The following is a 57671-nucleotide window of genomic DNA, read 5'->3' as shown; positions in this document are numbered from 1 at the left end:
CGCGCGGCCGGACGAAGTGAAATTGCTCCTCATCGATCCCAAGATGCTGGAGTTCCAGAGTTACGATGGAATTCCGCACCTCCTACGCCCCGTCATCACCGATCCCAAGTCGGCGGCGCGAGGGCTGGGATGGGTCGTGCAGGAAATGGAGCGGCGATACAAACTGCTGGCCGAGGCCGGGGTACGCAGTATCGACGCGTACAATCGGCGGATTTCCGAGGTGCAGGGTGCCGTGTCCGATGTCTGGCAATCGGGCAAACCCGAACAGGTCGAATTGACGTTTCTGTCCGAAGAAGAACGGCTCTCGAAGGGTGAAGATGCGGAACCGGCCGGCGACAATGGGCCCAGGGATTCGGTCAAGGCGAGCCCGCCGGAACCGTTGCCGTACATTATGGTGATGATCGACGAGTTGGCCGATCTGATGATGGTGGCGCCCAAAGACGTGGAGGATAAAATCGCTCGTCTTGCTCAGATGGCCCGCGCTTCAGGAATCCATCTGGTGCTGGCGACGCAGCGGCCGTCGGTCGATGTTTTGACCGGATTGATCAAGGCCAACTTTCCTGCCAGGATCGCGTTTCAAGTATCTTCGAAAACCGATTCGAGGACGATTCTCGATGCCAACGGCGCGGAGGCGCTGCTCGGTCGCGGCGACATGCTGTACCTCGCCTCGGGGACTGGCAAGTTGATGCGCATCCACGGGTCTTTTGTGTCGGATGACGACGTGCGCCGCGTGGTGGAATTCGTCAAGAAACAGGCCTTGCCGTCCTACTGCCGGGAGCTGCAGTCCCTCAAGGTAGAGGAGGCTGAGGAGGAACAGGCGAAGGACGAGGTGTACGAACAGGCGAAGGATCTGGTGCTCTCGACGGGCCAGGCCTCCGCTTCGTTGATCCAGCGCCGCTTGCGCGTCGGGTATCCGCGGGCGGCACGCATGATCGAGCAAATGGAGGCGGACGGCGTGGTCGGCGCGGCCGGTCGTGATGGACGCCGTGAAGTGCTGGGACGTCGCGGCCCAGTTGGTGGAGATGAGGAATGATGCGGATATGGTTCATCCTGGCATGTATGCTTGTGACCGGAATGCCGGCTCTTGCGCAACCGGTGAAGCCCGATGAGCCGGCGATCGATCTCCAGGCTCTGCAGGAAGTGCAGGAGGTGGTGAAGAAGATTCAGGCGCGGTATGAAAAAACCAAGGATCTCCAGGCCTCGTTCACCCAGAAGACCCGCATCGAGGGATTTGCGACGCCCGTGATCTCCACCGGTCACTTTTACATCAAGAAGCCCGGCCGGCTGCGGTGGGACTATATCGAACCGGCCACGGAAGAAATCTATGTCAATAAAGACGACGTCAAGATGTACGTGCCTGAGCACAAGCAGGTGCTGGTCGGCAAGCTGACCTACATGGCGGCCTCCCAGGCGCCGCTGCAATTGTTGCAGGGCGTAGCCAAGTTGGATGAGGAGTTTGATATCGAACCGGTGGCGACCAAGGAGCGAGGGGCCGGGGGCATTCCGCTGGTGTCGCTGACACCGAAGCAAGGGCGAGCCGAGCCGGAGCGGGCGATTCAGAAAATCGTGATCGAGGTACAGCCGAAAACGTACTTCCTCAAGACCATCGCACTGCACGAGGTCAGCGGCAATGTCGCCACGTTTGAGTTTTCCGAATTGAAGCCGAACAGCGGTCTAAAAGACGAGCTATTTGATTTCAAGGCTCCCGCCGATGTAGAAATCGTGAGGGCGCCGGTGCTGAGCCGACCCTAGCAGGATGGTGAAAACGGCCGCCAGCATCGTTCTCGCAGCGCCGAGATCCTCAACGTACCGCAAGGGTACGCCTCGGTCCTCTGCTCGCTGCGGCCTCGCTGGACGGCCGTTTTGACCATCCTGCGAGCGCACGAGGAGTTCTTTGGGAGCCCAAGGAACAAACAACGCGCATGGATGGCCGGAAAGCCATGAATCAAGACGTGACGAGGGGAGTATGACGCAAGCCTGTGTAAGCGGAGTGACCGAAGCGGTGGATCGGGCTATCGCTGCCCTGGATCTCGACCGATTGGAGCGGGATTATTGGGAGCAGAACGAGTTTCTGTACATCCCTCAATTCTTACCGCGTGAGTTTGTCGAGGCCGAGTTGACGTCACAGGCGCAGGCCCTCAAATCCGGGCTGAACCGGAACTACATCCCCGGACATAAGAAGGGCGGCAGCGTGAGCTATTATACGGTGAGAGAGCAGGCGCCGCAGTTCATGGACCTGTATCGCTCCGATGCCTTTCGGGCCATGCTCAACCGGTTGACCAGGGTCAACCTCCTGCTGTGTCCCGATAACGATCCGCATTCCTGCGCGTTGTATTACTACACGGAAGCCGGCGATCACATCGGGTATCATTACGACACCTCTTACTACAAAGGTGCGCGCTACACCATTCTGATGGGATTGCTCGATCACTCGCAGCAATGTCGCCTCGTCTGCGACCTGTTCAAGGACGTGTCGGGTAAGGAGCCGGTCCACATGGAACTGGCCACGGCTCCCGGCGACCTGGTGATATTCAACGGCGACAAACTCTGGCATGCCGTGACCCCGCTTGGTGAGCAGGAAGAGCGCATTGTGTTGACCATGGAATATGTCACGAATCCCGACATGGGACCGTTAAAGCGACTCTATTCCAATCTGAAAGATTCCTTCGCCTACTTCGGCCTCCGTTCGGTGTTCAAGCGCGCCTATTCTTCCGCTTCCCGGCCATAAGCCTAACGAGCATCTCTCTCGTCTCCTTCCCTTTCTCCATGCGCCCTGCGTGCCACTGGCTGGCTGGTCTGCGCGTGTGCCATGGAGAGGCAGGGGGGCGCGACGGACTGCGGTGGCGCGGACGCCTCTTACGCGGATAGTGACGGGAATCGCAATCGGAAGGTTGTCCCTTTCCCCTCAAGGCTGTCGACCGCGATGGTCCCCGCGTGCCGTGTCACGATTTTGTGGACGATACTGAGGCCCAGCCCTGTTCCCTTCCCCGGCGGCTTGGTGGTGAAAAACGGATCGAAAATCTTCGCCCGCACGGCGGCGGGGATCCCTGGACCGGTGTCGGCGATGGTCACGTCGATCCACGTCCCATCCTGGGCCGTCCCTAGCGTCAAACGGCCTGTGCCGTTCATGGCCTGGACTGCATTGTTGATCAGATTGATGAATACCTGATCGATTTCCCCTTTGTGGGCGCGCAGGAACGCGGGTGTATCAAATTGAGTGACGATGTCGACGTAACCGAAATAGGGCCCCCGTCGAGCCATCTTGACCGCTTCCAGCAGACGTTCCGCAACGTCGACTTCGGTCGCACTCTCCGTACCCGTTGAGCGGGCGTATCCCGCAAAATCCCGAACGACGTGGGATACGTGGCGGGCGTAGCCGACGATGTCGGCCGCAAATTCCTTGATCGTTCCCGGGTCCTCTGCTTCCTGGATCAACTCGGCCATGCTGAGGATTGCCTGCGCCGGGTTGTTAATTTCATGGGCCATGCCGGACACCATGGTCCCTAGACTGGTCAGCTTCTCGGACTGAATCAGCTGATCTTGTAGATGTTTGTCATCGGTGATATCCCACAACACCATGCCGATCTGGTAGGGAGCGGACACCGAAGGGGCGACCGGGAAGAATCGGTATCGATAGAGTCGCTGGGCGACTTCGCATTCACGTTCGGGAGGTTCGCGAAGCGATTCCGTTGAAAGGGTGGCCCATTCCTGCACCAGATGCTGGGTGGCGGCGTTCGTCAGGGCGAGGCATTCGGCAAGAGAATGGCCGACCAGGGATTCACCCGTACGGGAAAAATAGCGATGTGCCAAGGTATTGGCATACTGAACCTGCAAGTCGCGTCCGCACAGTAGGATGGCACCGGGCAGACTGGCCAGCAGATTCTGAGTCATCTGATGGGTGGCTCGGAGGGCCGATCCGGCCTGTGCCCGGTCGATGAATTGCCCGATCTTCATCCCGGTATCGGTGAGGATCTGGATCAGCTGGTGATCGGAGGTGCGAGGCACACCGGCAAACAATTCTAAGACCCCGTGGATATTCGTGCCGGTTCGAATAGGAATGATGCAGGCGCTGCGGACGCCGAGCCGTGAGGCGGTCGGGGTTCGCGTGAAGCGGGCGTCGATCAGGACATCGGGGATCCAGAGCGGAAGTTTCGCACTCCAGGTGAGTCCGGGAAAGTCCATGCCCGGAGGGAATGCACTGTTTTGGCAGAGGGTCATGAAATCGTCCCACCGAGTGGAGGGGCGCTGCCACGTCCCGTGACAGGTAAGTCTGTCGCCGGACGTGTCCCGCTTCCAGAAGATCGCCAGATCCCAAGGCCCCATCTCGCCGGTCACGCGGAGTAACTGCGGGATGGCTTCTTCAAGAGTCCCGACAGCTGCCAGAATGTGGCTGATGGACAGTTGCGCCTGTTGCAGGCTTTCCAGTTGCTTCCGTGTCGTGATGTCCTGAAAGACGACCACGGCGCCGACAGGGCGGCCCTCTTCACGGATGGGACTGGTGACGTATTGGACCGGGAACCTTGAGCCGTCTTTTCTCCTGAAGGTATCATTCTCCATGCGGTGTACGGCGCCGTCGCGGATGGCGGCCTGAAGGGAAAAATGGTCCTGAGGGCGCGTGCAGACCTCTTCTGCGTCCCTAGAGACCAAGGGAGCCAAGGTTTTCCCGATGAGTTCGGCGGCGCTCCATCCCAGCATCCGTGCAGCGGTGGTATTCACAAAGGTTGCGCATCCTTCCAGATCTAGACCGAAGATGCCTTCTCCGGCGCTATCGAGAATCAGCGCGTTCTGATGGCTGAGTCGGACAACGGCCTCTTCGGCCTGCTTTCGCCTGCGAATGTTGCGGATGATGCCGCTGAAAAAGACGCCCTCATGCGTGCTCCATGATGCCAGGGACAATTCGATCGGGAATTCATCTCCTGCCTTCGTCATTCCCACCATTTCAATGGTCTTCCCGATGAGAGCGGGCGATCCTCCTTGCGCAAGCCTGGTGATACCGCTCTGGTGCCCGGCGCGAAATCGCTCCGGCATCACCAGAGTGAGAGGGGCTCCGAGCGCCTCCTGCTTGCTGTATCCGAACATCCGTTCCGCCGCGCCGTTCCACCACATGATGCGGCCCTCATGGTCGGCCAGCACGATGGCATCCGTCGCCGATTCGACCAACGCGCGAAATCGTTCTTCGCTGGCATGGAGCGCCTGTTCGACATGGGCAGCCCGTACGGCCAGGCCTTTGACCGAGAGCGCGCGTTGAAGGACGGCTTTGAGTTCCAGGGAGTTGTATGGTTTGGTCAGATAGGCAAATGCGCCTTTGGCGAGTGAACCGATGGTATTGTCCGCCGTGGCATCGCCGGTCAGGATAATGACGGGGAGGGAGGCATCCAACTCCGTCAGGACCTTCAGGACGGAGAGTCCGTGGAGATCGGGCAATTGAATATCCAGAATCGCGGCGTCGAACCGCATCTGCTGAGCCCGCTGCAGCGCGTCTTCTCCGGACACGGCGCTCTCAACGAGGTAGCCTTCGTGACGCAGCATGTCCCCCAGAGATTCGCGGATGTCCGGATCATCATCGACAATGAGAATAGCGGTGTCCACGGTGTGGCCCCGCTGGTCGGTGAAAAAATATTCGCCACTTTCACCGTCCGCAATCCTTGTGCCGTGCTGTGACCGGTGAGGGGAACCATACGCAGGGTCAACCTATTGATTCTCCAGGGATGAAATCAGTCACGCCTGCCGGCCACATGCAGCGGGACGGTAGTGTCTGCTCAAAACAATGCGGCTATTATCGAATCGGATACAGAGAGGGAATGCGCGGGACGATGCTCTCTATAAGAATGAGCCTACGGTTTGGATGGTGGCGTAGGGGCAAGCGGGAGCGTGAAGTAGAACTTGGTTCCCGCACCGAGTTGGCTATCCACACACATCTGTCCGCCATGTAAGGCCACCAGACTCTTCGTGATGAAGAGTCCCAGCTGCGCTCCTTGTGATGTCGGCATCGCCGATTCGACCTTGGAGAACTCGGTAAAGACATGCGGCAATTGGTCCGGCGCAATCCCACACCCGGTGTCGGCCACCGTGATTTGGGCGTAGTTCGCGTCGCAGATGCTGCAGCTGACCGTGACATGCCCTGAAGGGGGAGTGAACTTGATGGCATTGCCGACCAAGTTGAAGATAATCTGCTCCAGCTTGTCGCGGTCGGCACGCACGGTGATCGGCTGGTTGCAGGGCAGAACCTCGAGCCTGATGGATTTTTCCGCAGCCAGCGTTTGAATGCTCTCCACCACATCTCGGGTGAACTCATCGATCTGTAGTGATTCCGGTTTGATGTCGACGCGTCCGACGTCCAGCCTGGACCAATCCAGGAGTTGATTGATGATCCTGGTCAATCGATCCACGTTGTGTTTGACACGTTGCAGATAGTGGGTTTGCCGTTCGGAAAGCTGCCCCGTCAGCCCGTCGAGCATGTTCTCGATGAAGCCTTTGATCGAAGTCATAGGCGTGCGCAATTCGTGTGAAGCGACCGACACAAATTTCGAACGCCGCTGGTCGTGATCCTGAAGGCGTTCGTTCACCGTCTGTAGCTCGTGGGTCCGTTCCTGGACGCGCCGTTCGAGGTGTTCCGTGAGTGTGGCGAGTTTGGTATAGGCTCGCGCATTGTCCACCGCCACCGCCACGTGGCTCGCGATCGTCATCAAGAGCTCCAAATCCTCCTCGGTGCACGGGATGGTTCCTCGGTCTGCCCCCAAGTACCCCAAGATCCGCTGTTGACTGCGCAGCGGTACGGCGACAAACGAGGAGATTCCCACCTGACGAAGCCAGGGGAGAACGGCGGGGGAGATGCGATCGGCGACCGGTTCGATATCCGGAACAAACAGGGGTTTGCCGCGGATTAGGAGTTCGGCGGCAAAGCCCGCGTCCTCTCGCACGGGAATCTCTAGTTGTCGAGCGACCTCCTCCGCTTCCGGGGGCATGCCCAGCATTTGTCCCACCGTGGCGACGCCTCGTTCGCTATCCCACAAAAACAGCACCATTCGGGCGAATCCTAAATTCTCACTGAGCAATTGAAGGACGGTGGACAGCAGACGGTCGAGGTCCAGCGTGGAGGTGATCGCCGCACTCGACTGATTGATGGTCGAGAGTTGCATCAGATGGCGACGGATGGTTTCCAGGTTGGTCGAAATGGCTTGGTCCCGCTCCTGGAGCGATTTCGTCATGAGATTGAAGAGTGCGGTGAGTTGACCGACTTCATCCTGCGTGGTCGGCACCACGAAGGTGGAGAGGTCTCCCTCGCTGACTTTTCGCGCGCCGGCGGCAAGATTGCGCAGCGGAGTGATAATGCGGCGGGCGAGCAAATTCGTGCACAGAATGCCGGTCGTAATGATTCCGAGGGTGAGCAGGAGAAAGGCGCGCAAGGCCTGTGCAAGTTCCCGTTGCATCGGCACTTCCGTGAGTCCGACTTGGACCACCCCGAATGCGTGCGGCGTTGCCTGGGCACCCTGTGTGCCGTGTGCCTCTGCTTCCTGAAGGGCTAATGCTTCGAGGCGGGGCTCGGATCGCCGTAACACCGGGAGGGCAAAATCATAAAATGTCTCTTCCTGGAGACCGGAGGTCGAAACGAACAGCGTGGAACCGCTTTCCTGAAGAGGAACGGCCCCGGCGGCGGTGAGCCGCAGGTGTGTTACGGTAGGTTCAGAACCGGGGGTCCGGATGAGTGAGGCCGCGATGTCGAGGCTTGGGTAGAAGGGGCGATCGGAGGAACGCAACGTCCCAAGCGGGCTCGTCAACGTGCCCTTGCTTTTCTCTGTCAGCACTTGGCCGTCGGCACTGGTGATCCGCACATACACCACCTCTTCGACGCCCAGGACTCCCGCAATGAATTGTTCGAGCATCGCCCGTTCCTCGATGATGATGCCGTAGCGGACGTTATGTGCGAGGTTTTTGACCAGGATGACTCCAAGGTCCCGCACCTGTTCCGTCATGGCGAGGCGTTTGCTGTGAATGAAATACCAACTCATGCCGGCACAGGCGAGGACGAGGATCAAACTAAACACCACCACGAACTTGGTCCGGAGGCTGATAAAACGTCCCGGACCGCTCGTGAGGTAGGGCGGCGCGGTGGGGGAGAGTGTGGGATTGTTCACGGCTGGTCCTTTCATCAATACAGCTCGTCGGCCTGTTGCTCGATGTCTCGAGGGATCTCGATGCCGAGGAATTTGGCCGTCTTGAGATTCAAGCTGGTTTCGATGCGTTCAGGGTGCCACGGTTTCATAGGGAGCGACAGCTGCCCGTCGAGGAGTTTGCGGCTGAGCTGACCGGCTTGGCGCCCGATGTCGCCGTAGTTGACGGAGAGGCACAAAAGGGCTCCGCTTCGTGCAAATTCCCGTGAAAATCCAATGACCGGGACCCGCTCTTCCAACGCCGTATTGAGAATAAACCGAAGAGACTCGTCGTTCAGGACCGTGGAATCCGGCACGAGCCAGAGGGCATCGACGGACGGAAGTAAGGCTCGCAGGCCTCCGGGGACGTCCCGCTCATTGTTGACCTGAAGCGGGATCAGGTCCGTTCCGTTGGGCTTCAGCAGGCGCCTGGCTTCGTCGATGAGCGCCGTGGTTTTTGCCGGATCGTAGAGCGTGCCGATGTGTTTGAGTTGAGGTAGCAAATTTCTCATCATGGCCAGCTGGCGCTCGATCGGAACCTCTAGGAGAATGCCGGTCATATTCTGGGTCGTGAGCCCGTACTTGGAGGGATCCAACACCATGGCGTAGACCACCGGAATATCGACGATCTCCAACTGAGCCGCCTTTGCCGCTTTCAGGCCCACGGCGAACACCAGGGCTGGATCAGAGGCACGGATCTTTCGCGCAAGTTTCCGTCCCTTCTCCAGGTCTCCCTGCAGATCGTATTCGGACAGCACAATGCCGCTGGGCAGAGCGGCTTTGAACCCGTTGATGGCTTGGTTATAGGCTGCGATATCCGAGGATTTGAGGATGATGACGTCGGTCGCCGAGGCGACCGGCATGCCGAGCAGCAACCACAGGAGGACGACCAGGATGTGACGGAGCGCGAGATAACGCCCAGCGGCGGAAGGATGTGCCACTCTCACGTGTAGACATGCGAACGTCACAGTCTGCGTCCTCATCGAATCAGCCGGCGACACGTCAGGTTGCCGAATGTTTTCCGTCTATTCGCCGGTGAGCCCCTTCGTGTCGTGAATGATGCCGAGCACGCGCGTAGCCACGCCGTCCGTCCCTCTGTAGATCCGTCCCGTCCATGCCAGCCAATGTATCGTGCCGTCTGGCCAAACCACCCGATGCCGGATGGTGATGGAGGTGTGGTCGCGCAGGCTGAGTTCGATGCGGGTCAGGGTCGAGCCGCGATCCACTAGGTAAATCAGGCCGATATACGCGGGATAGGTGCCGGGAAAGGAGCCGGGAGCCAGCCCGAACAGGGCCTCGACGCCGTCCGACCAGTAAAGCCGGTTCGAAGGCACATCCCAATCCCAAATGCCGAGGTCCGATGCGGCCAGCGCCATGCGCAACCGTTCTTCGCTGAGGATGAGGTTGGCCTCGGTCCGTTTGCGATCGGTGATGTCTTGCAAAGCACCGGCCATGCGGACTGCACGGCCTTGCGCATCCCGCTGAACCACCTCGGCCCGCGCGTGAAACCATTGGTACTCCTGTTGTTTGTTGAGAAGCCGGTATTCGACATCGTAGTGGGAGACGCCCTCTTCCATGCAGGCCTGCAACCGCCGGAAGACGCCCTCGCGATCGTCGGGGTGTAACCGGGAGGCCCAGCTCTCGAGAATGTCGGGAAATTCTTCCTCACTGTATCCCAACATCTCCCGCACACGAGGGGACCACCAGACAGGCGTGAGCGGTGAGTGCCAGGGATGGCCGGGGAGGACGTGGCCATCCCAGAAGCCGTCGTGAGAACCACGAATCACATGCTCCAATCGCTCTTCACTGGCATGGAGAGATTCCTGGGCGTGTTTGTATGCCGTGATGTCGCGGGAGATGGCGAGGAGGCGACGCGAAAATCCTTGGGTATCAAGCATGGGTGTGACCTGTACGTCCCACCACTTCGGTTGTCCGCCGGTGGTGGGGCAGAACCCGACGAATTTCCCGATATCGCCGGATCTGGCGGCTTCGAGGGCCGCCATGGCGGCGTCGCGGTCGTCCCCCTCCCAAAACTCAGCCCAGGACTTGCCGGTGTAGGCCACAAGATCTTTGATGTCGAGCAGCCGTTGCCCCGCATCGTTCATGTATTGTAACTGCCCGTCGAGATCCAGAACCTTGATACAGTCGGCGCTGCTGCGCAGGATTTGATTCTTCATCTCTTCGCTGTCATGAAGGGCGATCTCGGCCTCTTTCATGGCGCTGATGTCTTCACAGACGATCAGCACCACCGGGACCTGCTGATCGTTGCGCACGGCGTGGGCGGTTTCCCGTACCCAGATCACACTCCCGTCCTTCCGGACTTTGCGTAGTTCCCAACTCTTGGGCTGTCCCATGTCTGAGAGACAGGATGCGAGGTTTCGGCGGACGGCGTCCTGATCGGCCGGATGGAACACGGCCATGACAGAGCTGCCGATCAACTCTGGCTGGTCGTACCCGAGCCGTTCCGCGCCAAAGCGATTCACGGACAGCACGAGTCCATCGGCATTGACCATGAAATACATAGAAGGGTTATTGTCGAAGAGCGCACGATACCGTCGCTCGCTGTCGATCAAATCTGCTTCGACGCGTTTGGACTCGGTGATATCTTCCGCGAATCCTACGATGCGATAGACCCTCCCTGAGGCATCTCTGATCGGATAGGCCCGATCCCAGATCCATCGCAGAGACCCATCCGGCCGGAGGATGCGATATTCCTCATCGTAGTCCTCCAGGGTTTGTCGGTTCATGGCGGCCTCCTGGATCCGTGAGCGATCCTCAGGATGGATCGCATCGAGCCAGGACGCGGGATGGGCGTAGAGACTGTCACAGGTGCGCCCCCAGATCTCTTCATAGCCTGGGCTGATGTAGAGCACGCGTGTTTTTTCCGGATTGGTGATCCAGAATACCTCTCGGATGTGTTCCGCCAATTGCCGGAATCGTTCCTGGCTTTCCTCGACGGCGCGTTCCGCCTCCTTCCGTTCGGAAATATCGCGGAACACGACCACCGCACCGGCAATGCGCCCCTTTTCGATGATCGGGGTACTGACATATTCGACCGGGATCTGGCCTCCGCTTTTGCGCCAGAACACATCGGTCGAGACCCGGTGCACCAGGCCGTCACGAAGCGCTGCATAGATCGGACAGTCGTCGAGCGGGTAGGCGCTCCCGTCAGGGTGCGAATGATGCAGCACCGCATGCATCGGTTGCTCGATCAGCTCAGAAGGCTCATAGCCGAGCAATTGGGCGGCCGTCGGGTTGACGAACGTGGTCCGTCCCTTCTCGTCCAGACCGTAGATGCCTTCGCCGGCCTGGGTGAGGATGACTTCGTGCAAATGGCGGAGGCGATCGAGAATATCTTCTGCCAGGCGACGCTGGGTGATGTCGCGGATGATGCCGCTGTAAAAGATGGCCCCGTCAGTTTTCCACATGGCCAGCGAGAGTTCGAGCGGGAACTCGGTGCCGTCCTTCCGCAGTCCTTCCAGTTCGACGAGGCGCCCGATGAGGCGGGATTGGCCCGTCTCCCCGACACGGGCGAGGCCGCGTTCATGGGCGGCGCGGTACCGGGGCGGCATCAGCAGACTGAGGGATTTTCCGCGCACTTCATCATCCGTGTAGCCGAAGAGATGTGACGCGGCAGGATTCCAGGAAATGATCCGGCCCTGGTCATCGGCCAGCACGATGGAGTCGGTTGCGGCTTCGACCAGAGACCGGAATCGCGCCTCGCTCTCGTGCAACGCGTGTTCAGCATGTTCGACCTTGGCAGCCAGGGCTTGGACTCCGACTGCCCGTTGCAGGACCGCGCGCAGCTCATCACGGTTGTAGGGTTTGGTGAGGTAGGCAAAGGCTCCCTGGGTCAACGCGCCGACCGTGCGGTCGGTGCTTGTATAGGCGGTCAGAATGATGACGGGAAGTTGCGGCTGCTGCTGTTGTAACGTGAGCAAGACGGAAGTGCCGTCTCCGTCCGGCAAGCCCAAGTCTAGCAGTACTGCGTTGTAGTGGTGCGTACGGGTTTGTGCGAGGGCTTCCGCGCAGGTCACGGCCACATTCACCTGATATCCGTCGTGGTCGAGCAAGTCCTGCAGTCCGAGTGCAATGTCAGGATCATCATCCACGACGAGGATGGAATGAGTGAGTGTTGTTGGTGCCATCGCATCCTCCCGAGTGTTACCGGGCCAATCCTTAAAACCGAAGGGTCAACCATCCCATGACCCGCCTGCTGATGAGGTCCCCCAGCGGGTGTTCCTTGTGCTCATCATTCAGCGCATTGAAGACGGACACCGCGACTTCGGCGTCGCGCATGTAGCCGGCGGCGGCTTTCTGCTGCCAAAATCGGTAGCCTGCGCGCAGGTTGAGCAGGTTGTAGCTGCGGACACGATCTCCCGGCGTTGTGATTCCGGTTGTCGGGAGATTCGCTAATGTCGTAAAGCTCTGTGCAATCGGATAGGTGACGGCACCGACATAGTAGTAACTAATTTCTCCGCTGAGACCGTTCTCCCATTCTGTTCTGAGTCCGGCGCTGACTTTCGAGCGCGGCGCGCCCCGTCTGACCGTCCCGCTGAACGACTGACCGATTTCCTCATAGGCGTAGTTGGCAAATCCACTCAGCCACCGACTTGCCAGAAACTCAATGCCGGCTTCGCCTCCGTAAATATCAGCGGCCCCCGAGTCGTTTACGAAGGTGGAGGCGCCGCCGGAGACGGGCCGGCTGCCGATCAAGTTTGAGACATGGTTGAAAAAAAGATCCGCGCGGATGCGGAGCCGATGTTTCCAGTACCAGCCTTGATATCCGACCTCATAGGAGGAGATCTGTTCCGGGGCGAGTCCGGTCGCGCCGGTCACCGGAACGGTCGAAGAAATCGACGGAGGAAGCGGGAACGGCAAGCCGGTCGGGATCGATGTGGTTACTCGCTGGTCCTGATGAGATTCAAAAAGTGTCGGCGGTCGATAGGCCACGGAGCCTGATAGATGAAAGGTGTGTCCTTCGAGTGGTTGGTACAGCATGGCCAGGCGAGGACTCCAGGTGCCGTTGATCTGGGTGTGAAGATCATAGCGAAGACCGGCCACGATCGTAATGGCAGAGGTGGCTCGCCATTCATCCTGTAAAAACAGGCCCAAGCGGTTTTCTCGACTGAATTGATCGATAGCCGGACTGGATAGCGAGTTGTGCCGATAGTTTGCCCCATAGAGAAGACGATTCATTGAGCCGAGATTGAACGCGTGTTGCACATCGACATTGTAGGTATTGCCGGAAAAGGGATTCGTCGACACGCCATTGCGGTCGGTCACACTGAGGACGTTGGTCAATTGGGGAAGGGGTTTGATCGTGGCGTGGTCTGTATATCCGGACCACCAGGCACGAATGAAAAACTCTCCCTGTTCATACACGACGTTGGCGTAGCCGAAGGACGGGCGAATAGAATTGCTGGTTACTTCTCCGACTTGCCCATCGTACCGATTCGTTTCGACTACCCCTCCGGATACTTGCAGCTTCGATGTTGAGGACAACGCATAGTCCGTTTGGATATTGAACTTGTGCGCACGAAACGCAAGGGCGTCGCCATCTCGCCATTGTTGCGTCTGATCCCGGCCAACCGAAAGCCGATAGCCAAACTTGCCGACAGTCCCGGCATGGACCGCCGCACTACTTATGGTGCCTTGCTCGCCCCCGCCCATTTGTACTGTGGACCCTTTCATTTCTTCCGGTGACTTGGTGATGATATTGATGACTCCGTCAAAGGCGTTGAAGCCGTACACTGCCGAGGCGGGACCTTTGAGGACTTCAATCCGCTTGATCTCAGGAAGGGTGACCGGGATCGATTTCCAATAGACGGTGCCTTGTACGTCGAGATAAATGGAGCGTCCGTCCACCATGACCAGCATTTTGTTCGCGAACGGCTGGTTGCCTCCCCTGGCACTGACATTAAAGTCGCCGGCCGTCATCTGCATGATTTCCAGACCCGGAATGCGGCGGAGGACGGTGGGAAGGTCGGTGGCTCCGGACTGCCGGATGTCTTCGTCGGTGACCACGTAGACGTTCGATGGCGCCTGAGAAATGGGTTGTTCGTATCGTGAGGCGATGCTCACGGTTTCCTCTTCCTTGAGCAGTTCAAGGTCGTTGCTCACCGGGAAAGACAGCGAGTCCTCGAAGATCAGTGGGGCTGTGTCCGCGGCGGCGACACTCCGAAGGGTGATCGCCAAGACCACTGCGAGGAGCGGGGGCGAGGTGCTCTTTATGGCGTCATGCCTCATTGATCGCTCACAATCTGATGGTGACCCAGCCCATGACGCGGCTGCCCAGCATGTCGCCAAGAGGATGTTCCTTGTGGCGATCATTGAGCGCGTTCATGACTGAAACGGCCACTTCGGCCTTGTCATGCCAGAAGCGATAGCCGCCGCGAAGATTCAGCAGGGTATAACTTTCGACCGTCTGGCTCACTGGCGTGGGGAGCGCCGGCGCGAGCAGGGTAAACAATTCGATCAGCGGGTAGGTGGCACCGGCAACGTAGTGCACCGCGACCTCCCCGTTGAGTCCGCTGTCCCACTCGCCGCGCACACCGACGTTCGCCTTCCAATCCGGGCCGCCACGCCGAGAGACGCCGGTGAAGGTCTGCCCGATTTTCTGATAGGACGCGTTCGCGAACCCGCTCAACCACCTGGTGGCCAGGAATTCGATTCCCGCCTCGCTTCCATAAATGTCGGCTTCTCCGCCGTTGACGAGCGTGCGCGCGGTGCCGACGGTTTGGAAGTTGATCAAGTCGGAGAGGTGATTAAAAAAGAGGTCGAGCCTGGTCCGGAGCCGGTGGTTCATCCACCAGCCCTGGTATCCCGCTTCGTAAGAAATGATTTGCTCAGGATTGAGTGTCTGGGAGCCGAACAGCGGAATCGGTGCAAAGAGCGGCGGACTGGTCGGCAGGATACGAAGATCAAGATTCGATTCGAAGAGCGTCGGGGGGCGGTAGGCGACCGAGCCGCTGATACGAAACGTATGCTCCGGCGTCAGGTTGTAGACGAGGGCGACACGCGGGCTCCAGGTGCCGTTGATTCTGGTGTGCAGATCGTAGCGGACACCGGCCACAAGGGTGAGCGATGGCCGTATCTTCCACTCGTCCTGCAGGTGAATCCCGAGGCGATCTTCTCGACCCAACTCGGAGACGGCCGCGCCATCGACCCGGTTGTACCGGTAGTTGACGCCGTAACTGAGACGGTTGGATGGACTCAGGTCGAGGCTGTGCTGCGCTTCGAGGTTGTAAGTCTGGGTGGTGAAGGAGACATTCGAGCCGCCGGTGGCATTCGTCTGTCGGACAAATCGGGAGAGTAACGGGTGCGTAGCGGAGTCGACGGGAATATCGTTGCCTTGCCACCAGCCGCGAATGGAAACGTTTCGGTATTGATAGTGGACATCCGTATAGCCTTGGTTGAACTGCGATTGCGGAATCTGCACGTTCGAGACAGGCCCGTCGAAGCGATTCGTATCGATGAACCCCCCGGCTACCCGTAACGTAGCATCTCCCGAAAAGTTGTATTGCGTGTTGACGTTGAATTTATTCGAACGAAACGCCAGCGCGTCATTGTTCCGCCATTGCTGATTCTGGTCATGGCCGATGGAGAGACGATAGTCGAGTTTGCCCGCCGATCCGGCCTGGACGGCGGCACTGGAGATGGTGCCGAGTTCCCCGCCGCCGAACTGCAACGTCGTGCCCTTCATGTCCTGAGCGGACTTCGTGATGATGTTGATCACTCCGTCGAAGGCGTTGAAGCCGTAGACGACAGAGGCGGGCCCTTTCAGCACCTCGATGCGTTTAATCTCCGGGAGGGTGACCGGAAGCGATTTCCAGAACACCAGGCCTTGTCCGTCGATGTAGATGGAGCGACCGTCCACCATCACGAGGAGTTTGTTGGCGAACAGCTGGTTGTCGCCTCGTGCGCTGACATTAAAATCGGCGCCTGTGACCTGCATCACATCCAGCCCGGGCACGCGGCGGAGAATGGTCGGGATGTCGGTGGCGCCGGATTGGCGGATATCTTCGTCCGTAATGACGTAGACATTGGAGGGGGCTTGGGAAATTGGCTGTTCGTACCGCGTGGCAATGCTGACGGTCTCCTCTTCTTTGAGAAACTCTAGTTCTTCCCCGGCGGACAGGTGATTCGATTCACCCGTCGCGGAGAATGGCGGATCCTGAGCCTGACCAAAGGTGACACAGCAGAGGCTGATGAGCCCTCCGCAGGATGACAACAGCGTAGGCCGCCACTGAATCGTCGGGTGTGTGCGGGACTTCGGCGATGGATAAAGGGATGCACGTGGGGAAGAGGGGAGAGAGGGGGCGTAGAGCCGATGGATTCGAAGACGCATAGCATACCGTGAAGCTCTGCCCGAACATGTCTTGCTTGGTCAAAGGGAAGAGAAAAACCGGACCTGTCTGGATCACATTGTGCTCACGCAAAAGGCATGCTTGTGAGGGCGGTGCCCTACAGGTCGGCTGTCAGAATACCGGAAGGCGCTACGTGAGAGATGCGGGCTTCGTGAGGCGCAGGCAGCAAATGGAGCTGGCAGGCGGAGCCGCGTATCTAACCGGATACGGATTGTATGTGTTCAGATACAGGCATGTGGACGGCCTTGTTCGCGCGAGGCCGCCCTGGCTTGAGGTCCTGAAGCCGCGGGGAGAAGGGGCGGCCGTTTTGAGTCTCCAAATTGTGGAGCAGGTCTTCGATCGCTGAGGAAATGAGCCCAGCCATGGTCGTCCCGGATGTCCAGTAGGCGGCATCCCGCATGCGTTCGAGTAACTCGGTCGGCAGGCTGACGGTCATACGCTGGCGCTTTTGAGGTCGTAAATAGATGAGTCGATTCATCGTGCAACTCCTTTGCACGAGAGGCACGGAGCCTCTCTTCATTCTCCCTTTGTTCCCGCGTCAGGCCGCACGGTTCCTTGTGCAGATCTGAGCTTAGTCCGATTAGACTCCACGATGTGTAGGATGAGTCTCACGCCGATGTGCAGCGCCGTCTTTCCAAACCGCGACAATCAGCAAAGCCAACATGCCGCTGACTCCTACCAGGAGACCGCCCATGACGAGTTCCATGTCAGGCTCCTTTCTGTTCGGATAAGCCTGGTCCTGCATGCAGGACGTCGTGTCATGTCGTGACGTGCTGTACTGCAGCAACAGGCGTGCCATGTTGTCCTGGCGCGCCAGATGAGTTGTGACGATGCAGAAGCGCCCTGCCCACTCCGGGTTTCGCGATGCATTGTCGTGGATCACGAGACGTTCGCTGCTGAGCACAAGGGGTAGGATTGTATCGAATTAGATTCTGGCCGTATCGTATTTGATACGGGGGCATCACTAGAATCCTTGACTACGTAGGGAGGCAAGGGGGCTGGAAGCGCGAGTTCTGGGATGGCGAGGGGAAAAGTGCCGCGTCTTCGATGGGGATGAAGACGCGGCGGGTGGCGTGGTCAAAGGCGGACAACGTCGCGCTGGATGGGCACGATCCAGAAGCTATGACATGCGGCCGGTTCAACATCAACAACCGGCGGCGGTCGTCCAGCTTGGCCCCACGCCTCAACCTGTTCTCGGCTGAGTGACGGATTTAGGAGTCTCTCTATCAGAGGAGAGAGGCAATCACTGTGCCCTCGCCATGAGGGAAATGGTGCCAATGAGTATCGCCGGTCCAGTGATGCGGGGGGTTAGTAATTAAACCGTAAGGAGAGTGAGCCGGCATGAATGAGCGTGTCATAGCGGCCGTTGACAGTTGGATTCTGGTTGCCGGCCACGGTTCGAACCTCATAGATGGCGGCCTGATAGGCGAGATCGATAGCGAAGAGTTTCGGTTTGAGCGGACCAATACCCAATTCGCCGCACCGTATGAGTCCCAGGAAGGACCCGTTGGCATGGCAGGCCAGCCCAATTCCCACCGAGGGGATGTGGGAGTTAGCGGAAGGCACCCCGGGATTGAAGGTGCGGTCGGGAATCTGGGTCTGCTGGTTCATATACCCGGCCCGCAGCGCGACATCCCAGTCAGGTATGGCGGGCACGTGCAACCAGCGATATTCCGTGCCGACCATGGCTGTGTACCCGCTCTGCCAGTTTTGTGGAAAGGGCAGCAGCGCGCCATTGGACAGATGGATGTCGAGGGTGCGGTTAGCTTTCCAGCCGACGTAGTCCACATCGAATTCGAGTTTCCACTCGCGATCGGCAGTGCGGACCGGCCAGACGGCCATGCCGCCGGAGAAGACTTGTGGGAGCACAAAGGTGGCCGCGGTGTTGGCCACTAATGCCCCATTAGCGAGCAAGGTACCGGTGAGATGGAAGGTGGCCTGGCTGCGATAGACCAGGCCGATATTGACGAGTGGCTTCCCGTCGCTGTTGCGGAATGGCGTGTAGAGCAGGCTGAGGTTGAAACCCGCCGTCGTATCACTGCCGTTGATTTCAACCAGCGAGCCGGAGGCAATGCCCAACCCGCCAGGCCAGACGGATTTCTGCTCCAGGTGCCCTTCGCCAAACAAGCCCGAAAACGTGTAGATGTCGGCGCCCAATCCAAACGACAACTGGTCGTTGAGTTTGTAGGCAATGGTCGGTTTGATGTCCAGCAGCGGCAACGTGGTAAAGGTGAGTGCGCTGCGGAAGGGGCCATCAAGCGGATATCTGGTGAGGGATCCAAAGGGATTGTTGAATCCAATGCCGGCGCTGAAGTTGCCCAGTGCCGACAGACCGAGATCTTTGAGGTTGGCCGTAAGGTAAACATGACCCGGAGGCGGCCAGGCCAGGCTTCCGTTACGATCCCCCGTGACCTGCGTGCCGGTTGGACTGGTGAACTGGGTGACACCACCGATCAGTGAGGTCCCGAACAGGGTCTGGAAGCCATGCAACTGTGTCATCCCGGCCGGATTGTAATGCAACGCGGAGGGGTCATCGGCCTGCGCGACGAATGCGTTTCCCATGGCGGCGGCAGCGGCTGACTGTCCTTGGAGGCGAGGGGTCTGGGCGTGAGCGTTCATCGCCACAAACAGACAGTCCCAGAGCAGCCAGGTCATAAACAGCAAGAGGATATGGCGGGAGCGCGGCGTGAGCAACATAGAGCGATCGTTCTCTTATTCAGTCGGGGTGAACGGAGCCGTTTAGAAACCAACGATCAATGATGTGCCGAAGCCTGGTGGCATCAAAGGGCTTGAGAAGGTACCCCTGGGCTCCGGCCTCCACCGCGGCCATCGCTCGGTCCAGCGCCTCCACGGCTGTCATCATGACCACCGGGAGTGTGGGGCGGTTGGGCCGTAGTTGACGAAGGACATCGAACCCGTCCATTTCCGGAAGGGCGATATCCAGGAGCACCCCATCCACCGGTGTGTCGGCCAATAGGCGTAGCGCGGTCTCTCCATCCGCAGCTGTCTCGACCTGGAAGCCTTCTGATTCCAGGCGATCCCGCAGGAGATCGCAAATGTCCGGATCGTCATCCACCACCAGCAGCCGGCGGCGGACCGACGGCAGTTGGACGGTCGGAGTCGATGTGCGAGCATGGAGGGGGATGGTGAAGGAAAATTCTGTCCCCTGATCCAGCGCGCTGTGAACTGCAATGGTGCCGCCATGCAACTCCACCAGATCTTTGACGATCGCGAGTCCAAGCCCCAGCCCCTTCGTCTGGCTCCGCTCCTGATGGTGCACGCGGAAAAAAGGATCGAAAAGCTTCGGCAGGGCGTCGGGGGGGATGCCTTGACCGTTGTCACGGACCACAATTCGGGCCATCTCATGGTCGGAGATCGACAGATCTACCGAGATGTGCCCCCCCTCCGGCGTGTACTTGATAGCATTATCCAGCAGATTCGTCAAAATCTGGCTGAGTCGATCCGGATCGGCCCAGACCAGCAATGCGGGATCGGGACTTTGGAGTTCGATCTGCAGGTGTTTGGTGATCGCGAGGGGAAGGAGCTGTTCAATGACGTCGGTCGCCACCGTTTGAAGGGAGATATGGTCAAAGGACAACACCAGTTTGCCTGCCTCGACGCGAGAGAGATCGAGCAGGTCGGTGATCATACGCGCAAGCCTGGTTCCGTTCGCCTTGATGCGGGTGAGGTATTGCTCCTGTTTGACGTTCAGGGAGCCGACCAGTCCTTCGAGCATGTTGTCCGCAAACCCGACGATGCTGGTGAGCGGAGTACGTAGCTCGTGAGAGACGTGGGCAAGGAATTTGGATTTCAATCGATCCATCTGTTTGAGTTGCGCGTTCGCGGCTTCCAGCTCCGCGGTACGTTCCCGCACGCGGGCTTCCAGGCCGGCGTTGAGCGACTCGATCTCCCGATAGGCCTGCGCATTGTCCAGGGCACTGGCGACTTGGCTGGCGAGGGTGACCAGGACATCGAGGTCGTCTTGGGTCAGTGCTTGATTGTGCGTGCGGTCGACTGAAAGAGAGCCGATGACGGCATGGTGTGTTTTGAGCGGAACGGTGATGAAGGATTTCACATTGACCATGCCGATCAATTTTTGATCGAAGGGGTGGAGCCGGTCCCAGATTTCGTGGATATTGTTCGTCAGCACGGGTTCGCCACGAAGGAAGACAGTCCCTTCCACACTATCGGGGTCAGTAACGGATACTTCTTGCGTCCGTAGAAAATCCGCGACTTCCTGCGGCATGCCGCGCACACGAAAGTCGTGCGACACGTTTCTGGTGCGATCGAACTGCGTGATCATGGCGCGATCGTAGTGCAGGTCGCGGACGATGGTATCCAAGACGTTCGTCATCAGTTCTTCCCGATCGAAGGTCGAACTGAACAGCAGTCCCGCACGGTGTAAGGTTGTTAACTCGTTGACCTTCCGACGTAAGGTGACGGCGGTGCTCTGTTGCTCCAGATAGGCCTCCCGCAGTTCTTCATGGCGGGCGTCTACGACCTGTTCCTGATCACGAATCAGTCTCTGCAAGGGTTTGGCGGCCTGGCGCATGTGGCTGGTAATCATCCACCACAACAGCGACGCCGGAATCGCGGCGAGGCCCAGGGCCTCGATGGTCGGAACGTTCGGCCAGCGAATGTGTACGTACGCGAAGGTCCCTCCCGCCACGAGCAACCACATGGCTAGTGGGATGGAGCTACGGACTTGTGGCGTCCAGGTGAATTCCCATTCGCAATAGGGATCGCCGTTGGCGGTGCAGGAGAGATCGCGGACTGTGGCGGGCGGTGTGCCGTGCAATTGGGTCTGCACCCGGGCGATGCTGGTCTTGCAAGAGAGGCAAATCACATCGACACAGCGTTTTCGGTACGGACCGAATTGGGCGAGTGCCCGATCGGTAAACGTCATGCGCAGGACGGCCGATCGTCGAGTGACTCGACCGACCTCAAACTCCAGCACGTCGCGGACATATTTCCTGCCCATATGGGGCCACATCTTGTAGAGCTGTGGCGTCGAAAACGGGCGGCAGAGAATTTGGATCAGCGGCGGAACTTTGCGATGCGTGCCGACATTGACGTGGAAGTCTGGGTCGCCGGAGAGCTGCTCGCAGAATTCCCGCAGGTAGCAGACGAACTCATACGAATAACTGTTCCAAATGTTGCGGAGAAAGTCCGGGGTGACGTGATAAGAGCGATCCGGAAGGCGCGCATTCAGGAGTCGACACAGTTCCTCGATCGCATGGGTAGCCGCTTCCGTGCCGGCGGTGCGTGTGAGGTAGTCGCACATGTAGTCCACGTTGGATTGGACGACGACTCCGCTGATATCGCAGATTTTCTCTCCCCGGTCATTCAGGCCGAAGGGGCGAAACTCCATGAATGGCCGTTCAAGGATCGAATGGTCTTTGGAGAGGAGATCGGTCATGCGTGAGCGGTCTCGTCCGATGCGTCTCCGGCGTGCACGGGAGCCATCAGATGGTTCGGGCGTCCGTGGACTAGTCCAGATTCCGGCAGGCCGGCGTATTCGGCAACACCAGTCTGTCGAGATCACAGGTCTTCAAGTATTCGATGATGGCCCAGCGGTCATTCACCGGTAGTTCACATCCCAATACCCCGTTGCCTTTTGCGCTGTCGCAATCCGGCGTATCGGTAAATTCGTGGCCACGGTTGCTGTTACCGGGTAATACGGTTTTGAATTCGAAGCGTGCGGGTTGACTGGGCGAAGGGGGAAGGCCGGTACAGTCTTCGACGACAAACCCCACCTTCTCGGTGTCAAACTCCATGTTCGGACTCAGAGCGAAACAGACGCGTCGTTCTCTCGCGGGGGAGAGCAATTCGTAGAGGTTCGGGATCGATCCATTGTGGAGGTAGGGAGCGGTGGCCCATACCGCCACATGCGGGCGAGCAATGTACTGGGCTTTGTCTCGCCAGATGTTGGGCCGGTTTCGATAGACAGGCGCATTCGTGGCGTTGTTCACGGCCATCAATTCGCTCGTGACGTATTCCGACGCTTCTCGCGCGGAAATTCGCCCACGCCCCAGAAAACTCGTGTCCACGGTCCGTTGGGAAAAATTCTCCAGATAGAGGGGATCGGTGCCGATTTCCTGGAGAGGCACCATCGTGATCTGGAGGCTCGGGCCGCCGTCGGACGAGCCGGATATTCGTGCGGGGACATGGCAATGGGCACAGAGGTTTGGAATACCCTTGGCCCTGTTGCCGTGGTACAGGTCCTTCCCGCGTGCAGCCAGTTCCCGATTGATGGGTGGGAAGGCGGATGGCCATTGCGGTGGAGGCAGGCGGCGTGCCAATTCTTCGAGGGTCGTGAGGGAATCGACATTGACGGACGAGCGGAACAGGCCGTTTTTGTCTGAGGGAATGGCGGCGCCGGGTCGTGCCCAATTGAAGAGGCCGGCGTTGACGCCGATCACCTGGCCGATATTCCTCGCCAGTGGATGTTGAATCGACCCAGCCCACTGAACCCAGTCATATTCCCACACGCCCCACAGCGGAGGAATACTGACCGGGGCATTTGCAGGTCTGAGATTGTCGGGATGGAGCATGGTAAACACCATATTCCCTCCCCGTCCGAGCGCATCAAACCGGCCCGGCCCCCACTGCTCAGGCGAAAGGTCTCTCCCACTACGTGAAATCAGCCCGTGGGTGTGCATTCTCACATCCTGCGCCAACTTGGTGAGCGTGTAGGCGGTTACGGCTTCTCCACGACTGGTCAAGACGCGGGTGGCGAACGTCTTAAACGGCTCGGGTGGGGCCTGCTCCTTCAGGGTCTGGAGGAATGCGGACAGATCAGGGGGGATCAGCGCGCCCAGCCGTTGGATGAGGGCGCTGAGGAATCGTGCGTTGTATTGGAGCGAAGGGCCGCCCTCGATCTTGATCCGCTGACCTTTGTAGCTGAACTGCGTGGTGTGACAAAACGAACAGGTGAATCCGGCCTGAGGCACTGAGATGTTCGGTCCTTCGGTCTTCGCAAAACCGACCGGAAGTTTATCGATATGATCCGGGTCGGCGACGAGGCCGGTCGCCGCGAACATCTTGGTGAGCGATTCATCTTCTAACGCGATGAGCCAATCATAGGGAATCAGCTGAGTGCCGGCCGACAGGTGGTACCACTGCTGTAGCTCCTGGTCCGACAATCCCTGGTTCAGAGCGCGGGTAGTATTCGGGGGCGAGACTGGATCGATTGCCCGGCAATGCAGGGGAGAGAGGGTGAGCAGCAGGGTGGTCAAGACCAGGGTCCGGCTCAGACGGATGGGCATGGTTCATCTCCTCATAAAGGACGACCTCAAGGAATCAGGACATGCACGGTTGGTCCGGTTCTCGGACCACCGAGTCGGCCGCACTCTGGTGACATCAACAAGGGTGGCGATTGTGGAGCGATGAGTCACGCACACCTCACGTTGCAGAAAGCAACACACATGCCATGATCGCGGTCGAAGGGTACCTGGATCGGCCCACGAATGCCAATAGATTTTGAGCAGGTGGTCGACGGAGGGGCCGGAGCAGCGTGGGCATGCTGCTCCGCCTGGGGCAAAGCCCATGTTTGGTGGTCGAGAGTCGCTGTCGGTAAGTATGCGGGGGGGGCGTGCGTCTACTGATGCAGGTGTTTCATGGCCGCGGCGCAGAGGATGATGAAGAAGCCCATCCAGAGCGCAGCGCGTTGGAAGGGAATCGACTCATACGTCTCGCCTTCCTCTTCTTCGTCCTCATCGGACTTGAAGATGACGGTATACAGGAACAGTGTCAGCAGACAGAGGACCAGGATGAGCTTGATGCAGAAAATCCAGAGATACTTCGGATGGTTCTGTAAACCCTGACCGGTTTGCGAGACGAAGATCTGATTGACGTAGTGGAGGTTGATGCCGCCGGTGAATAGCAGGACCACTAACAGAATACCAGCCACACGCTTGTAGTGTCGATAGAATGCGTCGATGATCGGGCGGATGTATTCTTTCGGGAGCCCGCCCTCACGAAGCCCGGGAGTCACAGCCATCACGAGAAATGCCAGGCCGCCGATCCAGATGACGGCAGACAGCAGATGAAACCAATGGTTGACGATGGGAATGAGCTGATTGAGATCGAGAAACAGGCTTTGTACGGAATCCATGGTCGATTGGTGAGGAGCGGGAGGCGATGGCAGCCAGGTTCATAGAGTCACTGCGGTGCCGGTCCCTTACTCTTTCCCTCTCATGTCAAAATTGAAGACCGGTGCGTCGTTTCCAAATCGCTTTTTTCTCAGTTCTTCCATCAACTCGATGGTGATGAGGCTGATCCCATTTTCCCGAGCATGCCGTTCCACGCCCTTCTTGACCATAGCACGGAGAAAGTAGGGGATCCGACTCAGCCGAAGCTCTGACGCTTCGTCCCACGCAACGGCTGTCTCTTCCGGAGTATTGAAGGCGACTTTGATTTTTTCGCCACCTTTAGGCGTGTAGAGGCACCACTGGTCCTCATCTAGCCAGTCGCCATGGTCGACATAGGGCCGGGCCCGACAACCGCCGCAGATATCCGTGTATTCGCAATCTCCGCATTTCCCCTTCAACTGCGGATAGCGGAAGGAGTTGAACACATCCGACCGTTCCCAGAGATCAACGAAGCTCGCCTCGCGCACATTTCCGGCCGACAGCGGCATGTAGGGACAAGGGGTGAGTTCTCCGTTCGGCGTGACACGCGCATAATTGGTGCCGGCCAAACAGCCGCCGCCCATGTATCCCGTCGCCTTGGTGAGGGGAGAATTGGGATCTTTCTCGTACGCCAGCCGCTTGAAATGGGGCGCGCAGCGCGCCCGCACCAACATATCCTTGTATTGGTCCTGACAGTCGACCAGGTAGCCCAGCACTTCTTCGTACTGCTGCGGTGTGATGTCGGTCAGTTCCTCGCCGCGTCCGGTGCAGACCATGAAGAACACATTCAATACCCGTGCGCCGAGCTGGTGAGCCCATTCCACCACCTGAGGCAACTCTTGATAATTCATGGGTTGGGCGCTGAAGTGTACTTGGAACTGGAGGCCGTTGCGCTTGCAGGCTTCGATGCCGGCCAGTGCACTGGCAAAGGCGCCAGGGACACCTCGAAACTGGTCGTGCTTTTGAGGATCAAGGGAGTCGATGCTGATTCCAACTCCCATCACGCCGATCTCGACCAATGTTTTGGCCATGCGATCGTTGATCAACATGCCGTTGGTGCCGAAGACGACGATAAAACCGAGTCCGACGGCATGGCGGGCTATGTCTAGAATGTCCGGTCGCACGAGCGGCTCGCCGCCGGTGATCACCAGCAGGCATCCTTTGTTCACCTCGGCGATTTGGTCGATCAGGCGAAAGCATTCTTCCGTGCTGAGCTCGTCGGAGCCGCCACCGGCTTTGGTGGTGGCATCGAGGTAGCAGTGATCACATTTGAGGTTGCAGCGCTTGGTGAGGTTCAGCGCCACGAGATACGGCTTGAAGTCATCGACGGTCCGGCCGTCGCCAGGCCCTGTTGAGGGGGCCTCCGGAGAGATGAACTTGGAGATCTGTTGCTGAAGTGACCCCAGCTTGTCGCCCAAGAAGGGGAAATTGAGAACCGGCAGTGACTTTCCCATCACCGGTTCGCCCCGGTTTTGGAGGAGCCGGTTAAGTTGGCAATCATGTCCTTCAGATTGCCGGTTTTCATGGCGTCGGCCATGTAGCCCTTGGCCTGTTCAATGCCTTCCGTCGCCACTTCCAACGTAATGACCGTGGTCCCGATCTTATCGGCGTGCTTTTCGATCAAGGCCTTGGTGCATTCCCGCATGAACCCTTCCGGTGCGCGGTCCAGGCGGCCCTGGGCATCAGGCGTCCATGTATATGGGGAGAGGGGTGCTTCAGCCTGCGCGACTCCGTTGCCGTTTGGCGCATGGGCAGTGGTTCCGTTGGCTTCGGCTGATGCCGGCTCTGGTGCGGTGCCGGTGCCTTTATTGGCGAAAATCGGCGTGTAATCTTCGTCAGCCGCTTCCTGAATCATGGGCGCTGCGTATTCGAGCGTGATCGTCGTCATGCCGAGCTTGCGAGCGCTCTTTTCGATTTTGGCTTTGGCCCGTCGACGTTGGAACCCGGCCGGAACGGCGCGAATGGCCTCCTTGGCATCCTTCGTCCACTGCATCGGAATGTCGTCGTAGGCGACGTCGGTCTCGAGTCCGCCCTCCGCTTTGGCCGCTGCCTCGAAGATCGACTTATCGACCTGTTTGAATCGATCGCCGTCAGCGCTACACACCGGACACTTCACCGGGGTATCGCCCTTGCCGATATATCCGCAGCCGTCACAGACGAAATAGTTCTGGCTCATGCGATCCAGGTAAGCCTGTGTTCCAGGGCTATGGGTCGGCTTTTCTTCCACGACCTGAGTCATCATCCCGCTGAGGGTCGAGCCCATCAGATCCTGTGCGACGGAATCGTCAGCTTGCATCTTGTCACGATCAATACCGGCGGCGTCGAGGTTTCCGCCGAGTGCTCGCATCGCGTCCATCGCCCCTTTCGGAAGAATATGGCCGACCGCGGCGTCGACGACCGTGTTGCTGATGATCGTATGTCCCTTTTCGATGGCATAACGATGAATGGCGGTCTTGGCGACCCCGCGGGCAAACACGGGAATTCGTTCCATACGTCGCAACGCTTCTTCCGTCCAGGCGATCGTATATTCCGCCTGCGTGTCGATGGGTGGGACATACTTGCGATTCGACACCAGAATGTTACAGGAGGCGGAGCGGAGTAGGTTCTCCGTGTTGCTGCCGATGTCCATATCTTCATCGCTGTGGACGCCGATACGACCAACGATGAGAAGCCACGGGTTCTCTTTCCGCACGTATTGAATGATTTTTTCGAAGGCCTTGCCGTCCAGCAACGTCGTTTTGACGTCGGTTTGTTCGGCTTGGGCGATTTCACGGGAAATATCGAGATGCGATTGGTAGATCTTGGCCAGCCCGCTGTCGATGACCTCTTCGTGCAGCTTTTCCTGCTCCTTGAAGCGGAAGACCTTACCGGCCTCTTCGTTCAGAACGCCGGAGATGCTGTGAAAGGCGGCATAGTGGAAGTAGGGATCAAAAGCGGAAATCACTTCGACTGGTACATTGAACGCCTTGCCGAGCGCCAGGCCGGTCATGAGCCCGCCGAAGGAGTAAGGGCTGCCGTCCACGGCAACTACGATCTTTCCGCTGCCCATCGGTTGGGGCTGCTTGATGATCAGCATGTCGGAGTTCCGGACGCGTCGCAGAACCCGTTCGGTGTTGCTGCCGATCACGCTATCCTTGACGGCGCCGACCCCCAAGGCCCCCATGATCACGAGATCGTAGGCGTTGGTGTTGATATCTTCAGCCAGGACTTTCCAGTTGCGGCCTTCCAGCGAGCGACGCTCCACCGGCAGGTTGGCTTCGTTACATTTCTTGTCGACGTAGTCGAGGTAGGAGTCCGTGATGATCTGGAGTCCACGAGTGATCAGGGAATCGTGAATCTGGCGCTGCCGGTCCAGCTCCTTCTCGTCGTGATATTCCTCAGGAAGCCCCGCTTCCATCTGCTTGAATCGTTTATCGTGCATCTTGGCGGCATAGACGTGGCTTCCCACAATCTTGGAGCCATAGGTTTTCGCCAGTTCAACTCCGACATCAACCGCTGTATTGGAATGGTCGGAATTGTCGACCGGGATATAAATGGTCTTGTACATCGAAACGCCTCCTAGGCAAACACTCTATAGGGGGAAGAGATCAGAGAACCGCCAGGAATTCAAACGGTTGAATGGAACTTTACCCCAAAAGAAGCGGCATGATAGCACCGTGTTCTCGGGGAATGCAAGCAAACCCATGGCTGGCAGATGGTCTGTGGATAACGGCTAACCCGTTGGACTCACAGCGGTCTTTTCCGTGCTGGTAGCGGTCGGTTGGGAAGGGCGGCGCGACCGGAGGATTTCCTCGAGGGTCAGCAGCGCGTCTCGTCCGGAGTTGTTTTGAATGCCACGAATGAGATTGGCATCGGCATAGTGGGCCTGGTTGGGTTTCGACTCGGGCGTCGCGGTTTGAGAGAGCGAGCCGGTCCAGGCTCGAGGGTCGCGGCTGCCTGCTTTCTGCTGCCAGGCCGTGAGACAGGCCTTGGCGATGAGCTTATTGAGCGGCGCCGGGTTATAGAGTAGTTTGCGGATGCTTGTTGGCGTGAGCATGAGCGGATTGTATCCGGCGGACAGGTACCCTTCCTCCAGCAGCCGATGCTCCAAGTCTGTATTCGGTTGGATTCCGAGGAAGAACATCAAGGGAAAGACGCGTTCCTCTCCCAAGATCGCCGCGACCTTCTTGTAGGACTCAACGCTTTGGAGCAGACTTTCTTCGGTCTCCTTCGGGGAGTTCAGTGAATAGTTGAGAATCACCTTTCCTTTGAAGCCGGCTTCGGCCAGGTATCGGCATCCATCGTAGAGCCGTTCGAGCTTGAAGCCCATGTGCAGGTTATTCAACACCTCCTGCGATCCGGAGGTAATAGCCACTTCCAAATCCCCGACACCAGAGCGCACCATCAGCTTCGCCAACTCCGGGGTGATCAGCGAGGTGCGGATGTAGCCGGACCACTCGATCTCCAGCTTTTCGCTCAGGATTCGTTCAAGGATCTCCGTGCACTGGGGATAGGCCTCTTTCCCGGTAATAAACTGGGCGTCGGTGAACCAGAATCGTCGCGCCCCCCACTGGTGGTAATGCTGGGAAATGTCCTTCACCACCATCTCCGGCGGGCGGTACCGAACGCGTTTTCCTTCAATATAAGGATAGAGGCAAAACGCGCAGTCGTACGGACAGCCTCGTTTCGTTTGCACACCGATCGATTCATCCATGTAGGCGGCGTGCTGCGGGAAAATCGACGTGAGATAGGGGAGGTCGATTGTTGGTGCGTCAAGCAACGCCGGTGAGCCCTGCTCGCCTTTGCGCGTCTGCTTTCCCTCGCGAATGATATAGCGCTCGTGTTCGAGGGATTCGCCGTTGACCACCTTCAGAATCGCATCTTCCCCCTCGCCCAGGATGCCGATAGTCCCCTCAGGGAGTTTTTCAATCAGCTGGTCGGCAAAGGCGGTAAACGCTCCCCCCCCGATCATGATCTGCGTCCTGGGGAACTCTTTCCGGATCAGCCAGGGATAGGACAGGTTGGCTCGAATGTGGCTGTAATAGCGGTAGAGTTGCTTCAGTCCGGCAAACGAGGCGGCAACCCGCTTGATCGGGTTGCTGGCAAAGTAAAAATTGAAGGCATGCTCCAGGGACGCATCACCCTCGTGGGGGGAGAAAATCTGAATGTCCCGCCACGAGAAGCACACGAGATCCGGCTTGAAGTCGAGCGCGGCATCACGAATGGCCTGTGTCCGCTGAGACTCGGGGAACAGGGACAGGTCGAGAATGCGTTGCCGCACGTCCGGCTTCCGGCGATGGATAAAGTCCGCCAGGTAGGTTGCGCCGATCGGGTAGACCTTTTTGCAAGGCAGGAAAATGTAGAGGATGGATTCCATAAAACAGTTTTGAGTGTTGAATGGTGAGATGTGAATCGTCGGTAACGGTCGCTAACTCAACAGGAAACACTCATCATCGAGAACTTCCTCCCCGTTACTTCGTGGCGATGTGTATCGCGACGATGCCTCCGGTCAGGTTGCGGTATTCGACCTGGCGGAATCCCGCGTCGCGCAGCAGCGTGGACAGTCGTTCCTGATCGGGAAACGTGCGGATCGACGCCGGGAGGTATTCGTACACCCCGGTTCGATCCCGTGCGACCTTCGTGCCGATCCACGGGAGCAGACGGAAGGAATACCAATCATAGAGGGCGCGTAGCCAGCCATAGGCGGGTTGGGAAAACTCCAGACATACAAAGCGGCCGCCGGGTCGGAGGACCCGCCGGATTTCGGTAAAGGCCTGAGACAGGTTGCCCACGTTCCGCATGCAAAACCCCGTCGTGACCGCGTGGAACGTCTCGTCAGGAAAGCCCAATTGTTCAGCGTTGGCTTGCAGGCAGGTAATCCGATTGCGAAGTCCTCGCCCCACCACCTTGCGGAGCCCTTCGGCCAACATGGCATGGTTCAAATCCGAGGCCACCACATGCCCCTGTTCCCCCATTTTCGGTTCGACGAGGAGCGCGAGGTCAGCCGTCCCGGCGCCGATATCCAGCGCGCGCCCGTTCGTGACCGTAGGCACGTAGGAGGCTGTGAGTCGTTTCCAATGGTGGTGAAGTCCGAAACTGAGCAGGGTGTTGTTGAGGTCGTAGACGCCGGCGATAGCGGTGAACATGCGTTGGACCGCCTGTTCACGAGCCTGCCCAGACCAGGTCGAGACAGCTTTCGCCGCCCCTTCGGGAGTATCGGGTATGGAAGAATGTTCTGCCCGCACCATGGGAGGGTGGTAGCACCCGCTTTTACCTGTTGTCAAGCGAGGCACGCAGGACGCGTATCGAGCAGTGGGACGTTCCGCTAGGGAGGATGTAAGACGTGGGTGTCAACGGTTGAAATGACTTGTCAAGCACCGGCCCCCGAATGTGTGCATGGCGTGTTCGGTGATGATGGGGTCAGTGGCGAGAGAAACGTCGCCAATTTTTCCGCCGGTGTCAGGCCTTGGAGGGCCATGGAAAACCGGTCGTAGTTGTAGCGATGCTCCCAGGCGCGTAGGGCCTGAGCGGCTGACGTGAACTCCTCAAAGGTTGCGCGACTCCAAAATTCCTCCTCGTCGATGCGATGACTGCGTTCGACTTTGCCGTTCTGTTCGGGCCGACGCGGTTTGATGTGCCGCAAGCGGATACCGGCTTCTTGCACGGCCAGCGCAAAGGCCAGGGGGAATTCCGTTCCATTGTCGACCTGAACCTTGCGAATGGGAAACGGGAGGATGTGTCGCACGGTGGCCAGGAAGTCGAGACTGGTGCCGTGATACTTACGCGGATAGAGGCGTAAGACGCGATACCGCGTGCAATCATCGAGGGCCGTGTATTGAAAACACTTCTGGCCGGCGACTTTCACCTCCTTCACATCAATCTGCACGCACTCGCCGGGGTGCTCTTTGCTGAAGAGGATCGGCTGCCGAGGACGTCGCGGGCCCGTGCGCCGGATCGGAGGATAGCCGAGGTCTCGACAGACCCGGCGGATCGTCGCAGCCGCGACACGGATGTGATGCACCCGGTCCAACCAGAACCGGGTCCGCATGGCGCCGAACTGCAGCTCGCGGCGGGCGTGCTCGATCAACTGCACGGCCTCGTCGGAGATACGGCGGCGGCGTGTGCGCGGATGACGCGGGACTAACCCCGCCGGCCCGCTGGCCACCCAACGGCGGTGCCAGGTCCGGACCGTCTTGCGATCCAAGCCGAACCGCCGGGCGGCGCCTTTGAATCCATACTCGTCGGCATAGCGCAAAATCGCTAGCCGGCTGTTGATGAGGTGATGATGTCGAGTGGCGATGCTCAACGTTCTCAGTTCCTTCGTCGTGATCAATCGCATTGGCTCCTCCCTTGTCATGGCGTGTGACTGTAGCCCATGCAGGGGGCCCACTCTCAACAAGATATTTCACGATAACTGATTCGATTACAAGGCAGGTCTATCAGCGACCATCTCGTATCGTTGCAGCGGAAAAGCCGCCATCCAGCCGAGGGGAAGCTCTCGAACGGTGGAGAGCCGCACGCACACGATTTCTGAAAGCGTTGGACGAAAGTCGTCGGCGACAAACATGGCTGGAAAGCCTCTACGATGAGTTGCAACGATTGCCGAGGTTCGATCAGGAAGAAAAGAGCACTAGTATACAGCGGGATGCTGCAATAGAAAACTTTCGACAATCGAAGGGCATCTCCGCTGCGGCGTGGAAAGCCGCAAACCCACCTCCAAGCGCAGAGCTAGAGCTGCGCATACACGACTTATCAAAGCCAGGGTTTTGGGCACGATTGCTTAGAACGCGTTCGGCACGTAAATGGGGTGAAGTCAGGCAGGCTTTGCTGGAATGGCAGAATGCTCAGGCTACCTGGCAAGTGGCGTATAGCCAGTACCAACAGGTGAAACAGCGACTCAGCGATGCTCAGCAAAAGCACGGCATTATCATGACAGATGATGCGTTTTTCTCGCTAGATCATGACAAGCGGCATCAAGCTACACCGTGGTGCTCCTGCGCTACTCAATATCTTCGTGATGAAGTGTTTATCTCTGCGATGGCGCTGCATCGTGCTTTTATTGATGCGGCTGCCAAGCCCTTGCGTCACAACCTCGGTGCTTTGATGAATGTGTTCACGACGCAGACGCTGCCAGGTCAAGCGAAGCAGGCGTTGCTACTGGACTTGTGGGCTTCACTTTTCCTAGTGGTGCCATTGATCTCAACGACATTTGCTTCTGTCAACCGAATGTTGGGCAAGTTGCCACCTGAAAGTCTCGGCTGGTTGTTTGTAGACGAGGCTGGTCAAGCATTGCCGCAAGGTGCAGTGGGCGCACTCTTGCGAACTCGCCGAGCCATTGTCGTTGGTGACCCTGTGCAAATTGAGCCAGTGGTGGTGCTTCCTGATACCATGACACATGCTATCTGCCTCCGGCTTGGCGCTGATCCCAACCACTATGCGGCTCCATCAGCTTCGGTGCAGACGCTTGTCGACTCCGCGTCCTCCTATGCCAGCGAGTTCCAAACCGATGTTGGAAGTCGGAGCGTTGGTGTGCCGCTCCTGGTGCATCGACGATGTTCTGAGCCGATGTTCAGTGTCTCCAACAGGATTGCGTATTCCGGACTGATGGTGTGTGCAAAATTTCCACAGCCTTCGGCGATCCGAGAGGTGCTTGGTCCTTCTGCATGGATTCATGTAGAAGGCAGCGGTGAGGATAAGTGGTGTCGAGAGGAAGGCGATGAAGTGATGCGGTTACTTCATCGATTAAGAGCAGCTGGTGCCAAGCCAGACCTTTATGCCATCACCCCGTTTGTCATTGTTGCAGACCGATTGCGTCGAACGATACGTGAGAGCGGAGTGCTTAGAGGATGGGCTACCGAGGATGAGTGGCGCTGGGTCAATGAGCGAGTTGGTACTGTGCATACTGCTCAAGGGCGTGAAGCCGAGGCGGTCATTCTTGTGTTGGGAGCTCCGCACCCGACACAAACTGGCGCTCGTGGTTGGGCTGGAGGCCGACCGAATTTGCTCAATGTAGCAGTCACTCGCGCGAAAGAAGCCGTGTACGTCATTGGCAACCGACAGCTTTGGCGTGAGGCCGGTGTATTCAGAGAACTCGATGGGCGACTGCAGTGAAACAAATTAACGTAAGCACAGATGCTTGGTATGAATCTGGCCCGGATATGCCTGAGTTATGGGAGCCGATGCTAATCAATCCCCGTGAGGCTTGATACGCTTTCCCTATAGGCGGTTCGTGGCTACAATGTGGCTGAGGCAGTTGATGTTGAGGATGCGGGGGTAGGCGTGACCATCACACGGGATGCAGTACTGAAGGAGCTGGAAGCCAATCGCCACACACTCCAAGCGTATGGCGTTCGCAGTCTGGGATTGTTCGGATCGGTCGCTCGTGGGGACGCCACGTCAGCAAGCGATCTTGATTTCGTCGTTCAATTCGACAAGAAGTCCTTCGATGGGTATATGGATGTAAAGGCCTTTTTGGAGAACCTCTTCGACTGTCGTGTAGACTTGGTGATTGAAAGCACAATCAAGCCTCGGTTGCGAGGCGCAATTCTGCAAGAGGCAGTGCATGCCGCGGGATTATAGGGTTTACGCTGATGACATCATCGGAGCGATCGAGAAGATTCAGCGGTTTACAGTGGGCCTTGATCGAGAGACATTTTCCCAGGATGAAAAGACGTTCGATGCGGTGATTCGCAATCTCGAAGTGATCGGTGAGGCGATCAAGAAGATTCCCGAAGACGTCCGAACGCGCTATCCTTTGGTGGAATGAAAGAAGATTGCGGGTGTCAGAGATATTCTAGTGCATGAATACTTCGGAATCGATGTCGAGATTGTCTGGGATATTCTCCAATACAAGCTGGCTCCGCTGGAAATTCAGATGAGACAGATTTTAGCGGACCACTAAAATCCTGTTCGATCTGTTCCTAATCCCCTCGATGCGCTAGGTGCTCACCGTTGACTAGGCCGCTGCGCGGGTGTCGGACTTGGGGGTGGCCCCTTTCCACTGACCGACTTCAAGACTCTCCAGCCAATCGAGCAATCGGCCGACGTGCTCCCCCTGGAAGATTGATCCGTGTTGCGGGCAGATCATTCGGGGCTTGATCGCACGCACCCGCTGGACCCATCCGCGAAGCGCGGTGGTCGACGGCATCCAACGAAGGTGGAAGCCGCGCATATATTGGATATGCTGATCAAAGTCGGTGACCACGAGGCTGGCCTCGTGATTGGGCACCAGGGCCGACCCAATGTCGCCGGAAAACAGGATTCCCGCGATCGGGTCGTAGAGGGAAAAATTTCCTGACGAATGGCAGTAGTGGGCCGGCACGGCTTCCACCTCCGGGCCCTCCTCGCCGATCTTGATGCGCATGCCGTCATCGGGAATCGGATTGAGCGTAATCACGGCCCCGGTGCTGAAATGGCTGACGAAGCCTGTCCACAGCCAGGAGCAATAGGTCTTGATCGCGGGGTTTAGATCGAGCCACATGGCCAGCGACGAGCAGATGTCCGGATCCTGGTGGCTGGCGAAGATCACCTTAATATCCTGCATGCGGACGTACTTCGCGAGTTCGGCCAGCACTTGGGGGAAGATCTGGATGCCACCTGGGTCCAGCAGCATGGCCTGGCCGCGATGGATGATCACGTATTCGTTGGTGTCGATGACATGATCGTCCTTCTCCGGATCACGACCGATGACGACCCATTGATGGTCGTCTTTCTGGAACAAGACTTTACTTTGCATAGGTATACCCCTTCAGCAGTAGATCGAGCAGTTCCTGGCCGTGTTCGATGGCCTTTTTCATGGCGAGCGTCTTGCCATCCAGGTCATCCACGACACGGGTGATTTCGGTCGACAGGTTCTTAAAGTTGGCCTCCGCCTCCGCCAGCCCGGCCGCCTCCGAGGCGATGCAAAATGCCATGTATCGGGCGGTCAGCCCGATCATTTTTAATCCGCCCAGGGCCTGTTGTGTCTCGCCCAGACAGCGCAGGGCATCTTTGAGCCGTTCGTGCAATTCCGCGAGATTGGCCTGGCAGAGGTTCACCATGAACTGACGATTCTCGCGTTCAAGGGCTCCGGCTACGGCAAATGAGGGGTGCTGGGTCAAGTGGGTGATATCGGCCGCCGTGGTAAAACGCAGGTGCGACAGGGTGTCTAAATTGCTGGATGCCGAGGAGCGGTCCCCATGCGCCATGGCGGAGAGGAGACTGGCAATCAATTGGTGATAGCGCCAGACGATATTCGAACTGCTCGCGGTGACCTTGGCCAACCCGGCACAGAGGTGCTCGAGCGCGGCCACCTCCGGGCGGATTTCTTTAGGGGTATTGTTGAGGATTTCGACGAGCGCCAGCATGGGTCGGCCCTTCCCTCCCTGAATCTTGGCTGCCTGGACCACGCCGTTATTGGCCAGGATTTGCATGGAGAGGGACAGTTGCTGGAGTGAGCGGCCGACGTTGAGGATATCGACCGTAATGCCAAAGAGTTGATTGATATTGCGCTTAAAGAGGCTCAGCACGTCATGCATAGTGGCCGGACAATCGTGGGTGGTTGTGGTTCGAGCGTGGAAGTGCTCGCACTTCCCTATCGGCAGATCGGAAGAAAAACTAAACTGCTCGTCTTGTGACTAGTTCGCTGGCGGTCGGATCTTCCAAGGCCCAGCCGTATTGTCAGGGAAGGCGGGGACAAGACAGCAGGAGCGGCATGCTATAATCCCGCCCCTATGAGCCAGGCCATCGTCGTCAAAGGCGCGCGCGAACATAATCTGAAGAACCTCGATGTCGAGATTCCCCGAGACAAACTCGTCGTCATCACCGGTTTGAGCGGGTCGGGCAAATCCTCCCTGGCCTTTGATACCATCTATGCCGAGGGCCAGCGGCGCTATGTCGAGTCGCTCTCGGCCTATGCCCGGCAGTTTCTCGAACAGATGGGCAAGCCCGATGTGGATTCCATCGAAGGCCTGTCGCCCGCCATTTCCATCGAGCAGAAAAGTACCAGTCACAATCCCCGCTCCACGGTTGGGACCGTCACGGAAATCTACGACTATCTCCGCTTGCTCTATGCGCGAGTCGGCCATCCGTTCTGTTTTCAGTGCGGGCAGGAAATCACGGCACAGACCGTCCAGCAGATGGTGGATGCGATCTGCGAACTGCCGGAAGGTTCCAAGTTCCAGATTCTGTCTCCCATTGTTCGTGGGCGGAAGGGCGAGTATCGAAAAGAGTTGCTGGAGATGCGGAAGGCCGGGTACGTGCGGGCGCGCATCAACGGGGAGATCGTCGATCTTGGCGACGACGTCGTCCTCGACAAGCAGAAAAAACACACCATTGAAATCGTGGTAGATCGGTTGGTGATGAAGTCCGGCGAGGCGTTGATGCGTCGCGTCGCGGACTCTGTCGAAACCTCCTTGAAACTGGCGGGCGGACTGGTCGGAGTGCTCACGGAGCCGGGCAAGGTACAGGTCTATAGCGACAAACTGGCCTGTATCAAGTGCGGGGTGAGTTATCCCGAGATTACACCCCGGGTGTTTTCCTTCAACAGTCCGCACGGGGCCTGTCCGGCTTGCGATGGCATTGGGTATGCGATGGCGCCTGGCGCATCCGAGGGCGAAGACTTCACGTTGCTGGAACGGTGCGAGAGTTGCCACGGCGCCCGGCTCAAACCGGAAAGCCTGGCCGTCAAAATCGCCAAGCAATCCATCGCCGAGGTGACGGGATTGTCGGTGCGGGCGGCGGCGGACTTTTTCGCCGGACTCAAGTTCACGGAACGGGAACTGGTGATTGCACACCGGATTCTCAAAGAAATTCGGGAACGGCTTGGTTTTCTCGTCAATGTCGGTTTGGACTACCTGACCTTGGATCGCCCGGCTGCCACCTTGTCCGGCGGCGAAGGCCAGCGGATTCGTCTCGCGACCCAGATCGGCTCGGGCCTGGTCGGTGTGTTGTATATCCTGGACGAACCGTCGATCGGCCTGCATCAGCGGGACAATCGTCGCCTGCTCCAGACCCTGCTCCGTCTGCGCGATCTCGGGAACACGGTCATCGTCGTCGAACACGATGCGGAGACCATGCAGGCCGCCGACTACATTCTGGATCTGGGGCCAGGCGCCGGCACCCATGGCGGCAGGATCATTGCGCAGGGTACGCCCAAGCAGGTGATGGCCAACCCCGATTCCCTGACGGGCCTGTACCTGCGCGGCGCGCAGATGGTCTCGCTGCCGAAGCGCACACGAAAGCCAAAAGGATTTCTGACGGTCGTCGGCGCCAAAAAACACAATCTGAAAAACGTCACTCTCAATGTGCCGTTGGGATTGTTCACTTGCGTCACAGGGGTCTCGGGATCGGGAAAGAGCACGCTGGTGCTCGAGGTGTTGTTTCACTCGCTCTCGCAGCTGCTCTATCAGAAGAAGCCGAAGATCGATGGCTGCAAGGACCTGAAGGGCGTTGAGGCGCTGGACAAGATCATTGATATCGACCAGTCGCCCATTGGGCGCACGCCCCGGTCCAATCCGGCGACCTACACCGGCTTGTTCACGTTCATTCGCGATCTCTTTTCAAACTTGCCGGAATCGCGGGTGCGTGGGTACAAGCCTGGGCGTTACAGCTTCAATGTGAAAGGCGGGAGATGTGAAGCCTGCCAGGGCGACGGGCTGATTAAAATCGAAATGCATTTCCTGCCCGACGTCTATGTGACCTGTGAGGTCTGCAAAGGGCAGCGCTACAACCGGGAGACCTTGGATATTCAATACAAGGGGCGCAGCATTGCCGATGTGTTGAACATGAGGGTCGATGACGCGTTGGAGTTTTTCGAGAACATCCCCTACATCAAGGCGAAACTGCAGACCCTGCACGATGTCGGCCTACACTATGTGAAGCTCGGACAATCGGCGACCACGCTCTCCGGCGGCGAAGCCCAGCGGGTGAAGCTCTCGCGCGAACTCTCCAAGCGACCCACCGGGCGCACCATGTACATTCTCGATGAGCCGACGACCGGCCTGCACTTCGCCGACACGCAACGGCTGCTGGACGTGCTCGACCGGCTGGTTGAAACCGGCAACACCGTCCTGGTGATCGAGCACAATCTCGACATGATCCGCAACGCGGACTGGGTCATCGACCTAGGACCTGAAGGCGGCGACCGAGGCGGCGAGATCGTCGCCGAAGGCCCGCCGAAGGAGATCGCCAAGGTGAAGCGGTCGTATACGGGACAGGTGTTGAGGGACGCGGGGGTGTGAGTGGCGAAGGTGGCCCTCCTTGCTCGCAGAACGCGCACGATGAAACGGTGCTCGTCCGATGCGCGCAGTGGAGGGCCGCCCTCGCCACTCACGGAATAAGCGACAGAGGTGCTGCACAGCGGCCGGTGTAGCTGCTACATCTCGCCACTCCCGCCATGCCGTCTTCACCAGCCCCGTCTCTTACATCCCAGAAAGAGGGAAAAGGTGATTTCAGAGGAGATGACGGCGACATAGCGCTGTCATCCTTCTTAGCAGGAGCAAATAGAAGCATATGGCCATTACGGAATGGCAGGTAATTCAGCAGGCAATTCAGACTTGTAGGCATTGCGAAACTGAGCAGGTGCCTTACCTAAAAGTGCCGCGAGGACAAAAGCGCAAGCCATCATCAAGACCTGTTCGACCGGTTCGTCTCTACTTCGTATCGGTTGCACCACCTTGGGGTGGTGCCTACTTCTGGGATGAAACCAAAAGGGATGCTGTCCGGGAGGGGCTCTTCACCGCTCTTATATCAGCCGTCGGCATGAAAATTAGAAACTGCGACGAATTTATTGCGAACTCTTTTTTCCTAAGCCCAGCGGTCAAGTGCCCATCTATGTGCAAAGAAAAAGATCACGCACCTTCTCGTCAAGCTATCAGATATTGTCAGAACTTTCTGCTCGATGAGCTGCTCGCTGCTCAGCCGGAACGCATTCTAGCCTTAGGCAAAGTTCCATTCGAAAGCTTATGTGATCGGTTCAATCTAAGAGCGTCTAAAAAGGTGAGTGAATTTCGCAAAGAGATTTGGCGGGTTCGGCTAAGGGGGGAAGGAGGTTCTGTTGAGTGGAACCTATTTCCCTGGAAACAATCGAAATAATCAGCGTCCGCTTATTGAGCAGGATATCAACCGAATCCTGAAGGAGTTTCCAAGAAACGATAGCGCATAAATTCGAGCCAGGAGGAATCGTAGCCCATGCACACCATCCTGCTACTCACCATCTCCAACATCTTCATGACCTTCGCCTGGTATGGGCATCTCAAGTACAAGGAGTCGCCGCTGTGGATCGCGATTCTGGCGAGTTGGGGCATCGCGTTCGTGGAGTACTGTTTTCAGGTGCCGGCCAATCGCATCGGCCACTATGAATTCAGCGCGGCACAGTTGAAGACGATTCAGGAAGTCATCACCCTCATCGTGTTTTGCGTCTTCTCGGTGCTTTATTTGAAGGAAGAGCTGAAATGGAACTATCTGGTCGGTTTCGGCATGATGATCGGCGCCGTGTTTGTGGTCTTCAAAGAATGGTGAAGGTTCCCTCGTAGGTATCTCCCCGTCTACGCCTCTCCTCGGTGCCTCCAGCATACCTCGCTTCTCGCGGTTCTACCGTTCATCCCCCAGCTGAGTGATCTCGCTAGGGCCATTCGTTTCCCCTCCCCAGGGGAATTGCTAGGCTCACCGTTTGGCTTGATCGACTACAAGTGAAGATGAGGCTGTGTTCAGCATGTGATTCGCTGAATAGGGGGCGAGACGCAAGGAGGTCAACATGAAGCCAACCGGATCAATTCACAACCTGGGATTAAGCCTCTGTATTGGGGCGGCCGGTTTGACGGTCGCAGCGTGTAATACGACTAAGGCCACGGTCGATACGACCGTCAATTTCTTTTCCAGCACGAGCCCGAATCAGCTCTTTACGGCCGACGGCATGGTGCGGACGGAGCAGAAGATTAATTTATTCGCCGGGGTGGCCTATGAAAATCTCCGGCAAGAGGCTGCCGCTGGTGGAGGACAATACGTTCAGGCCTTGGCCTCCCTCTATGACATTCCTGCCGACAAGCATGGCGAGTTCGGGTTGGTGCTGCAGCGGAATTACGCCGATCTCTTTGCCGTCGGCCTTGAAGACGACAGCCGTGCGCATCTGAAGATGGTGAATGTCTTGAACCGCGAACTGGTTGCGGCGTCGCTCCTGCGGTGAGCGAGCGCGTGCAAGGGAGGTGTCAGATGGGACCGATGGGAAAAGGGTTCATCCTCTGGCTATTGGGCGTGCCGGCCAGCATTCTGGTGCTGCTCTGGTTTGTGGGGATCTTGCGGTAATTCTTGGCCTGAGACGGCTTGGGGGAAGCGGTGGGTGTGTACAGGTCCGACCTTCAACGGAACCAGCGGTCGTACATATAGAACAGGTCCAGCGTGAGGCGGGCGCCGAAGGTCGGCCCGTAGTCTTTCTGGTTGATGAGATCGTTCCACGTTTCAAACGTGAAGGCGGAATACCGCAGCGCCAGTGAGACGAACCGTTCTTCCAGCGCATCGCCTTGGTGATCCACAAACAGTCCGGAGTCGACGGTGACCGCCAGTTCGATTTCCCATGGAGTCGAATCATCCCAGTGACGGTAGTTGCCCAACCCGACGGACGCCTGCGCAAGATAGGATTGCGGGGCGACCTGGCGAAAGGCGGCGCCGCTGAACGGGCGGCCATATCGCGCGAGAGCCGAGACGCGAAGATAGTCGCCGAGCAGCGGGATCGGGTCGAGAATGGCCAGCCGTCGAAACCCGGCCTGCACGTAGGGTTCGTAATACAACGAGCCGCCGGCCCCGCCCACCCCGGCAAAAAAGACGTCGCTGGTGCCGAAGATGCCGAACCAGCGGGTCATGGTCCCGCTCAGCATGAAATCGTTTGCCTCGCGTTTGTTCCCGACCGGGACCTCCGTCAACCCGCGAAACTTGTGCACCACATCGTTTTGCAGAAACCGGCTGGGCCCGTCACGCGTGGGTCCGCCTCCCGCCGTGAGATTCAGATTCCAACCCGGTAATTGAGACAGGGGTTTGGTCCAGCTCAGGGTGAAGAAATTCAGCCCCATGGTTTCCTGGATATCGTTGTAGCGTTTCCCTTCCCCGTCGAACTCGGTAAACCGATCCAGGAGCGCGGCGCTGAAGGTCAAGGTCGGGTCATGGTCTGGAAAGGCGATGGCCCCCCAATGGACGCTATGCGGGGGAGCTTCGGCCATGGCGAGTCCGGGAACAAGCCAGAGGGCGAGCGCAAGGGTGACGATCCATCGGCGGCGCATACGCGCCGCATCCTGCCAGTGAAGCAGCCGATTCCGCAACTGAATTGATGCGTGAGGGACAGCGATGCCGGCAACGCGGCAGCCAGCCATCGACCGGCTTGCAGTCTTGGTGTGTGCTTACTAGAATGCCGATCGAATTTCCGCGCCCTTCCTCGATGCTTACTCGCGCCACTGGGGGAGTTATGCCGCCGAAAAAGAAAGCCACCAAAACGAACGCCGGGGCGACTTCCGACATCGCCATGGGCTCACCCGCAACCGGTCCGTCGAGCGACGGGGCCGCGGATTTTGAAAAACTCGGGGTGTTCTATCTCGGTCGGCCCTATGATCTGGTCGCAAAAAAACCGAAGCCGGGATGGCTCTTATATGACTCGAAGGATCTGGTCACTCACGCGGTCTGCGTCGGCATGACGGGCAGCGGAAAAACAGGGCTCTGCGTCGGCCTGTTGGAAGAAGCGGCGATCGACGGCATTCCCGCCATTGTCATCGATCCCAAGGGGGACCTGGCCAACCTTCTGCTGACATTCCCGCACCTGCGGGGTGAGGACTTTGCTCCTTGGATCAATGAGGAGGACGCCAGGAAGAAGGGGTTGTCACCGACCGACTATGCCGCCCAGCAGGCGGCCCTATGGAAACAGGGGTTGGGAGAGTGGGGCCAGAGCGGCGAGCGTATTCAAAAAATGCGGGATGCCGCCGACTTTGCCGTCTACACGCCGGGCAGCACGGCGGGTCTGCCGGTCTCGATTCTGAAATCGTTCGCCGCTCCGCCGCCGGAGATGCTGGATGATGCCGAGCTCTTGCGCGAACGGATCGGGACCACCGTGACCAGCCTTCTCGGGTTGATCGGTCTTCACGCGGACCCGATCACCAGCCGCGAACATATTCTGCTCTCGTCGATTCTCGACAGCGCCTGGCGAGCGGGACAGGATTTGGATCTGGCCACTCTCATTCATCAGATTCAGGCTCCGCCGATGGTGAAGGTGGGCGTGCTGGATCTGGAGTCCTTCTTCCCGTCGAAGGAGCGGTTTGTGTTGGCCATGCAGCTGAACAATTTGCTGGCGGCGCCGGGATTCGCGGCCTGGATGGAAGGGGAACCGCTGGATGTCGGGCAGATGTTGTACGGTGCGTCCGGGAAGCCGCGTATCGCGATTTTTTCGATCGCACATTTGAATGATGCCGAGCGCATGTTTTTTGTCTCGCTGCTGCTGAATCAAACGCTGGGCTGGGTCCGTTCGCAATCGGGGACGACCAGTCTTCGGGCTATCCTCTACATGGACGAAATCTTCGGCTACTTCCCGCCGGTGGCCAATCCTCCCTCCAAGGCACCCCTGCTGACGTTACTCAAGCAGGCGCGGGCATTCGGGTTGGGGGTGGTGCTGGCCACGCAAAATCCCGTCGATCTGGATTACAAAGGATTGGCCAATACCGGCACCTGGTTCATCGGTCGGCTCCAAACGGAGCGCGACAAGGCACGGGTGATCGAAGGTCTGGAAGGCGCGGCGGCCAGCAGCGGAAAGAAGTTTGATCGTCAACAGATGGAGCAGACACTGGCTGGGCTCGGGAACCGGGTGTTTCTGCTGAACAATGTCCACGAGGATGCGCCGGAAGTCTTTCAGACCCGCTGGACCCTGTCGTACCTGCGCGGGCCGCTGACTCGGACACAAATCAAACACGTGATGGGGCCGCTGCGAAGCGCGCACTCGGCTGCCACTCTGCCAGGTCCGGCTGCGGAGTCCACGGGGACGCCGCGATCGTTGCAGGCTGCGGCGGGCGTGACCGCGTCCCGTCCGATCGTTCCGCCCGCTGTGCCGCAATATTTTCTTCCCTTGCGGAGTGCACAGCCGGACAAGGCCGAACTGGTTTATCGGCCCATGGTGTTTGGAGCGGTCCAGGTGCGGTTTACGGACAACAAAGCGACGGTCGATGCGTCGGATGAACTCATGCGTCTGGCGGTGATCGGCACCGGCGCGGTGCCCGTGGAGTGGGAGCAGGCGCACATTGCGGAGGTGGCCCTGGCCGATCTCGAACGCGAACCTGTCGGCGGTGCCCGATTTGAGCCGCTCCCCGGTATCGCAAGTCAGGCCAAACAGTATGAGACGTGGAAGAGCGATCTGTCGGCCTGGGTGTTTCGCACGCAAAAGCTCGAACTCTTTCGTAGCCCGAGTACCGCTGCCCTGTCCCGTCCCGGCGAATCGGAGCGCGAGTTTCGTGTGCGACTCCAGCAGACCGGGCGGGAGCAACGTGATCAACACAGCGACAGTCTGCGCAAAAAATACGCGCCGAAAATCGCGCTCCTCCAAGATCGCATCAGGCGCGCAGCGCAGATGGTCGAGCGGCAACAAGCCGAATCTCGAAGCAGCCAGTTGCACGCCGCGATTTCCGTCGGGGCGACCATCCTGGGGGCGTTTCTCGGACGGAAGACGATCAGTGCGACCACCATCGGCAAGGCGACGACGGCGATTCGTGGGGCGGGTCGGGCGATGAAAGAATCGAAGGACGTCAGTCACGCCGAAGACAATGTGGCTGCGCTGCAACAGCAGTTGTCGGCACTGGAGGCACAGTTCACTGCCGAAACGGCCGCGCTAGCCGCGGCAACCGATCCGCTGACGGAGACGCTCGACCGTCTCATCATCAAGCCCAGCAAATCGAATATCGCCGTCAAACTGGTGGCGTTGGCCTGGGCCCCCCATTGGCGCACGGCTGATGGACGTGCGCTCCCTGCCTGGGTGTAATGTCTTCACGCCTTCGCTGCAGGCCTGTGACGAGGGCCGGACCGCGTCGATTCAGTCCCATATGGCCCTACTCCATGCCGGGTATTCTATGGTATGACTCAGAGCCGATTTGGTCAGTGTGATCCTGTGATTTCCCCGCGCATGGAAGCGCATGTATGCGGACGCACGCCCTGCCTTCCCATGAAACCGCTCGAATACGCGCATTGATGCGCGCGCGTATTCTCGATTCTCCACCTGAGACAGCCTTCGACGATCTTGCGCAACTGGCCGCGTCACTCTGCGACGCTCCGCTGGCCGTCATCGCCTTTGTTGATCGGGACCGCCAGTGGTTCAAGGCGAGGGTTGGGTTGGAGGTCACCCAGACCTCCCGCTCGTCCGGGCTCTGTTCCCATACCATCGAAAGCGGAGAGCCGTGTGTCGTGGAGGATGCACAGGGCGATCCGCGTTTCTCGTCTCACACATTGGTCGCCGCTGATCCGCAGGTCAGATTCTATTGCGGGGTCCCGGTCGTCACGACGGATGGGTATGCGGTCGGGACGATCGCCGTGATGGATCGTGTGCCGCGAGCACGAAAGGAGACGGAGTGTCTGGCCCTGCAACGATTGGCCCGGCAGGCTGCGGCGCTGTTGGAACTCCGGATGCTGCGGGGTGAGCACCCGACCTTCGGTGAGAAGCCTGTACAAGACGAGGAGATGTTTCACCTCATGGTAGGGAGTAGCCGGTCTACCGGGCTGGACTTTCTCCAGGAGCTCGTCAAAACGCTGGCGCACTCGATCGGCGCGGCATACGCCTTCTGTATTCGTCCCCTTCCGGGACGGCGCGCCAAAACCGTCGCCGGCTACGGGCCGGATGGGCCGCTGGAAACCTTGGAATATAATCTCGCCGGGACCCCCTGCGAGCATGTACTGAGAGAGGGCTTCTGCCACTATCCGGGCGCCGTACAAGCTTCGTTTCCGCAGGATGACCTGCTTCGACAGCTCTCCATCGAGTCATACATGGCCCTGACGCTTCCTTCGCCGACCGGTGAGCCCATCGGCTGGATTGCCATGCTTGCCAGGACGCCGTTGATGGATCCGAGGAGGGCAGAGTCGCTGCTGCGTATGGCTGCCGGTCGCGCCGGCAGTGAGTTGGGGCGGCATCTCGCCGAGCGGCAGCTCAGGAAGAGCGAAGAGCGGTTCCGTGCCGCGTATCGGAACGCGACGGTCGGGATGTCGATCGCCGATCTGAGTGGCCGTATTGAGGAAGTCAATCAGCGGCTCTGTACGATCCTGGGCTATTCGGAAGAGGAGCTGTTGAGCCGCACGTTTCAATCGCTCACGCATCCCGATGACCTGGGGCAGAATCTTGAACGAATCAAGAACCTGGTGGAAGGGACCGCCGAGGGCGATGTCTTTGAGAAGCGATACATCAGAAAGGATGGAGAGATCGTCTGGGCGCAAGTGGGGCTCTCGGTCATTCGGGATGCCGCAGGTCGCGTGCGGCATACGCTGGCGATGGTGCAAGACATCACCGAACGCAAACGGACCAAAGAGGCGTTGTACCTCGCCAAGTACACGATCGATCATGCCACAGAGGCGATTTACTGGGTGGGGGCCGGTGCGGAGCTGCTGGACGTGAACGACGCCGCCTGCGACATGCTGGGCTATACGAAAGACGAGTTTCGCCGGATGACGGTCCACGACATCAATCCGGAATTTCAGGCCGACCGATGGTCGTCCTTTTGGACGGACATGCGGCGACGGGGCAGAGACTCTTTCGAGAGTTTGCACCGGGCCAAGGACGGCCGGCTCATTCCGATCGAAGTGAGCGTGATGCTCATTCAGTACAACCAGGTGGAATGTCATTGCGTATTTGTGCGGGATATCACCGAGCGGAAACAGGCGGAGCAGGCCCTGGCGCATACCCAGGAGAAACTCCGGCAGGCGCTTCGGGCGTCCGGCACGGGACTCTGGGATTGGAATACGGAAACCAATGAAGTGTTTTTTTCGGACGAATGGGCGCAGCAGCTCGGCTATACAAGCCAGGAAATCGCCGGTCGTTTCGAGGAATGGGAGTCGCGGCTGCACCCTGACGACCACGACCGGGCTCTGGCCTATGTGCAGACCTACCGCAACAATCCAATCGGCCCCTATGAGCAAGAGTTTCGCATGCGCCGGAAGGACGGTTCCTACTGTTGGATCTCCGCACGGGCCTCGTTTGTCGAGGAACCAGACGGGAGGAGGGTCCGGCTCCTCGGGTCGCATACTGATCTCACCGAACGCAAGCTGGCCGAGACGGCCTTGCGGGCGAGTGAGGAACGGTTTCACATCACCATCGAAGCGATCAACGAAGGGATGTGGGACTGGAACATGCTGACGGATGTCGTCTATTTCAGTCCGCAGTGGATCAGGCTTCTGGGTTATGTGCCGGAGGAAGTCACCGGATCGGCAGCGTTCTTCTATTCGATTCTACACCCGGATGATCTCCCGCGCATAAGGGAGGTCTTGCAGGCGCATCTGGACGGCCGCACACCCCTGAAGGAACTCGAAGTGCGGCTACACCACAAGTCCGGCGAATACCGATGGTATCTTGATCGCGGCAAGGTCGTGGCCAGGGATGAGCAGGGACACCCGTTGCGCATGGTCGGAACCATCACCGACATCACTGAGCGCAAGCGGGTGGAGCGAGAGCGGGCGGAGGCGCTGGGGAATCTGCAGACCATCATGGAAACGGTCCCCGATGTGATCTTCGTGTTGGATTTGGATGGGCGTCTCAGCAAATGGAATCTTCGATTGGAAACGGTCACCGGGTACACGCGTGACGAGTTGTTGGGAAAGCCGGCCCTCGAGATGGTGCCCTCCGCAGAGGCTGAACAGACCAGCGCGGCTATCCAGCGGGCTTTTGAGGCCGGATATGCGGAGTTGGAAGGCCACCTCCTGACAAAGGACGGACGTGCCCTGCTCTACCATTGGAATGGAGCGCCCTTCGCGGATTTGCAGGGTCGGGTCATCGGGATTACCGGGGTGGGCCGCGATATCACCGAACGAAAGGAGACAGAAGCCTTGCTCCGGTCCAGTGAAGAGCGGTTCCGTCTCGTGGCGCAGGCCACCAATGACATCTTGTGGGATTGGGATCTGTTGACGGGCGATCATTGGTGGAGTCCCAACGCCTGCGAAAAGTTCGGGTACGATCCGCAAAGGGAACCAAGCATCGATGCATGGAGCGGCCGCTTGCACCCTGAGGACAGGGGGCGCGTGCTCGACATGGTCAGCCAGGCCATTCAAACGGAGATCAGCACCCTCTCTGCCGAATACCGTTTTCAACTGGCCGACGGCACGTATGGATACTTTCTCGACCGAGCCCATATCGTACGGAACGAGGCTGGGGTGGCCATACGAATGATCGGGGCGATGATCGACGTGACGGGCCCTCGGCGGGCCTATGCGTCTCTGGAAGAGGCCTATCGACGGTTTCAGGCCATGTCGCAGGAACTGCATATGGTGGAGTCCAACGAACGTCGCCGGCTGTCCCGAGAATTACACGATGAAGTTGGTCAATTGCTGACGTCGCTCAAGTTCGATCTCACGTCGGTGAAGCGAAGCGTCGCGGCACGATCCACCGGTGCGGGAGGCCGCGGGCAGGAACGTCTGGCTCGTGCGCTGGACACGACCGATCAGTTGTTTACGCGTCTGCGTCAGATCGTTCGGGCCCTCCGTCCTCCGGTCTTGGAAGAACTGGGATTAAAGGCCGGCCTGGAGGCGCTGATCGCAGACGTGCAGGTCCGGACCCGCTTGCGCTGCGCACTGGTGTTCGAGGAGCCACCACGCCGTGGGGCGCGTCTGCCCACGTTGGAGACGGCGTTCTATCGGATTGTCCAGGAACTGCTGACAAATGTGATCCGCCATGCGCACGCCACGACTGTGTCCATTCTGGTTCAACAGAGTCGGCGGGAATGGCGATTGACGGTCACAGACGATGGCGTCGGATTCGATGTCGCGGGTCTCTCCCCTGTGGGTGGCTTCGGATTGCGGGGAATACGGGAACGGGTGGAGATCCTCGCCGGACATGTGGAGATCAGCTCCCGGGCCGACGTTGGCACGACGGTTCAGGTGCGTATTCCGGTCGGTTCCACGCCCGACGGGGCTGCTGGAGCAAGTGTGTCATCAGCCTCGGCATCACGACGGAGGAAACCGGTTCATGAATAAGTGTCGCTGTTTGATCGCAGATGATCATCCGATCGTACGGAGGGGCGTACGTGAACTGTTGGAGGAGGAACAACTCTCCTCCGAGATCTGCGAAGTCCGCACCGGTGAGGAGGCATTGGAGGCCGTGCGGCGTCAGGCCTGGGACGTGATGATTTTGGACATTGCCCTTCCCGATAAGCATGGGTTGGAGGTTCTGAAGGAAACCAAACTCCTGCAGCCGCGGCTCCCGGTGCTCATGTTGAGTCTCTATCCGGAAAAAGAGTTTGCGATGCGAGCGATTAAAGCGGGCGCGTCGGGGTATTTGACCAAACAAAGCGCACCCTCCGAGTTGCTGGCGGCGGTCATGCGGGTCTTGCAGGGGGGGCGGTACATCACGGCGGTGTTGGCCGAACAGATGGCGAGTGCGCTCGAAACCGGCGCCGCCGACTCCTTGCATGCCAGACTGTCGGATCGTGAACTGCAAGTGCTTCGATTGCTGGGACAGGGCAAATCGGTATCCATGATCGCCGAGGAACTTCGCCTCAGCGTGAAAACCATCAGTACGTACCGGGCCAGGATTCTGGAAAAGCTGTCCTGTGAGAGCACCGGTGAGCTCATCCGCTACGCCATTGAAGCGCGCCTCATCGACTGACCTCACGCCTTCCCCAGCTGAGTACGCGACCTGTCTCCTGCTTGTCAGTCGAATGCCGACAGGTAAATCCACCTTCTGCCGATATTCCTACATGCCTCCTACGCCGACACTACATGGCCGTCAGTCGACTCGTGATTGGCGACCAGGGGAGGGCAATGGACGCGCAGCACGTGTATCGTATTGTTTTGATTGACGACAGTCGGATGGCACGCCTTGGGTTGCGGGAACAGCTGAATCGGACGGCGGAGTTCCGCATTGTCGGCGAGGCGACATCAATGGTGGAGGGGCTTGAACTGGTCGGGAGACTGACGCCCGACCTCGTGCTGTTGGACATTAGTTTGCCGGACGGCTCTGGTGTGCAAGCATGCCGCCGGCTGGTGGCGGGCAGGCCGGATATGCGGGTGCTCATTCTCAGCGTGTACGACGACCCTGCCGTGATTCGCGAGGCGATCGCTGCCGGCGCTCAGGGGTACATGCTGAAGGACACGCCGGTGGCTATGTGGCGGAATGCGATGCGGAGGGTGGCCGCTGGCGGTGCCGTCCTGGGGCCACAGTTGATCGGCCAGGTCCTGATGGAAGTCCGGGAGATGGCCAATGGGCTGTCCACGGCCTGCCTGGCTGACCTGTCTCCGCAGGAGCGGCGCCTCTTACCCCTGGTGGCGGAGGGCAGGACGAATAAGGAGATCGCCGTGGCCTTGTCGCTCTCGGAGAAAACGGTGAAGAACTATATCTCCAACATGTACTCCAAGTTGGGGATTACGCGTCGTTCGCAGGTGGCGACCCTCTATGCCAGGACCTTGCCGAGCGGGGGATTTTCTGCCGAGGATTGTGCCTGACGCCGAAGCGAGGTCCCGGTGGCGCTGATTTTGGTTGCAGACGATGATGCGAAGGTCTGTCGCTGGCTGCGGACGGTGCTCGAAATGGAGGGGTATCGGGTTGTCGAGGCGGCGGATGGGCGGCAGGCCATGCGGACCATTCAGCCTGGGGCTCCCGATCTCGTGATGCTCGATATCCATCTGCCGGTTCACGACGGGGTGCAGACGATTCTGAGACTACAGAGCCAGCAGGTGCCGGTCAAAGTCTTGGCCGTCTCCGGCCAGGCGGTGCGGGACTACGATATTCGCAAAATTGCCGCAATCTTCGGCGCCCATGGCACGCTGGAGCAACCTTTCAGTGTGGATCGATTGCTGCTCGGGGTTCAAGCGCTCATCGGGCCGGTGCACCCTCACGTGGCGTAACGTCTTCCGCCATCCCCCACATCCCTGACAGGCCGATCAAACCACGACGTCGATGAACGCGAGGATGACGTCGTGGCTCCTCAGCCTGTTGGGCATTCCTACCCTACCTCAAGATACGGGTCATCTGGAACCGGGTCGGATCGGAACGATCCCGCGTAAACCCCAGTTGCTCGTAGAACCGGAGCCATCCGACATTGCGAATCGACGTGCCGGCCCATGCTGGATTGTCCGGGCCCAGATCGACACTCAGGTTGTGGCCCTGGTAGGCCGCAGTCAGTTCGGCGATGGCTCTCCCGAACAGGCGGTGCCCGAGCCCCAGTCCACGATAGGCCGGGCGAACCCATCCGTAGAGGCCGAGTCGGTGTCCTGTGACGGATAGACGGGTCGCCGTTACAATCGCCAGAATTTCACCGGGTCCGACCGGGCCGGCCTGCGAGTCGAGGCCAGGCAGACGCATTTGCCAAACGGCGAGTCGCGGCGGCCTGTCCGTCACGTCCTCAAGGGGAAGGGGGCGTTCCAGGACATGCACGAACGTCTGCGCATAGTCCGGGACGGAGGCCCATTCGATGGAAAGATCCCGGAACAGTGACGACAGGTCACTGGTCGTGCCCAGCGGTTCCAGGAGCGTGACCTGATCGATCGAGAGATTGAGGTGCTGCTCCGCGAACCGTACGAATTGCTGACTGTACATGCCGCACAGGGTGGGCCAGAACAGGCGGAAGGTGGCCGAGGCGGTCCAGCGCCGGAACAGGTTCATCCAGCCGCGGTTGAGCGCATGCCCGTGAAACTCCTCCAGCTTCACCGCGAGATAGACCTGTTCCATCAGCTGGATTTGCAGGTTGCAGGTATGTAACGCCGCACGCGGGTTCGGCGCGAGGCTCCCCTGGTCCATCCCGAATACGGAACAGAGCTCCGGATAGATCTCCAGATCGTAGCGCAGCAACTCCGGGTCGTCCCGCAAGAGTCGTTCGAGGTCCTTGAGGTCATCCGTTTCGCCGAGGAAGGACTCCTGCATGCCAGGCGGGGTGGTCATCCAGTGGGAGCGCAACGCATGACAGAGGCGCGAGAACTCCTGTTCACTCCGTTGAAGCGCAGGGCGCAACACCTGTTGGGCGACATGCTCCCCGAGGCGGCGATAGGATTCGAACTGGGCTTCGTCAAAGAACTGATCGGAAGTCGATTCATGGGGAAAGGCCGGATGGCGCGCCGCATAATCCTGCACATCCGTGGGCTCGCTGCCGGTCAGCGACGGCTTGAGGTAGACCAGCGTGCCGGCGGTGGCATTGTCATCGACCTTGTCGTACCGGATCGTGCCGATGGCATGGTGGCGGGCGCTGGTTCCGGCGTCCGGCGATCGTTTGATCTGGTCGAGGTTGATCTCGATATCGATCCCCAGGTCGATGCGAATCTTGCGGATGGCGTTCCCGAAGTCTTCAAAGGCGAGGCTGGGATCGCAACCGGCATCCACGACGAGGATGCAGTGACAGCGGCGTCGCACCATTTCGTAGAGCCCAAGATTTTCGAAGTGTCCGCCGTCCGACAGATAGACGTACGGATGGCAGGAATCCGTGAGCCCGAACGCTTCTGCCAGCAAAGGCCGGATCGAGAGAGTCGGTGACGCCTGGCGGTAGGTGTCTGCGCCGGCCGGTCCGGGATTGCCCAGCCACCACCCGAGGCGAATATTGAAGAGGGCCAGGAGAAATGTCACCGCCGAGGATGAATGGTAACCCATGTTGGGGCTGGCGGCGGCCCCAGAAATGGCCAGGGCGGTGCCTAGCGACAATGGTTGGCCGATGTACCGGTTGGCTCCGTACTCGTCGGAACGCCGGTAGCCGAGATTCCAACTGCCGCTGTGCAGGGGACTGATCGTAAATGATTGGGCCTTTCGCTGTTGCCACGCCAGGTTGTCACCCTTGACCAGGTTGAGGGCGATGTTGACCAGATGCAACGGTCTGGGGCGTTGCGTATGGCGTTGGTGTATGAAGAGATCGGCAAACCAGGTAGTGGCCGCTCGTCCCGCGGCGGTGCCCGGTAACTGCAAGGCGGTGAGCCGGGCGAGGCCGGCAGGGCCGAGACGGAGTTGCCGCGCCGCCTCACTCAGGCGTGTGCGAACCGGCGCCAGCCGCAAGTCTTGCGGGAGTTGTGCGCGCAGATGGTCCTGTTGATCCGGCGTCGGGTTCGATAGGTGGAGGTAGTCGACCAAGGCCGGGATAGTGGGTTGTCGCCGCTCCTGCGTATGGAACCACCGGGCAACGCGCACCTCGTCGAACCGCATGTCGCTCATGGCCGGATTGTCGAGATTGTCGAAACCGGTAAAGGGATTGAAGGTCAGGTCGCGTTCGGCCTGCACGCGGGACGCGCCGAGGTACGCGCGAATGAGGCGGTTGCGATACATCGCGTGGAGGGAGAACCGATTGATGTTGATGAAGCTGGACATCAGCAGCCCGAGGAGCAGGACGGTGACCGTGAAGCGGAACAGCAGCCACACGGGTGTCTGGTGGAGAACTTGATCGTGGCCCCACGGATCCGCCCGGATTCCGAGGCCGGTCTGCAGAGGAGCGGCGAGATCATTCACGCGCCGGTCGTACTGGTGCGCGAGCAGGTCCAATTGCCAGCTCGTGCCGAGGGCCAGGGCGATGAGCACGCCGATCATGAACAATGGAGCGGCTGCGCGAACCGCCAGGTCGGTCAGTGCGGTGGTTGTGGATCGTTCTTCCTGTTGCTGCGCGGTGGTTCGGGAGCTGAATCCCAGGAGCAAGGTGAGGAGGCCGGACAGTCCGCCGACCGACGCGGCGACCTGTGGAGTCATCCAATGGATCAAACCGGGGCCGAAGACGACAATGCCGCACAGCCCGATCCACATGATCATCGCGATCAGCATCCAGGATCCCGTGCGGCCCCACCACTCACGATCTTGCTCTTCCGTGAACCGGCTGGCGAGGCCGATAAAGATAGTGGCGGTGAGCAGAAACAGGGCCAGGACTCCCGGCACCGCGAAGCAGGCAAACCATTCGGCAAACCGTGCGACGACGACGCCATCCGGCAGCTTGGCCAAGGCTCCGCGCAGAAACAAGCCGCCGAGTGCGCCGGTGGCGGCCACGGCGAAGGTTTCCGAGAGCAACCATCGCGTCATGGCCTTGAATCGTTTGAGTGCCACGGCGGAAAAAAGCCAGCTGCCGGTGTGGAGCAAGGCGCCGCCGATCACGGCCTGGTGCACGGTGATCTGGTCGAGGGTGCCGCCGCCGTTGCGAAACCAGGCCCAGGCGGTGGTGAGGCAGCCGAGCGAGAGGATCAAGGGGGCCAGGCACGCACGTAGAAACCACGCCTGAGTCTCCAACCTGTGCCACCAGCGGTCACGACGGTACTCACTCAGGGTGGGGCGGCAGAGGTGGAGATAGATCAGGGCCATGACCGCGAGACCGAGTCCGACGATCAATAGTGCGGGAGTGGCCCAGTCGGGGAGCGGTGACTTTGCGGTATGAAGTTGGGTGAGGGCGATGATCCACCGTGGTCCGAGGAGCGGGATCGCCAGGAGGGGGAGCAGGACCATCCAGTTTAAGCCCAGGTTGCGCAGGTAAATGCCCAGCAGAGTCCAAGAGTCGGCAGAGAAGAACCCAAGACGGGGGCTGAGGTAGTTGCTGTAGTTGCGAAGCCAGCGGACCGGCGGCGAGGCGTCGGCTGCGCCGGTATTCGGCGCCTTGCTCAGATCGTCCACGACCCCGTCCAAGCCGCGAGGGTGGCGATGGATCCAGGCCGTCAACCAACTGCCGATGTAACCGCCGCCAGAGACGGTGGACAAATAGTCAAACTTGTCCAAGATCTGCAGCTTGGCCAACGATTGCAGGATGCCCAGCCCAAAGGTCGCGCTCCGTATTCCTCCGCCGGAAAGGCACAGGCCTGCCTGCTTTGGGTGACGCCCGTGGATGTACCGGCGGAGCTCCTCAATCAGCTCCTTGTCCAGCGTGCCATCGGAATTTTTCACGGCTAACACCTTCACGGGATGGTCGTCCGGGAAGGGGCCATCGAGGAGTTCGGTTTCCTCAAGCAGAATCTTCGCGAGCGAGAGGGGGCAATCATGTGATGGATGCGGTGTGCTCATCGGGACTCCAGGATAATCGATGGACCGGTCTGGTGGTGGCCTGCGCAAGAACCGATTCGAGTACACGATCGTACGGGAAGAAAAGGCAAGGCACATGCCCTGGGGCTGAAAAGGGGTCGGTGCCGCCAAGGCCGCGAAGGAGGCACGGTTTCCGAGAGAAGCAGTGAGGGGTTGCGAGTGAATGCGTAGCGCGGCATGGACGCGATTATCGGAATTGATACAGCCCGTATCCCAATCGATACGCGACGGTGCCACGATTCCGGTCCGACTGATGTTCGGCTGCCTCGCTGGCGCCAAAAGGCTGGATGAGAGGCCTGGCGCCAACGCCGTCCTGCCGCTGGGACCAGCCAAGGTCGTGAAGTGTATCTCACCGACTGAGGGAAGCCGTCAGTGTTTCCGGTCCCGCTGCATCAGTTTGTCAGTGTAGGCCAGGAAAATCGCCGAGCCCAGGAACGTGAGGTGGATGAAAATCTTCCACTTGATGTGTTCGGGATTTTCGTTGGTCACGTCCACAAAGGCCTTTAACAGATGAATGCTGGAGATGCCGACGAGCGAAGCGGCCAGCTTGATCTTGATAGTGCCGGGATCCACGTGCGTGAGCCATTCGGGGCGGTCTGGGTGGGTTTCCAGATCGAGTTTGCTGACGAAGGTTGCATAACCGCCGATGATGACCATGGTCAGTAGATTGGCGACCATCGTGACGTCGATCAGTGACAGCACACCCAGCATGAACAGGGTTTCGGTCTCTTCCCGGAAATGGACGATCATGTGCCAGAGTTCCGCCAGGAACTTGGCGGCATAGAGCAGCTCGGCCACGATGAGTCCGCCATAGAGCGGAGCCTGAATCCAGCGGCTGCCGAAGATCAGGATTTCGAAGAGCTGCTCGACGCGATGGGCTGCTGTAGGCGGTGCGGACGGGGTATGGGATGCAGACGGATGACTCACGCTGGTACGGACCCTCCTTGTTGAGGGCGTATCCTAGTGGGCGCGTGGGGTTCTGTCAATCGTGAGATCGATCACCAGATAGCCGGCAAACACGCTGGCGGGAGACGCGGCGCAGGCGGAAGAAGGGGCCTGATTGCGCGGGGTCGTAAGGTGTGGCGACATCGACCGACCAGCAGTGGGAAGACAAACCCTACGCCGCCCCCCCCAGAAAGGATTGGTGCGTATGGTGACTGATCGGATCTGGATGCCCTGCAGGCTGTTCAGAAAGGTCGTTCAGCAAGGCCGCAGCGAGGTCCGCGATGCGACGAAGAAGGAGCGTCACGCCTGCGGACGGGCGCGAGTCGGTGAGCGCCCAGTGTCCCAGAGGCGAATCGTACTCGTGCCGTACGGTGAGCCTCGGAGCGACGCGAGAACGCTGCTGGCGGACTTTGTCAACAGCCTGCTAGGCATCGGCAGGCGCATCATCGGCGGTGGAGAGCTTCAGGTCTTCAGGTCTGGCATCGGGTAGCCAGTGGGCAACCGTCGCTTTGAGGTCGGCGGCAATGATCGGTTTGCTGATGAAGTCGTCCATGCCGGCCTTGAGACAGGCTTCGCGGTCGCCGGCCATGGCGTTGGCGGTCATCGCAATGATGGGAAGGCGGGTGCCTGGCTGTTCCTGTGAGCGAATCAACCGGGTGGTTTCGAATCCGTCGAGTTCCGGCATCTGGCAATCCATGAACACCAGTGGGTAGGGATGCCGGCAGATGGCGGCCAAGGCCTCCATGCCGGTTCCCGCCAGGTCCACGCGACACCCCAGCTTCTCCAACATTTTCACGGCCACGCGCTGATTGATCGGATTATCGTCCACCACCAGCACACGCTGGACCGTGCGGGCCTTCGCTTCGGTCAGGGTGTGTCGCGTAATCAATTGTCCCTTGTCTTCCTCGCGGCCTTCTCGCCCAAGCGTGAGGCGAATACAATCGGCCAGATGACGCTCGCGAATCGGTTTGGTCAGGTACGCGGCGGCGCCTACTTCTTTCGCGAGGATACTATCTCCGCGCTGGCCGGAGGACGTCAGCAGGATCACGTGGGTCTTCGCGATGGTCGGATCTTCCTTGATCAAACGACAGAGTTCCAGCCCGCTCATCTCCGGCATGTGCACATCGACGATGGCGATGTCGAAGGGGGCGCCGTCCTGAGCCGCCCGCCGTAACAGGTTCAAGGCTGAGGGGCCATCCACGGCGCTCTCGTGGGTCATGTTCCAGGCTGAGACATGGTACTGGAGCAGACTCCGATTAGTAGCATTATCATCCACCAGGCAGACCCGAAGGCCGTTGAGATGTTTGACGGGCAAGGGAGGTGTGACGGGAGCGGTGCCTTCTTCCGGGGTACCGAACTTCACCGTGAACGAAATGCGGGTTCCCAGGCCCGGCATCGACTGGAGTCCGATCTCCCCGTTCATTAACTCCACCAGGCGTTTGCAGATCGAGAGGCCGAGCCCCGTGCCGCCGTATTTACGAGCCGTCGAGCTGTCGGCTTGCGAAAATGCCTGGAACATCTTGGCTTGGGCTTCCTGCGTCAGGCCGATCCCGGTATCGATGACCTCGAAGCGCAGGGTGACGGAGCCAGGGCTTTCCTCCGTTTGCAAAACTTGGATCAGCACTTCGCCCTTCTCGGTAAACTTGATGGCATTGCCAATCAGGTTGGTCAGAATTTGCCTGATCCGCCCGGGATCGCCGATCACGGTGCGTGGGGTCTGCGCATCGATGAGGCCGACCAGTTCCAGCTCTCGCCCCTGCGCGGTCGGGGCCAGGATGTCCAGTGTGTCTTCGATGGTCATGCGCAGATCAAAGGGGATTTGTTCAATGGTGAACTTGCCCGCCTCGATCTTGGAGTAGTCCAAAATATCATTGATGATGCGGAGCAGCGATTCACCGGAATGTTTCAGCGTGTCAAGATATCCCTTCTGCTCAGGGGTCAATTCGGT

Annotated in this window: 37 protein-coding genes and 1 pseudogene (2 of these 38 only partly in view); 15 read left to right on the top strand and 23 right to left on the bottom strand. The window is 59.0% G+C overall.

The features are described 5' to 3' along the window. From KJA79_RS03425 to KJA79_RS03415, 3 genes are all read left to right on the top strand, one after another. Positions 1 to 1033, top strand: partial view of a DNA translocase FtsK gene (locus KJA79_RS03425; protein WP_213040598.1) — the final stretch only. Its footprint begins 1409 nt before the window's first position; only the last 1033 of its 2442 coding nucleotides appear in the window; its start codon lies beyond the left edge, outside the window; it ends in the stop codon at positions 1031 to 1033. A 26-nt stretch (positions 1034 to 1059) separates the two neighbouring features. Then, on the top strand, positions 1060 to 1752 hold the full coding sequence (locus tag KJA79_RS03420; protein ID WP_213040597.1) for a LolA family protein: 693 nt from the start codon (positions 1060 to 1062) through the stop codon (positions 1750 to 1752). A 214-nt stretch (positions 1753 to 1966) separates the two neighbouring features. After that, the gene (locus KJA79_RS03415) at positions 1967 to 2728 is read left to right on the top strand and encodes a 2OG-Fe(II) oxygenase (protein WP_213040596.1); all 762 of its coding nucleotides are present in this window, start codon (positions 1967 to 1969) and stop codon (positions 2726 to 2728) included. A 128-nt stretch (positions 2729 to 2856) separates the two neighbouring features. Here KJA79_RS03415 and KJA79_RS03410 read toward each other — a convergent pair whose 3' ends face one another. The 17 genes from KJA79_RS03410 to KJA79_RS03330 all read right to left on the bottom strand — a co-directional run bounded on the left by KJA79_RS03410 (position 2857) and on the right by KJA79_RS03330 (position 31969). After that, positions 2857 to 5589: a PAS domain S-box protein gene (locus KJA79_RS03410; protein ID WP_213040595.1), complete on the bottom strand. Its 2733-nt coding sequence runs from the start codon at positions 5587 to 5589 to the stop codon at positions 2857 to 2859. Between the two features lie 245 nt (positions 5590 to 5834). Beyond that, positions 5835 to 8150 (bottom strand): HAMP domain-containing sensor histidine kinase, encoded by a 2316-nt coding sequence (locus KJA79_RS03405; RefSeq protein WP_213040594.1) that lies wholly within the window; start codon positions 8148 to 8150, stop codon positions 5835 to 5837. Then, entirely contained in the window at positions 8150 to 9097 is a 948-nt protein-coding gene (locus KJA79_RS03400) for an ABC transporter substrate-binding protein (RefSeq protein ID WP_213040593.1), read from the bottom strand. The genes KJA79_RS03405 and KJA79_RS03400 overlap by 1 nt, the downstream gene beginning before the upstream one ends. A 78-nt stretch (positions 9098 to 9175) precedes the next feature. Next, positions 9176 to 12298 (bottom strand): PAS domain-containing response regulator, encoded by a 3123-nt coding sequence (locus KJA79_RS03395; protein ID WP_213040592.1) that lies wholly within the window; start codon positions 12296 to 12298, stop codon positions 9176 to 9178. A 31-nt stretch (positions 12299 to 12329) separates the two neighbouring features. Next, positions 12330 to 14399: a TonB-dependent receptor plug domain-containing protein gene (locus KJA79_RS03390; RefSeq protein WP_213040591.1), complete on the bottom strand. Its 2070-nt coding sequence runs from the start codon at positions 14397 to 14399 to the stop codon at positions 12330 to 12332. 7 nt (positions 14400 to 14406) lie between these two features. Then, entirely contained in the window at positions 14407 to 16383 is a 1977-nt protein-coding gene (locus tag KJA79_RS03385) for a TonB-dependent receptor plug domain-containing protein (RefSeq protein WP_246507388.1), read from the bottom strand. Between the two features lie 332 nt (positions 16384 to 16715). Beyond that, positions 16716 to 16997 carry a hypothetical protein gene (locus tag KJA79_RS03380; protein ID WP_213040590.1) on the bottom strand — a complete coding sequence of 94 codons (282 nt, stop codon included), beginning with the start codon at positions 16995 to 16997 and terminating at the stop codon, positions 16716 to 16718. Between the two features lie 102 nt (positions 16998 to 17099). Continuing rightward, on the bottom strand, positions 17100 to 17423 hold the full coding sequence (locus tag KJA79_RS03375; protein ID WP_213040589.1) for a hypothetical protein: 324 nt from the start codon (positions 17421 to 17423) through the stop codon (positions 17100 to 17102). A gap of 404 nt (positions 17424 to 17827) precedes the next feature. Beyond that, on the bottom strand, positions 17828 to 19216 hold the full coding sequence (locus tag KJA79_RS03370) for an OmpP1/FadL family transporter (RefSeq protein ID WP_213040588.1): 1389 nt from the start codon (positions 19214 to 19216) through the stop codon (positions 17828 to 17830). A 19-nt stretch (positions 19217 to 19235) separates the two neighbouring features. Then, the gene (locus KJA79_RS03365) at positions 19236 to 21938 is read right to left on the bottom strand and encodes an ATP-binding protein (RefSeq protein WP_213040587.1); all 2703 of its coding nucleotides are present in this window, start codon (positions 21936 to 21938) and stop codon (positions 19236 to 19238) included. A 70-nt stretch (positions 21939 to 22008) separates the two neighbouring features. Beyond that, entirely contained in the window at positions 22009 to 23787 is a 1779-nt protein-coding gene (locus KJA79_RS03360; RefSeq protein WP_213040586.1) for a di-heme-cytochrome C peroxidase, read from the bottom strand. 332 nt (positions 23788 to 24119) lie between these two features. Then, positions 24120 to 24635 (bottom strand): hypothetical protein, encoded by a 516-nt coding sequence (locus KJA79_RS03355; protein WP_213040585.1) that lies wholly within the window; start codon positions 24633 to 24635, stop codon positions 24120 to 24122. Positions 24636 to 24701: 66 nt separating this feature from the next. After that, positions 24702 to 26105, bottom strand: coding sequence for a radical SAM/SPASM domain-containing protein (locus tag KJA79_RS03350; protein ID WP_213040584.1), 1404 nt, complete (start codon positions 26103 to 26105; stop codon positions 24702 to 24704). Next, the gene (locus KJA79_RS03345; RefSeq protein ID WP_213040583.1) at positions 26105 to 28198 is read right to left on the bottom strand and encodes a universal stress protein; all 2094 of its coding nucleotides are present in this window, start codon (positions 28196 to 28198) and stop codon (positions 26105 to 26107) included. Before KJA79_RS03345 ends, KJA79_RS03350 begins: the two co-directional genes overlap by 1 nt. A 165-nt stretch (positions 28199 to 28363) precedes the next feature. Next, complete coding sequence (locus KJA79_RS03340) at positions 28364 to 30007, bottom strand: B12-binding domain-containing radical SAM protein (protein ID WP_213040582.1); 1644 nt, start codon at positions 30005 to 30007, stop codon at positions 28364 to 28366. A 94-nt stretch (positions 30008 to 30101) separates the two neighbouring features. Continuing rightward, on the bottom strand, positions 30102 to 30878 hold the full coding sequence (gene mpqE / locus KJA79_RS03335) for a methyl-plastoquinone biosynthesis methyltransferase MpqE (protein WP_213040581.1): 777 nt from the start codon (positions 30876 to 30878) through the stop codon (positions 30102 to 30104). 122 nt (positions 30879 to 31000) lie between these two features. Beyond that, positions 31001 to 31969: an integrase core domain-containing protein gene (locus KJA79_RS03330; RefSeq protein WP_213040580.1), complete on the bottom strand. Its 969-nt coding sequence runs from the start codon at positions 31967 to 31969 to the stop codon at positions 31001 to 31003. Positions 31970 to 32169: 200 nt separating this feature from the next. Here KJA79_RS03330 and KJA79_RS03325 point away from each other — a divergent pair, with 200 nt between their 5' ends. The 3 genes and pseudogenes from KJA79_RS03325 to KJA79_RS22745 all read left to right on the top strand — a co-directional run bounded on the left by KJA79_RS03325 (position 32170) and on the right by KJA79_RS22745 (position 34531). Continuing rightward, the gene (locus KJA79_RS03325) at positions 32170 to 33741 is read left to right on the top strand and encodes a DEAD/DEAH box helicase (protein WP_213040579.1); all 1572 of its coding nucleotides are present in this window, start codon (positions 32170 to 32172) and stop codon (positions 33739 to 33741) included. 129 nt (positions 33742 to 33870) lie between these two features. Further along, positions 33871 to 34209: a nucleotidyltransferase family protein gene (locus KJA79_RS03320; protein ID WP_213040578.1), complete on the top strand. Its 339-nt coding sequence runs from the start codon at positions 33871 to 33873 to the stop codon at positions 34207 to 34209. Next, positions 34193 to 34531: pseudogene (locus KJA79_RS22745) on the top strand (HepT-like ribonuclease domain-containing protein). The gene KJA79_RS03320 and the pseudogene KJA79_RS22745 overlap by 17 nt, the downstream one beginning before the upstream one ends. 54 nt (positions 34532 to 34585) lie before the next feature. Here the strand turns inward: KJA79_RS22745 and KJA79_RS03305 are convergent. Further along, the gene (locus KJA79_RS03305; protein WP_213040575.1) at positions 34586 to 35365 is read right to left on the bottom strand and encodes an oxygen-binding di-iron domain-containing protein; all 780 of its coding nucleotides are present in this window, start codon (positions 35363 to 35365) and stop codon (positions 34586 to 34588) included. After that, a complete protein-coding gene (locus KJA79_RS03300) occupies positions 35355 to 36146 on the bottom strand; it encodes a hypothetical protein (RefSeq protein WP_213040574.1) in 792 nt (263 codons plus the stop codon). Before KJA79_RS03300 ends, KJA79_RS03305 begins: the two co-directional genes overlap by 11 nt. Positions 36147 to 36341: 195 nt before the next feature. Between KJA79_RS03300 and uvrA the strand changes: the two genes are divergently transcribed. The 4 genes from uvrA (at position 36342) to KJA79_RS03280 (ending at position 40792) form a co-directional block, all read left to right on the top strand. Next, positions 36342 to 38849, top strand: a complete 2508-nt coding sequence (gene uvrA, locus KJA79_RS03295) for an excinuclease ABC subunit UvrA (protein ID WP_213040573.1) — start codon at positions 36342 to 36344, stop codon at positions 38847 to 38849. A gap of 271 nt (positions 38850 to 39120) precedes the next feature. Further along, entirely contained in the window at positions 39121 to 39702 is a 582-nt protein-coding gene (locus KJA79_RS03290) for a uracil-DNA glycosylase family protein (RefSeq protein ID WP_213040572.1), read from the top strand. A gap of 96 nt (positions 39703 to 39798) precedes the next feature. Next, the gene (locus KJA79_RS03285) at positions 39799 to 40128 is read left to right on the top strand and encodes a DMT family protein (RefSeq protein WP_213040571.1); all 330 of its coding nucleotides are present in this window, start codon (positions 39799 to 39801) and stop codon (positions 40126 to 40128) included. A gap of 235 nt (positions 40129 to 40363) precedes the next feature. Then, positions 40364 to 40792, top strand: coding sequence for a DUF3015 family protein (locus KJA79_RS03280; RefSeq protein ID WP_213040570.1), 429 nt, complete (start codon positions 40364 to 40366; stop codon positions 40790 to 40792). Positions 40793 to 40964: 172 nt separating this feature from the next. Here the strand turns inward: KJA79_RS03280 and KJA79_RS03275 are convergent, their stop codons facing one another. After that, positions 40965 to 41879 (bottom strand): hypothetical protein, encoded by a 915-nt coding sequence (locus tag KJA79_RS03275; protein WP_213040569.1) that lies wholly within the window; start codon positions 41877 to 41879, stop codon positions 40965 to 40967. A gap of 182 nt (positions 41880 to 42061) precedes the next feature. Here KJA79_RS03275 and KJA79_RS03270 point away from each other — a divergent pair, with 182 nt between their 5' ends. From KJA79_RS03270 to KJA79_RS03250, 5 genes are all read left to right on the top strand, one after another. Next, on the top strand, positions 42062 to 44608 hold the full coding sequence (locus tag KJA79_RS03270) for an ATP-binding protein (protein ID WP_246507386.1): 2547 nt from the start codon (positions 42062 to 42064) through the stop codon (positions 44606 to 44608). Positions 44609 to 44763: 155 nt separating this feature from the next. Beyond that, entirely contained in the window at positions 44764 to 48792 is a 4029-nt protein-coding gene (locus KJA79_RS03265; RefSeq protein WP_213040568.1) for a PAS domain S-box protein, read from the top strand. Next, positions 48785 to 49423, top strand: coding sequence for a response regulator (locus tag KJA79_RS03260; RefSeq protein ID WP_213040567.1), 639 nt, complete (start codon positions 48785 to 48787; stop codon positions 49421 to 49423). Before KJA79_RS03265 ends, KJA79_RS03260 begins: the two co-directional genes overlap by 8 nt. A gap of 113 nt (positions 49424 to 49536) precedes the next feature. Next, complete coding sequence (locus tag KJA79_RS03255) at positions 49537 to 50259, top strand: response regulator (RefSeq protein ID WP_213040566.1); 723 nt, start codon at positions 49537 to 49539, stop codon at positions 50257 to 50259. Positions 50260 to 50277: 18 nt separating this feature from the next. Continuing rightward, a complete protein-coding gene (locus tag KJA79_RS03250; protein WP_213040565.1) occupies positions 50278 to 50661 on the top strand; it encodes a response regulator in 384 nt (127 codons plus the stop codon). Between the two features lie 103 nt (positions 50662 to 50764). Here KJA79_RS03250 and KJA79_RS03245 read toward each other — a convergent pair whose 3' ends face one another. The 3 genes from KJA79_RS03245 to KJA79_RS03235 form a co-directional block, all read right to left on the bottom strand. After that, the gene (locus KJA79_RS03245; RefSeq protein ID WP_213040564.1) at positions 50765 to 54760 is read right to left on the bottom strand and encodes a GNAT family N-acetyltransferase; all 3996 of its coding nucleotides are present in this window, start codon (positions 54758 to 54760) and stop codon (positions 50765 to 50767) included. 387 nt (positions 54761 to 55147) lie between these two features. Beyond that, entirely contained in the window at positions 55148 to 55705 is a 558-nt protein-coding gene (locus KJA79_RS03240) for a TIGR00645 family protein (protein ID WP_213040563.1), read from the bottom strand. 442 nt (positions 55706 to 56147) lie between these two features. Then, positions 56148 to 57671 carry the 3' portion of a PAS domain S-box protein gene (locus tag KJA79_RS03235; protein WP_213040562.1) on the bottom strand. 1341 nt of this gene lie beyond the right edge of the window, so only the last 1524 of its 2865 coding nucleotides appear in the window; its start codon lies off the right edge, out of view; it ends in the stop codon at positions 56148 to 56150.

Origin of the sequence: Nitrospira defluvii, assembly GCF_905220995.1 — a bacterium.
In the GTDB taxonomy this organism is placed as follows: domain Bacteria; phylum Nitrospirota; class Nitrospiria; order Nitrospirales; family Nitrospiraceae; genus Nitrospira_A; species Nitrospira_A defluvii_C.
The sequence above is the reverse complement of the archived record's forward strand: the minus strand, read 5'-3'. Positions and strand labels throughout refer to the sequence as shown.

What these genes read in the sequence shown, in the direction of transcription:
- KJA79_RS03420 (WP_213040597.1), top strand. Translation starts at nt 1,060, where the DNA reads ATGCTTGTGACCGGAATGCCGGCTCTTGCGCAACCGGTGAAGCCCGAT.
- KJA79_RS03415 (WP_213040596.1), top strand. Translation starts at nt 1,967, where the DNA reads ATGACGCAAGCCTGTGTAAGCGGAGTGACCGAAGCGGTGGATCGGGCT.
- KJA79_RS03405 (WP_213040594.1), bottom strand. Translation starts at nt 8,150, where the DNA reads ATGAAAGGACCAGCCGTGAACAATCCCACACTCTCCCCCACCGCGCCG.
- KJA79_RS03395 (WP_213040592.1), bottom strand. Translation starts at nt 12,298, where the DNA reads ATGGCACCAACAACACTCACTCATTCCATCCTCGTCGTGGATGATGAT.
- KJA79_RS03390 (WP_213040591.1), bottom strand. Translation starts at nt 14,399, where the DNA reads ATGAGGCATGACGCCATAAAGAGCACCTCGCCCCCGCTCCTCGCAGTG.
- KJA79_RS03380 (WP_213040590.1), bottom strand. Translation starts at nt 16,997, where the DNA reads ATGAATCGACTCATCTATTTACGACCTCAAAAGCGCCAGCGTATGACC.
- KJA79_RS03370 (WP_213040588.1), bottom strand. Translation starts at nt 19,216, where the DNA reads ATGTTGCTCACGCCGCGCTCCCGCCATATCCTCTTGCTGTTTATGACC.
- KJA79_RS03365 (WP_213040587.1), bottom strand. Translation starts at nt 21,938, where the DNA reads ATGACCGATCTCCTCTCCAAAGACCATTCGATCCTTGAACGGCCATTC.
- KJA79_RS03360 (WP_213040586.1), bottom strand. Translation starts at nt 23,787, where the DNA reads ATGCCCATCCGTCTGAGCCGGACCCTGGTCTTGACCACCCTGCTGCTC.
- KJA79_RS03355 (WP_213040585.1), bottom strand. Translation starts at nt 24,635, where the DNA reads ATGGATTCCGTACAAAGCCTGTTTCTCGATCTCAATCAGCTCATTCCC.
- KJA79_RS03350 (WP_213040584.1), bottom strand. Translation starts at nt 26,105, where the DNA reads ATGGGAAAGTCACTGCCGGTTCTCAATTTCCCCTTCTTGGGCGACAAG.
- KJA79_RS03345 (WP_213040583.1), bottom strand. Translation starts at nt 28,198, where the DNA reads ATGTACAAGACCATTTATATCCCGGTCGACAATTCCGACCATTCCAAT.
- KJA79_RS03340 (WP_213040582.1), bottom strand. Translation starts at nt 30,007, where the DNA reads ATGGAATCCATCCTCTACATTTTCCTGCCTTGCAAAAAGGTCTACCCG.
- mpqE (WP_213040581.1), bottom strand. Translation starts at nt 30,878, where the DNA reads ATGGTGCGGGCAGAACATTCTTCCATACCCGATACTCCCGAAGGGGCG.
- KJA79_RS03330 (WP_213040580.1), bottom strand. Translation starts at nt 31,969, where the DNA reads ATGCGATTGATCACGACGAAGGAACTGAGAACGTTGAGCATCGCCACT.
- KJA79_RS03305 (WP_213040575.1), bottom strand. Translation starts at nt 35,365, where the DNA reads ATGCAAAGTAAAGTCTTGTTCCAGAAAGACGACCATCAATGGGTCGTC.
- KJA79_RS03300 (WP_213040574.1), bottom strand. Translation starts at nt 36,146, where the DNA reads ATGCATGACGTGCTGAGCCTCTTTAAGCGCAATATCAATCAACTCTTT.
- uvrA (WP_213040573.1), top strand. Translation starts at nt 36,342, where the DNA reads ATGAGCCAGGCCATCGTCGTCAAAGGCGCGCGCGAACATAATCTGAAG.
- KJA79_RS03290 (WP_213040572.1), top strand. Translation starts at nt 39,121, where the DNA reads ATGGCCATTACGGAATGGCAGGTAATTCAGCAGGCAATTCAGACTTGT.
- KJA79_RS03285 (WP_213040571.1), top strand. Translation starts at nt 39,799, where the DNA reads ATGCACACCATCCTGCTACTCACCATCTCCAACATCTTCATGACCTTC.
- KJA79_RS03280 (WP_213040570.1), top strand. Translation starts at nt 40,364, where the DNA reads ATGAAGCCAACCGGATCAATTCACAACCTGGGATTAAGCCTCTGTATT.
- KJA79_RS03275 (WP_213040569.1), bottom strand. Translation starts at nt 41,879, where the DNA reads ATGCGCCGCCGATGGATCGTCACCCTTGCGCTCGCCCTCTGGCTTGTT.
- KJA79_RS03270 (WP_246507386.1), top strand. Translation starts at nt 42,062, where the DNA reads ATGCCGCCGAAAAAGAAAGCCACCAAAACGAACGCCGGGGCGACTTCC.
- KJA79_RS03265 (WP_213040568.1), top strand. Translation starts at nt 44,764, where the DNA reads ATGCGGACGCACGCCCTGCCTTCCCATGAAACCGCTCGAATACGCGCA.
- KJA79_RS03260 (WP_213040567.1), top strand. Translation starts at nt 48,785, where the DNA reads ATGAATAAGTGTCGCTGTTTGATCGCAGATGATCATCCGATCGTACGG.
- KJA79_RS03255 (WP_213040566.1), top strand. Translation starts at nt 49,537, where the DNA reads ATGGCCGTCAGTCGACTCGTGATTGGCGACCAGGGGAGGGCAATGGAC.
- KJA79_RS03245 (WP_213040564.1), bottom strand. Translation starts at nt 54,760, where the DNA reads ATGAGCACACCGCATCCATCACATGATTGCCCCCTCTCGCTCGCGAAG.